36 protein-coding genes (2 of these 36 cut by a window edge) are annotated in these 57,671 nt (G+C 49.7%); 31 read left to right on the top strand and 5 right to left on the bottom strand.

The genetic code is table 11. The annotated features are described in order from the left end of the window. The 5 genes from AB4Z29_RS26540 to AB4Z29_RS26520 form a co-directional block, all read left to right on the top strand. Positions 1 to 644: the 3' end of an ABC transporter substrate-binding protein gene (locus AB4Z29_RS26540; protein ID WP_441945984.1), read on the top strand. 715 nt of this gene lie to the left of the window's left edge; the window shows 644 of its 1,359 coding nt (coding positions 716-1,359); the start codon falls outside the window, past its left edge; its stop codon occupies positions 642 to 644. 110 nt (positions 645 to 754) lie between these two features. After that, entirely contained in the window at positions 755 to 1,690 is a 936-nt protein-coding gene (locus tag AB4Z29_RS26535) for a carbohydrate ABC transporter permease (RefSeq protein WP_183566972.1), read from the top strand. Positions 1,691 to 1,694: 4 nt separating this feature from the next. Then, positions 1,695 to 2,546, top strand: a complete 852-nt coding sequence (locus AB4Z29_RS26530; RefSeq protein WP_441945983.1) for a carbohydrate ABC transporter permease — start codon at positions 1,695 to 1,697, stop codon at positions 2,544 to 2,546. A gap of 27 nt (positions 2,547 to 2,573) precedes the next feature. Further along, positions 2,574 to 4,544 carry a glycoside hydrolase family 127 protein gene (locus AB4Z29_RS26525; protein ID WP_441945982.1) on the top strand — a complete coding sequence of 657 codons (1,971 nt, stop codon included), beginning with the start codon at positions 2,574 to 2,576 and terminating at the stop codon, positions 4,542 to 4,544. A gap of 318 nt (positions 4,545 to 4,862) precedes the next feature. Beyond that, positions 4,863 to 8,852, top strand: a complete 3,990-nt coding sequence (locus AB4Z29_RS26520; RefSeq protein ID WP_441945998.1) for a DUF5695 domain-containing protein — start codon at positions 4,863 to 4,865, stop codon at positions 8,850 to 8,852. Between the two features lie 64 nt (positions 8,853 to 8,916). On the opposite strand, the gene AB4Z29_RS26515 is transcribed toward AB4Z29_RS26520, so the two are convergent. Beyond that, positions 8,917 to 10,467 carry a diguanylate cyclase domain-containing protein gene (locus AB4Z29_RS26515; RefSeq protein WP_441945981.1) on the bottom strand — a complete coding sequence of 517 codons (1,551 nt, stop codon included), beginning with the start codon at positions 10,465 to 10,467 and terminating at the stop codon, positions 8,917 to 8,919. Between the two features lie 823 nt (positions 10,468 to 11,290). Here AB4Z29_RS26515 and AB4Z29_RS26510 point away from each other — a divergent pair. The 10 genes from AB4Z29_RS26510 to AB4Z29_RS26465 all read left to right on the top strand — a co-directional run bounded on the left by AB4Z29_RS26510 (position 11,291) and on the right by AB4Z29_RS26465 (position 32,311). Further along, entirely contained in the window at positions 11,291 to 20,260 is an 8,970-nt protein-coding gene (locus AB4Z29_RS26510; protein ID WP_441945980.1) for a glycosyl hydrolase, read from the top strand. A gap of 325 nt (positions 20,261 to 20,585) precedes the next feature. Next, positions 20,586 to 21,635 (top strand): LacI family DNA-binding transcriptional regulator, encoded by a 1,050-nt coding sequence (locus AB4Z29_RS26505; RefSeq protein WP_441945979.1) that lies wholly within the window; start codon positions 20,586 to 20,588, stop codon positions 21,633 to 21,635. A 1,245-nt stretch (positions 21,636 to 22,880) separates the two neighbouring features. Then, positions 22,881 to 24,191, top strand: a complete 1,311-nt coding sequence (locus AB4Z29_RS26500; protein WP_441945978.1) for an ABC transporter substrate-binding protein — start codon at positions 22,881 to 22,883, stop codon at positions 24,189 to 24,191. 106 nt (positions 24,192 to 24,297) lie between these two features. Further along, positions 24,298 to 25,182 (top strand): carbohydrate ABC transporter permease, encoded by an 885-nt coding sequence (locus tag AB4Z29_RS26495; RefSeq protein WP_441945977.1) that lies wholly within the window; start codon positions 24,298 to 24,300, stop codon positions 25,180 to 25,182. 3 nt (positions 25,183 to 25,185) lie between these two features. Then, positions 25,186 to 26,016, top strand: coding sequence for a carbohydrate ABC transporter permease (locus AB4Z29_RS26490; RefSeq protein WP_441945976.1), 831 nt, complete (start codon positions 25,186 to 25,188; stop codon positions 26,014 to 26,016). A gap of 12 nt (positions 26,017 to 26,028) precedes the next feature. Next, on the top strand, positions 26,029 to 28,662 hold the full coding sequence (locus AB4Z29_RS26485) for a glycoside hydrolase family 2 protein (protein WP_441945975.1): 2,634 nt from the start codon (positions 26,029 to 26,031) through the stop codon (positions 28,660 to 28,662). Positions 28,663 to 28,688: 26 nt separating this feature from the next. Beyond that, complete coding sequence (locus AB4Z29_RS26480; RefSeq protein ID WP_441945974.1) at positions 28,689 to 29,969, top strand: cellulase family glycosylhydrolase; 1,281 nt, start codon at positions 28,689 to 28,691, stop codon at positions 29,967 to 29,969. 247 nt (positions 29,970 to 30,216) lie between these two features. Next, complete coding sequence (locus AB4Z29_RS26475) at positions 30,217 to 30,645, top strand: disulfide oxidoreductase (protein ID WP_441945973.1); 429 nt, start codon at positions 30,217 to 30,219, stop codon at positions 30,643 to 30,645. Between the two features lie 100 nt (positions 30,646 to 30,745). Further along, positions 30,746 to 31,213 carry an MEKHLA domain-containing protein gene (locus AB4Z29_RS26470; protein WP_441945972.1) on the top strand — a complete coding sequence of 156 codons (468 nt, stop codon included), beginning with the start codon at positions 30,746 to 30,748 and terminating at the stop codon, positions 31,211 to 31,213. A gap of 219 nt (positions 31,214 to 31,432) precedes the next feature. Further along, on the top strand, positions 31,433 to 32,311 hold the full coding sequence (locus tag AB4Z29_RS26465; RefSeq protein ID WP_441945971.1) for a DUF72 domain-containing protein: 879 nt from the start codon (positions 31,433 to 31,435) through the stop codon (positions 32,309 to 32,311). A gap of 244 nt (positions 32,312 to 32,555) precedes the next feature. Here the strand turns inward: AB4Z29_RS26465 and AB4Z29_RS26460 are convergent, their stop codons facing one another. Further along, positions 32,556 to 33,905, bottom strand: a complete 1,350-nt coding sequence (locus AB4Z29_RS26460) for an exosporium glycoprotein BclB-related protein (protein ID WP_441945970.1) — start codon at positions 33,903 to 33,905, stop codon at positions 32,556 to 32,558. A gap of 413 nt (positions 33,906 to 34,318) precedes the next feature. Continuing rightward, complete coding sequence (locus tag AB4Z29_RS26455) at positions 34,319 to 34,687, bottom strand: DUF4180 domain-containing protein (protein ID WP_441945969.1); 369 nt, start codon at positions 34,685 to 34,687, stop codon at positions 34,319 to 34,321. Positions 34,688 to 34,802: 115 nt separating this feature from the next. On the opposite strand from AB4Z29_RS26455, the gene AB4Z29_RS26450 reads away from it, so the two are divergent. Continuing rightward, entirely contained in the window at positions 34,803 to 35,234 is a 432-nt protein-coding gene (locus AB4Z29_RS26450) for a hypothetical protein (RefSeq protein WP_441945968.1), read from the top strand. 341 nt (positions 35,235 to 35,575) lie between these two features. After that, the gene (locus AB4Z29_RS26445) at positions 35,576 to 36,277 is read left to right on the top strand and encodes a DUF5666 domain-containing protein (protein ID WP_441945967.1); all 702 of its coding nucleotides are present in this window, start codon (positions 35,576 to 35,578) and stop codon (positions 36,275 to 36,277) included. Positions 36,278 to 36,489: 212 nt separating this feature from the next. Here the strand turns inward: AB4Z29_RS26445 and AB4Z29_RS26440 are convergent, their stop codons facing one another. Next, on the bottom strand, positions 36,490 to 37,530 hold the full coding sequence (locus tag AB4Z29_RS26440; RefSeq protein ID WP_441945966.1) for a LacI family DNA-binding transcriptional regulator: 1,041 nt from the start codon (positions 37,528 to 37,530) through the stop codon (positions 36,490 to 36,492). Positions 37,531 to 38,009: 479 nt separating this feature from the next. On the opposite strand from AB4Z29_RS26440, the gene AB4Z29_RS26435 reads away from it, so the two are divergent. From AB4Z29_RS26435 to AB4Z29_RS26375, 13 genes are all read left to right on the top strand, one after another. Next, on the top strand, positions 38,010 to 38,942 hold the full coding sequence (locus AB4Z29_RS26435) for an ABC transporter permease (RefSeq protein ID WP_441945997.1): 933 nt from the start codon (positions 38,010 to 38,012) through the stop codon (positions 38,940 to 38,942). 17 nt (positions 38,943 to 38,959) lie between these two features. After that, complete coding sequence (locus AB4Z29_RS26430; RefSeq protein ID WP_441945965.1) at positions 38,960 to 39,841, top strand: carbohydrate ABC transporter permease; 882 nt, start codon at positions 38,960 to 38,962, stop codon at positions 39,839 to 39,841. A 77-nt stretch (positions 39,842 to 39,918) separates the two neighbouring features. Continuing rightward, a complete protein-coding gene (locus AB4Z29_RS26425; protein WP_441945964.1) occupies positions 39,919 to 41,532 on the top strand; it encodes an ABC transporter substrate-binding protein in 1,614 nt (537 codons plus the stop codon). 95 nt (positions 41,533 to 41,627) lie between these two features. After that, positions 41,628 to 43,106, top strand: coding sequence for a glycoside hydrolase family 32 protein (locus AB4Z29_RS26420; RefSeq protein ID WP_441945996.1), 1,479 nt, complete (start codon positions 41,628 to 41,630; stop codon positions 43,104 to 43,106). Between the two features lie 15 nt (positions 43,107 to 43,121). Next, positions 43,122 to 44,030, top strand: coding sequence for an ROK family protein (locus AB4Z29_RS26415; RefSeq protein WP_441945963.1), 909 nt, complete (start codon positions 43,122 to 43,124; stop codon positions 44,028 to 44,030). 113 nt (positions 44,031 to 44,143) lie between these two features. Further along, positions 44,144 to 47,944, top strand: coding sequence for a GH32 C-terminal domain-containing protein (locus tag AB4Z29_RS26410; RefSeq protein ID WP_441945962.1), 3,801 nt, complete (start codon positions 44,144 to 44,146; stop codon positions 47,942 to 47,944). A 285-nt stretch (positions 47,945 to 48,229) separates the two neighbouring features. Further along, positions 48,230 to 48,883, top strand: coding sequence for a M48 family metallopeptidase (locus AB4Z29_RS26405; protein ID WP_441945961.1), 654 nt, complete (start codon positions 48,230 to 48,232; stop codon positions 48,881 to 48,883). Positions 48,884 to 49,023: 140 nt separating this feature from the next. Next, positions 49,024 to 49,212, top strand: coding sequence for a hypothetical protein (locus tag AB4Z29_RS26400; protein WP_441945960.1), 189 nt, complete (start codon positions 49,024 to 49,026; stop codon positions 49,210 to 49,212). Positions 49,213 to 49,235: 23 nt separating this feature from the next. Further along, positions 49,236 to 49,625, top strand: coding sequence for an iron chaperone (locus tag AB4Z29_RS26395; RefSeq protein WP_441945959.1), 390 nt, complete (start codon positions 49,236 to 49,238; stop codon positions 49,623 to 49,625). A gap of 217 nt (positions 49,626 to 49,842) precedes the next feature. Beyond that, entirely contained in the window at positions 49,843 to 50,685 is an 843-nt protein-coding gene (locus AB4Z29_RS26390; RefSeq protein ID WP_441945958.1) for a helix-turn-helix domain-containing protein, read from the top strand. Between the two features lie 120 nt (positions 50,686 to 50,805). Next, complete coding sequence (locus tag AB4Z29_RS26385; RefSeq protein ID WP_441945957.1) at positions 50,806 to 51,837, top strand: ABC transporter substrate-binding protein; 1,032 nt, start codon at positions 50,806 to 50,808, stop codon at positions 51,835 to 51,837. A 280-nt stretch (positions 51,838 to 52,117) separates the two neighbouring features. Further along, positions 52,118 to 52,666, top strand: coding sequence for a GNAT family N-acetyltransferase (locus AB4Z29_RS26380; protein ID WP_441945956.1), 549 nt, complete (start codon positions 52,118 to 52,120; stop codon positions 52,664 to 52,666). Between the two features lie 66 nt (positions 52,667 to 52,732). Then, on the top strand, positions 52,733 to 52,855 hold the full coding sequence (locus tag AB4Z29_RS26375) for a hypothetical protein (RefSeq protein ID WP_281379239.1): 123 nt from the start codon (positions 52,733 to 52,735) through the stop codon (positions 52,853 to 52,855). Positions 52,856 to 53,180: 325 nt separating this feature from the next. Here AB4Z29_RS26375 and AB4Z29_RS26370 read toward each other — a convergent pair whose 3' ends face one another. Continuing rightward, entirely contained in the window at positions 53,181 to 57,068 is a 3,888-nt protein-coding gene (locus tag AB4Z29_RS26370) for a glycosyl hydrolase family 18 protein (RefSeq protein ID WP_441945955.1), read from the bottom strand. A gap of 390 nt (positions 57,069 to 57,458) precedes the next feature. Here AB4Z29_RS26370 and AB4Z29_RS26365 point away from each other — a divergent pair, with 390 nt between their 5' ends. Next, positions 57,459 to 57,671, top strand: partial view of a GNAT family N-acetyltransferase gene (locus AB4Z29_RS26365; RefSeq protein ID WP_441945954.1) — the beginning only. The gene runs 264 nt beyond the window's last position; only the first 213 of its 477 coding nucleotides appear in the window; the start codon lies at positions 57,459 to 57,461; its stop codon lies off the right edge, out of view.

Raw genomic sequence — 57,671 nt, 5'->3', positions numbered from 1 at the left:
TCACCGTGGACGATCCGCGCAACATTCAAGCGATGAGCTTCTTCAAGAAGCTGGTTGACGAGAAGATCGCTGCTGTGTCGCCAGGCGTAGGCCATGATACACCGGAATACAAAGCATTTATGAACGCAGGAGGCGCCGCAGCGGTATTCATGCCATTCTGGTTTATGAACCGCTTCACGGACGAAATGCCTGACCTGAAGGGCAAGATGGTTATTCGTCCAATGCCGGCATGGGAAGCAGGCGGCAACCGTTCCGCAGGCATGGGCGGCACAGGGCTTTCGATTACGAACCAAACCAAATCGTTGGAAATCTCGAAGAAGTTCCTAGCCTATGCGAAGCTCTCCAAAGAAGGCAATATTCAAGTATGGAAGCAGCTTGGCATGGATCCGATCCGCACAGAGGTATGGAGCGATCCGGCAATGGCAGAGTCTAATAAATTCACGGATTACTTCGGTACGGATATCTTTGCAACGCTGACCGAAATCAAGGATGAGATTTATCCGGTTAACATTCGCGAAACATCGCCAAAAGTATTCGACGCGGTTCGCAACGAGATCGTACCTAAAATCTTTCAATTCGGCGAAGACCCAGAGACGGTTATCAAGAAAGCGGCGGAAGCACTCCGCAAGGATACAGGTCAATAAACTTATTTAGCTAAACAGATCGCGCAGCGATAGCCAGCATGGCTTGCCTTTGAGAAGAAGCCGCCATGCTGGCTGCCCGTTGCAAGAGATCGCGTAGGAGTGAGGTCATTATGAATGCCGGTAAACAGGTCCCGAACGGGCAGCGAGGCGGAGGCACCGTCAAGACTAGAACATTAAACGGGCAAAAGCTGGCGCCATATCTATTTATTTTGCCTTTCATTTTATCGTTTCTCATCTTCTTCTCTTATCCATTGGTGAATGCTGTCCTGATGAGCTTCCAACGGGTATTGCCCGGCGATGTTGCCTTTATCGGACTCGATAATTACAAAAGACTGCTTAACCCCGATTTCTACAAGGCATTGCTTAATAGCACAAGATACACCTTTTGGACACTGCTCGTGCTTATTCCGCTGCCACTGCTGCTTGCCGTATTTCTGAATGCGAAGCTTATGCGCGCAAGGAATTTCTTCAGGGCAAGTCTCTTTATCCCGGCGCTCACCTCTATTGTCGTCGCGGGCATTATATTCCGTTTAATCTTCAGTGAGCTGGATGGCGCCATCATGAATTCCTTCATTAGTTGGTTTGGCTTCGACAGTCAGAAATGGCTGCTGAGCCCCTCTCTAAGCATGCTTGCGCTAGTCGTACTCGCTACTTGGCGATGGGCTGGCATTAACATTCTGTATTTCCTTTCAGCGCTGCAGAGCATTCCGCGCGAGCTTTATGAATCAGCAGACATAGATGGGGCAGGCACGATCGGGAAGTTTTGGAAAATTACGATCCCGTTATTGCGTCCGATCACAATATACGTATTCACGATTACGATCTATGGCGGCTATGCGATGTTTACCGAGAGCTTTATGCTGTGGGGGAGCAGGGGGTCACCGCAAAATATCGGTTTGACGATGGTCGGTTACATTTATCAGCAAGGGTTCCAATATTTCGATTTGGGCTTCGGCTCAACGATTGGGATTACGCTGCTCGGCATTACGCTGCTTGTCAGCATGCTGCAGCTGAACGTGCTCGGATTTTTTAAGAAGGAGGACTAGCGAGATGGTAGAGAAGCGGTCTGGGAAAATACCCTCCTTATTGCTAATCATTTTTTTTGCGGCTTTGTCCGTTATTGCGCTGTTCCCGTTATTTGCTTTATTCCTGGCTTCGGTCAAGCCAGCGTCGGAGCTGTTCCGTTTTGGGCTGAATGTTCGCCTCGACTTTGATGTGATGACTTGGGCGAATTACAAGGCGATTTTCTCCGGCAAAGGAGGCTCGCAAAACTTTTTTGACTGGTATCGCAATAGTCTGGTCATTACGGCCGTATTCACACTTTTGTGCCTGTTCTTGTCCTCGATGGTTGGCTATGGATTAGCTATGTATCGCTTCAAAGGAAGAACGCTCGTATTTACGCTCGTGCTGGCCGTTATGATGATTCCGGTTGAAATTATTATTTTGCCGTTATACAAGCTATCCATCGATTTGTTCATTATTAATTCGATTTGGGGCGTTATTCTGCCCTTCGTCGTGGCGCCGCTGCCGATCTTTTTCTTCCGTCAATTCGCCATGGGCCTGCCCAAAGACTTTATGGATGCAGGCAGAATAGACGGCTGTACGGAAATGGGCATTTTCCTGCGAATCATGGTTCCGCTCATGCTTCCCGCTTACGGAGCGATGACGATTCTGCAAGCGCTGTTCAGCTGGAACAATTTTTTATGGCCTGTCATCGTATTGCGATCGACGGAGAAGTTTACGCTGCCGATCGGCCTTGCAGGCTTGCTCTCGCCAACCAGCAACAATTACGAGGTGCTGCTAGCAGGCTCCATACTGACCATTTTGCCCATACTGCTGCTGTTCCTGTTCTTCCAGCGTTTCTTTATCGAAGGGCTGACAGTAGGCGGCGTAAAGGGATAACGATAGAAAGAAGAGGGAGAGAGAGGCATGATCAAACAAAACCATTCACGAACAGCGCCATCGGCCGTTGGGAAGGTGAGCATAAGCGACGATTTCTGGTCCGAATATATCCGGTTGGTTCGCGAAGTTGTTGTGCCATACCAATGGGAGGTGCTGAATGACCGCGTCGAGGAGGCTGAGCCAAGTCACGCCATCCAGAACTTTAAGATTGCCGCGCGCGTGGAGCAGGGTTCATTCTACGGCATGGTATTTCAAGACAGCGACGTGGCAAAGTGGCTGGAGGCGGTAGGGTATTTGCTGGAGACGGAGCCCGATCCAGAGCTTGAGAAAGTGGCGGATGAGGTTGTAGCCCTAATCGCTAAAGCACAGCAGCCTGACGGCTACGTCAATACCTATTTCACCATTAAAGAAAAGGATCAGCGCTGGACAAACCTGGCCGAGTGCCATGAGCTATACTGCGCTGGCCATCTAATAGAAGCGGCAGTAGCCTATTCCAAAGCAACGGGCAAAAACGCGATTCTCGACGTTGCCTGCCGGTTCGCGGACTATATCGACCGTGTTTTCGGAACGGAGCCGGGCAAGCTTCAGGGCTATGACGGCCATCAGGAAATCGAGCTTGCGCTCGTGAAGCTCTATCAAGCCACCGGTGAGCGGAGGTATGTGGAGCTTAGCCATTATTTCTTGAACCAAAGGGGAGCGAAACCCAACTTCTACGAACAGGAATGGGAAAAACGAGGGAAAACTATTCATTTCCCTCAATTGTCCATCGCGACGGATTTGGAATACAGCCAAGCACATCTTCCCGTACGGGAGCAAGACCAGGCAGTCGGACATGCGGTGCGGGTCGTATATATGTGCACAGCGATGGCGGACATTGCGGCCGAGACGGGCGACGAAGCACTGCTGGCTGCTTGCAGGAGGCTTTGGGGCAGCATCGTATCCAAGCGAATGTATCTGACGGGTGCAATCGGATCGATGGCGCATGGAGAATCGTTCACGCAGGATTACGATCTGCCGAATGACACGGTGTATGCCGAAACCTGCGCCTCCATCGGTCTTATCTTTTTTGCGCAGCGCATGCTGCAGATCGAGCCCGACAGCGAGTATGCCAATGTGCTGGAGCGGGCGCTGTACAACACGGTAGTGAGCGGCATGTCGCGTGATGGCAAGCAGTTCTTCTATGTCAATCCGCTAGAGGTGTACCCGCCGGTACTTGGAAAGAACAAAAACTACGACCATGTTAAGCCCCAGCGCCAGGGCTGGTTCGGATGTGCCTGCTGTCCACCGAATATTGCAAGGCTGCTCGCTTCGCTTGGTCAATATATTTACACCGTCAAGGGCGAAGAAATCTATGCCCATCTGTACATTGGGGGTACGGCCGAGCTCGATCTGAACGGAACGGCAGTTAAGCTGGAACAGCAATCGAAATATGCGTGGGACGGAGAGGCAAGCTTTCACATTACGGTTCCGCAGGAAACGGTGTTCACGCTCGCGCTGCGGCTTCCGGATTGGAGCGGCGCAGCAACAATACAAGTAAACGGAGCTGAATACAAGGTAAGCGAGGCGGATATTCATAACGGTTATATCCGGCTCAAGAGAGCATGGCAAACGGGCGATACGGTGTCCATTGCATTCGAGATGCCTATTCTTCGCATGCAGGGCCATCCCCTTATCCGCCAGACCGCGGGTAAAGTCGCGCTGCAGCGCGGACCTTTCGTCTACTGCCTGGAAGAAGCAGACAATGGAGGACAGCTGTTCCATCTCAGCCTGCCTGCAACCAGCGAGCTATCGAGCACTTTTGATAACGGGCTGCTTGGCGGCATGCAGGTCATTACGGGCAACGGCGTACGCTTTGATTCGAAGCATTGGCAGGATGAGCTGTACCGGCGAGATGCCGATTGGACGACCGAACAAACGGAGCTTAAGTTCATTCCTTATTTTGCTTGGGCTAACCGGGAGCCAGGCGAAATGTCCGTATGGATTAACAGTACGAGCTAGATTTGCAGGACAACATGTTCAGGCCCCTATTTTAGCAGCAGCTTTTTGGAAAGCATCGCTCTGCAGGATAGGGGTTTTTGCTGATTGATCGTAATGAGGGGAGGTGAGGCTGCATGCCATATTCTCGCTGAGGAGGGTGATAGGTACGGCAATGCGCGGAGCATCGCCGAGTTGAAACAAAGGGCTGGTCATCATGTTGTAGACAAAAAGGCTGCTTACAATCCATTATAGGAGGCATTATTAATGAGGATTCAAGCTACACCTTTTAATAAAAAAATGCTTATGCTTGTCGCATCTTTTTTTGTAACCGCTTTATTTATGGTTTTTTACCCGCAATTGGCATTCGCTTATACGTTATCGAACAGTAATTTCAATATTACGACCGGAACAAACGGCGAGATTAATTCGCTCAGGCTGGTCGGAGACACGTTCAATACGCAGTATGTGATGAATCCGACGGTAACGCCTAACCAGAATACGGCCGACCACCAATGGCTCGGAGAGCTTATGTTCAAATACCGCTTCGGGACAGGCGCATGGCAAACGGCAATGACCCAGAGCTCTACGGATGGCAGGACGCAATCGCAAAGCGGCAATACCGTGACGGTTACGTATCAGAACTCAACGAACGCAAACGGCGTGAAAAACTTCAAGCTAGTTAACACGTATTCCCTCGTAAACGATTATTTCCTCTGGCAGATTGAACTAACCAACACTAGCGCTCAAACGATCGAATTCGGGGATGTCGGCGTACCGCTTCCGTTCAATGAATTCTGGTCGGGCGGGAACAACGAGCAAATCTACGAAACGCGCGTACTTACCCACTCCTTTGTAGGCAATAACAGCTCTTATATTACCGCTGGCCGTCCAAGCGGCATCGGACCCTCGCTGTTGATGATGCCTGATGCAAGCACGGGAGCAGGCTTCGAATACCAGGATCGCTGGAGAATCGAAGAGCATCCGGGCAGCAAATGGGCAATGGATCAAGGTGGATGGATTGAAGGGTTGAACGTATTCTACATCCACTCCAATGTCATTAAAAGCACCAATCGCGGATACCTGCCGAATACAAGCTTGACGCTTGCTCCAGGCGCAAGCAAAACATATGCATTTAAATTTTTCAAGGTAACAGGCGAGAATGACGTTAAGGATCGCCTTTACAACGAAGGACATATTGACGTAACAGTCGTTCCAGGCATGATCGTGCCGACGGACCAAACGGCGAAGTTCGATCTGCACACGACCAAAACAATCAATTCCGTAACGGCGCAATTCCCGTCCGATACGACGATCGTATCGCTAGGCACAACGGGAACGAACCACAAGATTTATTCGATTCAAATGAATAAGCTCGGGCCGAATAACGTGACAGTGAGCTATGGCAACGGCGAGAAAACGGTTCTGCAATTTTATGCAATTGAACCGGTAGGCGCGGCGCTGCAGCGGCATTCTACATTTATGGTGAACAGCACGCAGTGGAACGTGCCGGGAGACCTCCGCGACAAAGTCTTCGACGATTGGATGATGGATTCCAACTCGAAGCGGAATGTATTCAACGGCTACTGGGGCTGGGGAGATGATTGGGGCTTAACGCACGGCCAGTTCCTGGCGGAGAAAAACGTACAGACTCCTGTTGCCTCGGAAGTACAGGCGGTCGACGATTATTTGACCGTTGCGATATGGACGAATCTGATGGGCGAGCATCAGAGCGATTACTTGATCCATGACTTCCTAATGCCGGCGCCGAATGATACGCCGACATACCGGGGATATGCGTATCCACACATTTATAACACTTACTTCAGCATGTATAAGATTGCTAAGCTTTACCCGAATCTGATTACGTATGACAATCCGCGCAATACGTACCTGCTGCGGGCTTACAATATTTTCAATGCGCTGTACGGATCAGGCGTGGCTTACAACTGGAACACAGGACTAATGGGCGAGCTTACGACTCCTGAGATTATCAAAGCGCTGCAGGACGAAGGCTATACAACCCAAGCCAATAATCTCATTGCCAAAATGGCGACCAAATACAACAACTTTGCGAATACGACCTATCCATACGGGTCCGAATACAATTATGATAATACAGGCGAAGAAGCGGTTTATACACTCGCTAAGATGAACAACAACAATACGATGAAAAGCAAGATTAATACGAAGACCCGCGCCGCGCGCGGCCATATGCCAATCTGGTATTACTATACCGATCCGGTAACGATTACCGGCGAGAACTGGTGGAACTTCCAGTACACGGTTTCTTTGGCTGGTTACGCAATGGATGACTGGATTCGCAACAATTCCACGAATCCGGAAGTCGAGCAGCGGTTGTCCTATGCAGCCAAGATCGCAAACGTAGGCGCAATCAACTCCGGTCAAATTAGCGCTGACCCTGCAGATATTGGCGCGGTTGCGTGGACGTATCAAGCGGAAAAAGGCAACTATGCGGCACTTGGCCATGGCGGTGGACCGCTTCAGAATGGTTGGAGAGGCATGTCCGGCGAAGCCGACCTTGGCTTGTTCGGAGCGATCAAAATATTGAGCGCCGACGTATCCGTTGACCCAATATTCGGCGTGTACTGCTATGGCTGCGAAGTGACAAACAGCAGCACAGCCTACACGGTTATACCGAAGGATGGCGTGTTCCAGCGCTTGAACCTGATCACAGAGAAATTCGGCATGGAGCTGGAGCGGGATAAATATACGACTGCTACGGTTGCCAAAGCGAAAAACGCGCTGAATTTCACATTGAAAAGCTCGACGCCAGGAACGGCTCACACGACAAAAGCGACGTTCAGAGGGCTCGCTGCCGGCTCGTATAACATTCTAGTCAATAACGTTGCCGCAGGTTCTGTCAATGTTGCGGCTAACGGAGCGGCGACAATCAGCTTGAGCATTGGCACGGCTGCTACTTATGAAATCAGCCTGCAGCAAGGTACGCCGCTTCCGAACACGGCACCAGTCGTTGATGCGGGTGCGAACGCCACCTTTACGCTTCCTGCAGCAGTAGCGCTGACAGGTACAGTTACGGATGACGGATTGCCGAGCGGCACGCTTACCCAAACATGGACGCTCGTAAGCGGTCCGGGAACCGCTTCATTTGCTAACGCAGGGGCTATTAATACGACGGCAACCGTATCTGCTGCGGGTACTTATGTATTCCGTCTGACAGCGAGCGACGGAGTCTTGACGGCTAATGACACGGTTACCCACACGGTCAATCCAGCTGCTCCGGTGCCGGAGGTCATTGCCAATTATTTGTTTAACGAAACGAGTGGAACGTCCGCAAGCGATGCTTCGGGCAATGGCAAGCACGCTACGCTTACCGGGGGAACGACATGGGTCGCTGGAAAAGCAGGAAACGCGCTGAACTTGAATGGCACGAACGCTTATGCAAGCCTGCCGACGGGCATCGTTAGCGGGGTTAATGATTTCACGATCGCTACGTGGGTGAAGATCGACACCTTAAGCGATTGGGGACGCATCTTCGATTTTGGTACAGGTACGAGCAACTATATGTTCCTAGCTCCGCAGGTCGGCGGATCCGGCATGCGATTCAGCATTACGACAGGCGGGAACGGATCGGAGCAGCAATTGAATGCGCCTGTTCTGCCGACTGGCGTATGGAAGCATGTTGCCGTTACGCTCTCCGGCACGACGGGAAGGCTATACGTTGACGGCGTTCAGGTAGCAAGCAACACGGCTATGACGCTGAAGCCGTCCAGCCTGGGAAGTACAACACAGAACTATATCGGCAAATCACAATTTTCCGACCCTTACTTGGATGGAGCAGTAGATGATTTCCGAATCTACAGCAGAGCGCTGAGTGTAACGGAATTGGCTGCGTTGTTCAACGGAACGACTAGCTCTGGCAATATAGCGCCGCTCGGAACGGCGTCCACTTCCTTTGTGTCTGCTTGGGAAAGCTTGGCTGGCCTCAATGACGGCTACTCGCCAACTAGCTCAACGGACCGCGGCCATCCCATCTACGGGAATTGGAATAATCCGAACACCACACAATGGGTGCAGTACGACTTTGCACAAAACTATACGATTTCCAGCGTAGATGTATATTGGTTCACGGATGGCGGAGGCCTAGATTTGCCGGCCTCCTACACGGTTCAATATTGGAACGGCACCGCTTGGGTGAATGTCGCAAGCCCGTCCGGACTAGGACTGCTCGCTAACCAGTACAACACGACGACGTTCACGCCAGTCTCAACGAACAAGCTTCGGCTGAACGTCACGGCGAAGGCGACTGCCTCAACAGGCATCTCTTCCTGGAAAGTGACCGGCAGCTAAAACAATAAAAGCGCGGCCCTCGGAGTATGAGCGAGGGCCGCGCTTTTTTTGGAAAAGCCATATACTACTGGGCTGCAGCATCCTGCATCGTTAATTCGTCGTATACGCTGAACGTATTTTTGCCGCTGCGTTTGGCATGATAAAGCGCTTTGTCTGCGCAAGCATACAGCTCTTCGGAATCCTGCGCATGCTCCGGTGCTATGGCAATGCCGATCGAAACGGTAGTGCTTAAATCATTAATGACATTAATTCCTTTAATTTCAATGGGACGTTTCAATTCTTGGATGATCAGGCTCGCTACTTCCAGCGCGTTCTGCTCATCATCAACCTGGTTAAGAATGACGACAAACTCATCGCCGCCTAGACGTGCGGTCACGTGATTGGAATCGAGGACGGTTGAGCGTATCCGTCTGCCTACCTCGATGAGGAAGGCGTCGCCCGCATCATGCCCGAGCGTGTCATTCACTCGTTTGAAATTATCGAGATCGATATGGAGAAGGGCAGCTTTATGCTGCTTTCTCTTGCTTCTGGCGATGGTTGTATCGAGCGCATTCTCGAACGCGGCGCGGTTGGAGAGGCCCGTCAGCAAGTCATGGGAAGCCAAGTACAGCGGTTTGGCCACTAATTTGGTGATGAAATATGAGATCATAAGGGCAATGACGATAGTTGCTAACAGCTGCAGGAGAAAAATCTGATTGTTCTCCTGCAGCTTTTTTTGCAGCTCCGAATCATTATAGACGATCTCAATCATCCGTTGATCGGTGAAACGGCTTTCCTCGTTCTCGAATCGGATGGTGTACGGAACGTAGCGGTAAGTGACGGGATTTCCGTCTCGTTCACCTTTAATGTCGCGCACGGCGCCTTCCTTCAAAGCTAGGTTAAAGGCGGGAATATTATGATTCGATATAAGAAGGGATTTGCCGTCCTCGCCTTTTTTGCCGATTGATTTCCCCGTCGTCGTGTATACGGTAATATCGTTGATATAGCTGTATTTCTGGATAAGGGTTTTACTAACCTCGAGGAAATTGAAGCTTTGGAATACATGGTTGTCATCCAAATAAAGACCTAGTTCAATTAAGTATTTATGATCAGGGGTAGGCATGTAGCTGTATTTCCGCACCATGCCCGTGTTGGATTCCTGATCGATTCCATCGGATGAGAACTGATCGCCATTCAACCTCTCGAATAGCAGCTGCGAGAAGGAGGAAACCGTGCCGCCCGTGTCTTTGAAATCCATCCCCACATCCAGTGGGAAGCTGCTATAGCGAACCGTCAAGGAGCGGTCGATCATATAGATGTCCATTCCGTTCATCTCATGCTTGAGCGCTTGGTAATTCCAGGTTGAGACATCAGCTTGCTCCTGATATTTCTCCACCAGTTTAGCGGAATAAGCTTTCATTTCATTTTCAATTTCCTTGTCGGAAAGCTGAAAGGCCTTGTCGGCTGCAGAGACGGCAGTGACGACCGTATCCTCGACCAAAGCGGATTCATTGGCATAGCTCGCCACTAAATTGTTTTTTAACCGATGCTGGTTGACCAAAGAGACGCTGAGCGTCAGCAGTATGCTGAAAATGCCCATAATGGTCATCAGCTTAGCTTTAAAGCTAAAGTGCACGAGTCTTCCTCCTCTAGAATGTACATGGATGGCTTCCATGTGGAGCAGCCGCCTGCGCTGTAATGGATAAGTATTATTACTCGGCGGTTGTTAGGTCTATTTACCTAAATTATATATCGGTTAACATAACCGTTAAGTTAATTGTATTCTGGAAATAGTAGACGGAAAAGCGATCAGCGCTGCTTGGAGGGGCGTTCTAGCATAGAAAACAACGACCGATCTCGGCTTCGACAAGGTTAACGAGTTCCGTACGGCGAGATGGCAGGAAAACCTGGCATTGATTAACGGAAAATAAGCAGGGCCGGTTCAGCTGGCTCATTCAAGAAAAGACTGCTTTGTTGCGGATGTATCCGCAGCGGAGCAGTTTTTTTATTTTCATTCGGGGGTGGTAATAACGGGACTTAGTTGAACTAGGCTGCATATACCGCTTCAGTAATTCAACATATTTCAATTTAATTGTTGAGAGAAGGATGTTGAATGATAAACCACATGAGTAATACTTGAGGTATTAAATGGAGGATCTCCATTCAATCGACAAAAACCGCGTATTATATAGTTGATCGCTTCTTTTGTATGAGCTTGTGGCAAAATGTGTAATTATACTAAATTATATAAAAGTAATTAAGTTAAAATTTGTTGTTTACAAAAGATCGGGTCGATTATATAATCTATTTGAAATTGTAAGCGTATTCAAAAAGTTGAAAAGGTTGAAAGGGGATGGATCGGGGGATGGGGAATATAAGCCGTGCCCTGCGAGGCCGGTAAGGAATGACTTCAGACAATCGTGCGATTCTAAAGATTTGAACAAAGGAGTGTTACAGGTATGAAAAGAAAACGAAGGCTTTCGATGGGATTATCGCTTTTACTATCGCTAGTTATGGTGTTCGGGATGCTTGGCGATGCGGTTGCCGTGCTTGCCAGCGAGGACCCCGCTGTACAGATTGAAGGGCTGGCAGGCGATGAGCCTGTGTCCGAGCTGGAGCAAATAGCCGAATCAGCAAGCGTATTCGGGCTTAATGCGGTACAGCCGAGCAGCTTGGGAGATTTGGGCGATGATTTTAAAGTCGTGTTGGATGATTATAACGATGCTTCTGCAAGCGATTACAATCTTAATCCGAGTGTTGGCTCCATATCCTTTGTCGAATCTCCGTTCGGCCAAGGGCTGGGCAATGCGATGCAATTTTCATATAACCTAAGCCAAGGCTATAACGGCGTTATCCATCGAAGAGATGTTGGGGGCTTGCCGCTGAACGGCGTGTGGAAAGGTCTGTCGGCCATTGAGCTATGGGTGCAGCTTCCTGCTCCGGCTCAGAGTCCTATTCTACAGCTGAACATTGGCGATGCGTGGCCTGGTACCTCTTACGAGGTTGACCTGAAGAAGCACGCGGGTTTCGACAGCGGCAGCGCAGACCCGCAGCATTTGGTCATTCCCATTGATCAATTTTTGCTAAAAGGAGGTACCGCTAAGCTCCCGAGCACGGAAAATGTCATTTCGTTTTCGATGTATTTGGGCGGTTCTGGAACGGGCAACGCCTTCATTGACGAGGTGAAGCTGATTTTTGCGGAAGAAGTCGCAATAGATGAGTTTGATGTCTATGCCGATGATGAGGCTTTGTCCGCTGTTTGGGTATCCAATTCGTCCGGCGGAATGAATGCGAAGACGCTCGTTGCATCCGCTTCCGCTGACGGGGGCAAAGCAATGAGCTTCGCGTATGACGCGGCCGCGTTCAACAGCGCAGGCTATACCGGCGCGGTTAAGTCGGTTGCCGGACAAGACTGGACGGGCACCGGCGCCATTGGACTGTGGTTTACCGGCGACGGGCTGGGCCAGGATATTTTGCTGCAGATTACGAGCGGCTCTAATGCATCCATGGAAGCGCATTTGAATGATCTCGGCAGCTTTGATCCTGAGTCGACGGAGCCGCAATATTTGATCGTTCCGCTAACCGCGTTCAAACCGAAAGCCGAAGGCATGGTCTTGGATCCGAAGACAGTGACCGGGTTTGGTTTATACGTGAACAAGACGTCTGAGCTGTCGGCGTCCTCCAGCCTGCTGCTGGACCAACTCGTGCGATATGTACCGGCTGGGTCCAAACCGGTAGGAAGCGATGAGGTTGTTTTTACCAGCACGAGCCTGACGGCGCAAGGAAGCGATAACCTGCTGAAGGTATTGAACGCGCATGCTGACGTCAGCGATGGCGGACGGTTGGTTGGTGTCTCATTCGAGAGCAGCAACCCAGCTGTTCTAGCGAATACGGAAGGCTTCGCATATAAAGGTGTCTTCCAGGCTTCCGGAAACGTGCGCATAAAGCTGAAATCGGTGCTTGCGCAAATCAACGGTGCGGTGAAAGAGATCGCTATCGATGGCGAAATAACAATAGAAGTATCTAATTTGGAAGCTTCCGTGGATGTTCTGGCCTATTTGAGCGAGCTATCGGGAAATGGGCTGTTAACAGCCATGCACAACAAAGAGCCGAATACGAATCCGCGCGAATCTACCGACAGGATTCTTAGCTCGACGGGGGTAACGCCGGCCATCTGGAGCGGAGATTTTCTGTACCAGGGCCGTGACGTGGCAGCTAGGCAGACGATGATCGATGAAGCGATACGCCAGTGGAACGATGGCTCGCTCGTCAATATAATGCTGCATGTAGCTCCGCCAAATCGGACAGTGGAGCAGGAGAAGGCGGGCAGCAAATGGGATGATCGTGCAGCAGTCGCCAATCAGGATGGCGTGCAGTCCTATCTGAGCGAAGCGCAGTGGCAAAGCCTCCTTACAGACGGCGGAGAGCTGAATGTGAACTGGAAGCAGAGGCTGGATGAATATTACCGGTACTTGGTACAGCTGAAGAATGCCGGCGTTACCGTCATGTTCCGTCCTTTCCATGAAATGAATCAGCATGTGTTCTGGTGGGCGGGCAATCCATCTTATACGAAAGCACTCTACCGATTGACGCATGATTACCTGGTCGACGGGAAGGGTCTGGACAACCTAATCTGGGTGTGGGACGTACAGGATCTACCGGCTGGCTACGGAGATGCTTACGGCTATGACGCAACAGACTGGTCAGCCTTCGATCCAGGCGCGGACTATTGGGATGTTTTTGCGCTTGATGTGTACGATGCGGCGGGTTATACCCAGGCTAATTACGACAAGGCGGTTGCTGCAGCCGGCGGCAAGCCGATGGCGATCGGCGAGTGCTGGGTTCTTCCAACGCAGGCGGAGCTTGCGCAGCAGCCCAAATGGGTATTCGCCATGCCGTGGGCAGGCGATACGTTCAACGAAAATTCGGCGGATGCCATTAAAACCTTTTATCAAAGCAATCTGGCAATTGGAGATACACCGAGATTCCAGACGCGAAGGGTTGGAACTTCGGACATCGAGAATTTCGATGGCTACGCAAGCCAGGCTGCTTTGACGGCTGAATACGAGCGTGATTCAGGCGGGGGCAGCAACACGGTGAGCTTGCAGGCATCGCCTTTTAGCGGAGGCGGTGCGAATGGGCTTAGCATGGCTTATAACACAAGCAGCGCTTCGGGCTACTCCGGAACGCTCCGCAGCTTGAATATGGACATCACTGGAGCGAAGTCGATCAAGATGTGGTTCAAGGGCAACGGTAACAGCGGTCAAACGGTGCTCGTGCGGCTTAAATCCGGAGCAGCCGGCAATTGGTTTGAATTCGATTTGCTTGATCTGCGAGGTTATGATGCTACGTCCAAGCAGGCTCAATATTTGGAAATACCGATTGAAGCATTTAAGCCGCTTGAAAAAGATACCGAGCTAGACTTGGCGAGCATCGGCGGACTAGGCTTCTATGTCAAAAAGCTCGGCGGCGAGCATCGCAGCGGAACGCTGCTGTTCGACAGCGTTTCCTATTCAACGCTTGCGCCAGCAAAGGAAGCTCCGCGCTTTAAGGTAGCTTTCCAAGATACCGATTGGACAGCTTCAGGCAATGATACGCTTATTTCATTGTTGAAGAAAAATACAGCGGTCACTTCGCTCGTTCCGGGCAATGCCGGCGATGCGCCTTCGATTTTCCAAGTGCTCTATACGAGCAGCAGCGACGATATTTTAAGAAATGACGGGTTATTCTCCTCGAAGGGCGTATTCCGGTCGGAGGGAAAAGTTGATGTAGTGATCAAGCAGGTGACCATCTACTCCGGCAATAAGCAATATATGATGGATGTGAATCAGGCGGTCAGCATAGACGTCAGCAAGCTCGCTGAGCCTGTCAATATACTGGCGTATTTGAAGGCTTTGACAGGAAAGGGGACGCTGTCGGCCATGCACAACAAAGAGCCGAACGAGAGGCCGCGCATAACGACCGACCGCATCATGGAAACGACGGGAGTTACGCCTGCGATCTGGAGCGGCGACTTTCTTTTCCTCAAGGATGATGTAGCGAACCGGCAAAAAATGATCGATGAGGCAATCCGGCAGTGGAATGACGGAGCACTCATCAACCTGATGTTCCATGTCACTTCTCCGGTGCGGACGGTTGCCGAGGAGAAAGAGGGCGCGGATTGGTCGGGGAGCAGCAATGCGGTTCAAGCCAATCTGACAGCTGCCGAGTGGGAAAGCCTGCTTACGGACGGAGGAGAGCTGAACAGCAATTGGAAGCTTCGGCTGAACGAATACGCGGCGTACTTGCAGCAGCTTGAGGATGCGGGTGTCGTTCCGATGATACGCCCTTTCCATGAAATGAATCAGCACGCTTTCTGGTGGGCGGGAATTCCGGAGAACACGGCTGCGCTCTATCGCTTAACCAAAGACTATCTGGTCAACGAGAAAGGGCTCGACAATTTGATATGGATGTGGAATGTTCAGGATTTCGATAACCGTCTGAACTGGAATGACTATAACCCCGGCAATGAATATTGGGATATTCTGACGCTGGATGCCTACACCAATGGGCTGGGAAGCAAAGGCGACGACTATTACGCCCAGATGAAGCAATATGCTGCAGATGCAGGAGGGAGTAACGGTCCGAAGCCAATCGGCATTGGCGAGAGCTTCAAGCTGCTGAATGCGGCTGGTATCGCAAAGTATAGCGACTACGTGATGATGATGCCTTGGGCGGACGATGCCTGGGTATATAACACCGATGAGGAGCTCCGCGGCTTTTACAAAAACACGCTGTCTATTTTGGATACGCCAGTTTTTGCCTCCACGGTTGATGGTGGAAGCGGCGCCGGTACAGAATCGTTTACTTTTGATTTGGTTACCGAGGTACAGAACTGGGGGCAGAATGTGAAAGGCGTCGTCATCGATATGGGGACGGAGATGAACGCGTCGGATCTTGATCCAAATACGTTCGAGGTGAGCGCGAAGCATACGACAAGCTCAGGTACGACGGCGTATGACGGCTTGCGAACGATTACGAAGGCTTACGTCAACAACAGCGGCCAAATGACAGGAGCAGGTACTGCCACCGGTCGATATGCGATACTGGAATTCAAAATGGGCCGTGACCTCGCGGAAGCCTCGACTACCGCATGGGATAGCGTCAATCGGCTGACAACGCTGCTGACGCTGGATTATAAGGTCAAGCAGAAGTCTGCATTCGGCACTAAGCTGGCCTACAACAGCAGCTATGTGTTAAAGGAACAAATGAATTTAATCGTAGATGAATTTACGCAAGGCACTTATAGCGATGATAACGGCGAGCATGCCTATAATCTGTTCACTCCGAAAGCCAAGCAGGCTGGCGAAAAGTATCCTCTAGTCGTATGGCTGCATGGCAATGGGGAGAGAGGCTCCGTCGGCGAGATGCCGCTCCTATCCAGCAAAGGGGCGATTGCGTTCGCCGAGCCTGCTGCGCAAGCAGCCTATGGCGGCATGTACGTATTGGCGCCGCAGTTCAGCGCTGCTCACGGCGCCAGCGACGATATTGTTGATGGGGCGAATGCGCTTGTGAAAAAGCTGATTGCGAGCGATAGCCAAATTGACCCGTCACGGATCTATTTGCTTGGCGGATCGGCAGGCGGTACAAGGGTTTGGAAAATGCTGCTGCAAGAGCCAGGCTTATATGCTGCCGCGGTTCCGATCTGCAGTACAACTACAGTACCGGGCAATTTGGATTTAACTGCAGCAGACTATGACAAGCTGACGACTATTCCTTTGTGGCTGTTCCATGCGGCCAATGACGGCACGATCGGCGCGTCCAACAGCCGCAAGGCATACGAGGAGCTGTCCAGTCGCCAAGCGAATGTGAAGTATACCGAGTTCGCGAATATGGTGTACAATGGCGTCACTTATGACGGCCATCATTCATGGGTGCCGGTACTGGACAATTATTATGACGAAACATACGGCATCAAGACGTTCGATTGGCTGTTTGCGCAGTCGCTGGAAGGCGAGGCAGGCGATTACCGCATGGTTCTGGATGATTTCTCCTCCTACGCCAGCAGTGCAGAGCTCGACAATGCGTATGCCCGCAATACGAATGGCGGTGCCAATACGGTTGAACTGGTGAAGTCGCCGTTTGGGGAAAGCATGAACAATGCGATGGCATTCACTTATTCGTTCACGAATGGCTATTCCGGCCGCTCGCACCCGGTGAATGGGTACTGGCCGGGCCTGAAGGCTATTGAGCTGTGGATCCAGAACGATGCTTCGGGGCAGGATATTTTGCTTCAATTGTCAGATGGCGCGTCCTACGAGCTGCATCTGAATCAGTTCGCGGGCTTTGATGCAGCATCTGCAGCACCGCAGCATCTCACCATTCCAATTGAAGCATTCAAGCGGAAAGAGGGCAGCGGCACGCTGAACACAAAAGGCATCGTTAGCTTTGCCTTATATGCGAATCAGGTAGCAGGAGGGGCAGGCGGCAAGCTGACGCTTGACGAGATCAGCCTCGTATTTGATCAAAAGCCGGATCTTCCGGAAATTACGTTCAATTCGACGAATGTGCAGGCTGATGGAGTCGGTAACCTGATTTCCCTGTTGAACAACAATGCCACCGTGCCAAACGGGGGCAAAATCGTACAGGTGAGTTATGAATCGACGAATGAAGCTGTACTGCCTAACCGTTCTGGCTTTGTTCCGAAAGGAGACTTCCTAAGCGAAGGCAGCACAAACGTTAAGCTCAAGCAGGCTAAGCTTTATTGGGAAGGAACAACATACACAGTTGATGTCAACACTGAGCTGCAAATTAACGTAAGCAAGCTGCCTCAAGCAGTGGATGTCGTTCAATATTTGAAGGACTTGACCGGCAAAGGTATGCTGTCTGCCATGCATCATGACCAGTCCTATGCGAATCCGGGCAGCAACGACGTGCTGCATCAGAGAGTGGCGAATGAATTCGGCGTTTATCCGGCGCTGTACAGCGCGGACTTCCTGACAGGAGGGACGGTGCAATACCGCCAGAATATGATTAATGAGGTTATTCGTCAGTGGAACAACGGGAATCTGGTTCAGATTATGTTCCATGTATCGCCTCCGCAATATACGGTGCAGCAGGAGTCCGAGGGCAACTGGGGCGGAGACCAGGCACATGAAACGATGCCAAGCCCTAACCGCATTTTCAGCTATTTGTATAATGACCAGTGGAAAGAGCTGATGACGGAGGGGACTCCGCTCAATACGAACTGGAAGCTGCGGATGGATGAATATGCGAAATATTTGCAGCAGCTGGAGGACGCGGGCGTAACGATTATGCTGCGGCCATTCCATGAAATGAACCAGCATGTTTTCTGGTGGGGCGGACGCCCGGGCGAAGAGGGCAGCGCTGAGCTTTATCGCATGTTCCACGATTACATGGAGCAGGAAAAGGGCCTTTCCAACATTGTTTGGGTATGGAACATTCAGGACTTGCCGGATAATTACGGCTTTGCTGACGGTGATGCAAAGTTCGACCGTTATGAGGGAATTGACGGCGGGCTTGCGGAGTATGATGCGAATGATTGGAACAGCTTTAGTCCAGGCAAAGAGTATTACGACGTTCTCTCCGTTGATTTCTATGATGTTGGCGGGTATGCCACGCGTTATTATGAGCAGGCGAAGCGGATCGCCGATGCCGACGGCAAGCCGCTGATCATAGGAGAAACGTTTGTCTTCCCGACGCAGGCGGAGCAAGCAGCACAGCCAGACTGGACGATTGCGATGCCATGGGGAGTACGGACATGGAACTACAATACGATGGAAGCGATGGCGGAGTTCTATCAGAACAGCATAGGCACCGAAGGCATGCCTCGTTTCACGACTCGTGACAATACGGCAACGCCGGTTGATAGGAGCGAGCTTGAAGAGCAGCTCGCAAAGGTTGCTCTGCTGAATGCGAGCGATTATACGTCGAGCACTTGGGAAGCTTTGTCCCATGCTGTCGCTGCGGCGAAGGTAGTGCTAGGAAACACTGGCGCGACGCAGGATGAGGTGAACCACGCGCTTCAAGCGGTGAATGCTGCCTATGATGGCTTGGTCCGGGCTGGCGGGAGCAGCAGTGGCGGTGGTGCGGCAGTTGATTCGGCTATAAAAGTCGGTATAGGCAGCGAGGCTGTGTCTATTCCTTACAGCCTAAGCGGAACACGCGTCGTGCTGACGATTTCCGATAACAAGCTGAATGAGATACTCGCCAAAGCTTCGGCGGAAGCGAGCTTTGATCTAAGTGGCGTAACGGGTGCGGCCTCTGTAGAGGTTTCGGTCTCTGTATTGCAAAAACTGGCCGAGTCTAAGAAAGGCGCAGCATTTAAGCTGCCGAGCGGGACGGTCAGTCTCGATTTCGCGGCATTGTTAGCTGCTGCGAAGCAAGCAGCAGGTCAGAGCGTGAGCATTACACTCGTAGCGGTTAACACATCCGAGCTTACGGCTGAACAGCTCAAATCTGCTGCCAGCAACAAGGTATATGATATTTCGATGAGCAGCGGAGGGCGGAAGATCACTTCTTTTGAGGGTGAGTTGACCATTGCACTGCCATACGCCTTGAAGAAAGGTCAATTGGGGCAAGGTGTCGCGATCTGGTATTTGGATGAGGCGGGCAAACTAACGGGTGTGCCGAGCCAATACGATGCAGAGTCGCAAACGGCTCGCTTCACGGTCGATCATCTTTCTTACTATGTGGTTGGTTATAATGAGGCTGCTGCATGGAGCAACCCTTTCTTAGATGTGACGAAGGGACAGTGGTTCTACGACAGCGTGTCTTATGTCGTGCAAGGCGGGTTATTCTCTGGTGTGAACGCCAATGCGTTTGATCCAAAAGGTCAAATGACCCGCGCGATGCTCGTAACGGTGCTTTACCGACTAGCGGGAGAACCGGCTGCTGTCGCTAACCGCTTCACAGACGTTGCTTCCGGCAGCTGGTACGAAGCCGCTGCGGCATGGGCCGATGAGCAAGGCATTGTGACCGGCTACGGCAACGGCCAGTTCGGACCGCAGGACGCGGTTACACGCGAGCAGATGGTCGCTATTCTTTATCGCTACGCGACGCTTCGCGGCTACGCGGCTGAGAATACCGCTGAGGTTGCCGCAGTTGCGGGCGCGGCGCATGAAGAGGCGGAGTATTCGGCATTTGGAGTCGTAGCGCCGCAAACAGCAGAGCATTCCGCGTCTATAGTCGCAGGACTGAAAACGGGAGAACACTCCACATTTGTTGGCGTAGGACTGGATATGGGAGAGTATCCCGCATTTGCAGACCAGGCGCAGGTATCCGACTGGGCGCGGGAAGCGATGCGCTGGGCGGTTGAGTCACAGCTGATTACCGGCAAGACTGGCGGTCTGCTCGATCCACAGGGCAAATCGACTCGTGCTGAGGTTGCGGCGCTTCTGCATCGTTTTGCTAATCGAATTGTTCAGTAAACGATCCAAACTTGAATAATGTACTCTGAACAAGCCGCGGGCAATAGCTCGCGGCTTGTTCGCGTCTATTACAGGCTAAATCTTCGTATGGTTCTTGCTTGCCATTAAACAATGTGATGTCTTGAGCGAAAGCGTCTTCGAAATATGATGAAGTTTTGTGCGGAGCGAAGTGGTAGTGGAATAAAGGTTATAAGCTGTTTTTAGTCCGTTAAGTACCGATTCGTTAAATTTAATGAGATAATGAAGCTTTTTTATTGAAAAATGTTGAAAAAAGTTCTATTGTTTAAAATAGAGTATGACAGTTGAAAGGACGGAATCGCAGGACATGAAAAAAATTACGCTGCAATTAATCGCTGATGAGCTGGGTGTCTCCAAAGCGCTCGTATCCAAGGCATTGTCTAATGATCCCGCTGTTAATGAAGTAACCAAGGAAACAATATGGGCAAAAGCGGAGGAAATGGGCTATCGCATGAAATCCTCACGCAAGACGATTCCTGCCTCGCGCACGGGCAATCTTGCGGTGCTGATGCCGCGAGCATATCTGGACGACATGGAGTATTGGGGCAAGGTTATACACGGTATAGAAAAGGAGCTGGCTAATCATAGCTTCAGTATGATTCTCTCCAGCATTGATATCTCGTTGTCGCCGAAAGAGGGTCTGCCTTCGAGTATCTACGAGAAAAAGGTGGACGGAGCTATCGTCATGGGCCATCTGCCGGACAGCTATATCGAAGCATTGGCGGCAACTGATTTTCCTTACGTTATGGTTGACGCAAATCTACTGGAGTCATCGATTGACCATGTGCTGGCTAACAACTTTCTTGGCGCATATCAGGCTACGAACCATCTGCTTGAATCCGGCCATGTGAAGCTGGGCTTCGTTGGCGATGCGGATACATCATGGAGTTTTCGGGAGAGAAGCCGGGGATTCGAGGAAGCGATTCGGGATTTCAATCGCAAAAGCTCGAGCAACGCAACAGCGGTTACGATCGAAGGCATTGGGGTAAGCGGCACAGGTATGTATGTGGCGACTGAATTTGCGAAGGTGCTTAGCCGATTTGTAAAAGCCGATCAGCCAGTGACCGCATTGTTCTGTGCGAATGACCTTACGGCATTCGAATCGCTTAAGCTGCTCAGTGATTGGGGCATAAGCTGCCCTGAAAATATATCAGTTATCGGTTTTGACGATTTAACGCTGACAGAAATCATGTCTCCAAAACTCACCACAGTACGCGTTCCTAAAGCAGATATCGGCAGCCGCGCTGCCCAAATGATTTTGCGCCGCATCGAGAACCCAGACGTGACGCCGGAGCATGTACTGCTGTCTACCCAGCTTATCAAACGCGCATCAGTAGGCACAGTGGACAAGGCATAGCTGTAAGCGCAAATAGGTGCTTACAGCCTCCAAACAAACTAGCCTGAGCGCCTGTAAGAACCGATAGGTTCTTACAGAGCCACCGAGAGTCGCCACCACGCCCACCCGTGCACCACGAAAAGCAGCTGTAAGCGCAAATAAGTGCTAACAGCCCCCAAACTAACCAGCCTGATCGCCTGTAAGAACCGATAGGTTCTTACAGAGCCGCAACGCCTACTCGTGCACCGCGAAAAGTAGCTGTAAGCGCATATAGGTGCTTACAGCCTCCAAACTAACCAACCTGAGCGCCTGTAAGAACCGATAGGTTCTTACAGTGCCACCGAGTGTCGCCTCKCCCAACCAGTCTCCCCACGTGGCCGAGCCCACACCCGTGCGCCGCGAAAAGTAGCTGTAAGCACAAATAGGTGCTAACCGCCTCCAAACAAATCGGCCTGAGCCTATAAGAACCRATAGGTTCTTACAGWGCCGCCGAGAGTCGYCTCTCCCAACCAGTCTCCCCACGTGGCCGAGCCCACACCCGTGCGCCGCGAAAAGTAGCTGTAAGCACAAATAGGTGCTAACAGCCCCCAAACTAACCAACTTGATCGCCTGTAAGAACCGATAGGTTCTTACAGTGCCGCAACGACTACCTGTGCGCCGCGAAAAGCAGCTGTAAGCGCAAATAGGTGCTAACAGCCTCCAAACTAACCAACCTGAGTGCCTGTAAGAACCGATAGGTTCTTACAGAGCCACCACGCCTACCCGTGCCCCACAAAAAGCAGCTGTAAGCGCAAATAGGTGCTAACCGCCTCCAAACAAACCGGCCTGAGCGCCTATAAGAACCAATAGGTTCTTATAGTGCCGCCACGCCTACCTGTGCGCCGCGAAAAGTAGCTGTAAGCACAAATAGGTGCTAACAGCCCCCAAACTAACCAACTTGATCGCCTGTAAGAACCGATAGGTTCTTACAGAGCCACCACGCCCACCCGTTCACCACGAAAAGCAACTGTAAGCACAAATAGGTGCTAACAGCCCCCAAACTAACCAACTTGATCGCCTGTAAGAACCGATAGGTTCTTACAGAGCCGCCGAGAGCCGCCAAGAGCCGCCGAGCCCGCCCGTTCCCCCACCAAAAGCCGCATTTCCATCACCAAACGTTTAAAAATATAATATTTGTTTATTTTAATTTAAATATGTTGAATTATAAGTTTCAATATGTTAAAATTCGAAATGTAAACGATACCATATTTATTAGGGGGAAGCACAATGAAGAAGCCATTATTGTCTGTTCTAACGCTTATGATGCTCGTTGCTCTATTGGCAGCATGCGGAGGAAACAACAAGCCAGCAGAGGCAACGAATGCTCCAGCAAACAACGCAACCGACGCAACGAACGCAAATAACGAAGGCGGCGCGGAAAGCGACATTAGCGGTACGGTTACGTTCCTGACCAACCGTACGGACATGGTCGACAAAGAATACGTAGACTACGCGAAACGTTTCAAAGAAAAATACCCGAACGCGGAAGTGAAATTCGAAGCGGTAACCGACCTCGACAAAACGACGAAAATCCGCATCGCGTCAGGCGAGTTTCCAGACGTTGTTCTTATTCCAACGATTCCGAACTCCGAGCTTCCGCAATATTTTGCGCCGCTCGATGATATCGGCCTGAACGACCGAATCTACTTCAAGGATTACAAAGGACATGACGGCAAAGTATACGGCATCTCCGCAGGCGCTAGCACGACGGGCATCGTGTATAACAAAAAAGCGTTCGCGGACGCAGGCATTACTGAAATTCCAACGACGCTCGATGCTTTTTATGCTGCGGCAGAGAAGTTGAAGGCAAAGGGCATCGTACCGCTTGCATCCAACTTTAAGGATCAATGGACGCTTTACCCATGGGCATCTGAGGTTGCGACTTCAATCGCGGGCAATGCCAACCTTAACAACGAGCGCAAAGACACGGACGCGCCTTTTGCAATGGACAATGCTTACGGTCAAGCGATGACCATCATCCGCACCATGTATGAAAAAGGCTATCTAGAGCCGGATGTTAACTCGACGAACTGGGAGCAATCGAAAAAAGATATCGCCAGCGGAAAATTCGCAATGTATATGCTTGGCAACTGGGTTATCCCGCAGGTAGCGGACAGCGGAACAACTTCAGACAACGTCGGATTCTTCCCGCTGCCATATGACAATTCCGGCAAATCCAATGTAGCGCTTGCACCTGACTGGGCATACGGCGTGAACAAAAACAGCAAAAACCTCGCGACTGCAAAAGCGTTCGTGAAATGGATGGTCGAGGATTCCGGCTTTGACGACTTCGCAGGCTTCATTCCGGTATTGAAGGATAAAGAGCCGAATGTTCCGCAGCTGTCGGAATTCAACTCCTTCAACCCGACATACATCGAAGCGGTTGCCGACGACGCGGCTGCAACGGACATCGTCAACAAAGCGCAAATGACGAAAGAGGCGATGGTACAGGAGTTCGTATTGTCGAAGGACCCGCAGTCGATTCTAGACAAATACAACGAAAGCTGGGCAAAAGCACGCAAAGCGGTAGCGAAATAAACTTATTTCTACTATAGACAGATATGCAAAGCGGATGATCGGCGATAGAGTCTGGTCATCCCTTTGCACCTATAAGCCCTTTTTGGATGAGAAATGGAGTGGAACGATGAACGCCCTGTCATACAAAGCGCAACGAAAGCTAATTCTGATCAGTTTCCTATCGATCCCGCTGGCCTTGCTTTGTTTATTCACGTATTACCCAGCCGTCAAATTAATTTACTTAAGCTTCACGGACTGGAACGGCATCAGCGAAAGCAGTGAGTGGCTGGGCCTAAGCAATTATAAAGAAATTTTCACGAATTCCGATTTGTTCGGCGTATTTATCCATCAAATCCCGTACGTCATCATTGGCGTCATCCAAAATATAATCGCCATCGTGTTCGCGGTGATTCTCAACTCGAAACTTCGTGGAAGAAATGTATTTCGCGTCATGCTGTTTCTTCCCTTTATTATGAACGCCGTAGCGGTCGCTTTCATGTTTCAGTATGTTTTCGATACGACAAACGGCTCGCTTAACAGCTTGCTGGGCATGATCGGGCTTTCTTCGCTTCAGCAAAGCTGGCTCGGCGATATGTCGCTTGTCAACTTCTCGCTTGCATCGATCGGCTTCTGGCGGTTTATGGGCTACAACATGGTTATTTATCTGGGCGCGATGCAGTCGATTCCAGGCGATATGTATGAAGCGGCCAAAATTGACGGTTCCAACCGCTTCCAAACGTTATGGTACTTAACCATCCCGAATTTGACCAAAATCATTCAACTCAATATGTTCTTAACGTTAAGCGGAGCGCTTGCCGTATTCGATCTGCCGTTCGTGCTGACAAAGGGCGGACCTGCGGGCGCAAGCGAAACGTTCCTGCTCAAGACGATCGAAACCGCGTTCCAGTTCAACAATTACGGATTGGCTTCCGCGATGAGCGTCGTGCTGCTGCTATTTACCGTTCTTATACTTGGCATTCAGAATGCAGTCATCAACCGGAAAGGGGAATAACGAATGCAAGCGAAACGGTTCGATCCCATTCATGTACTGAAATATTTACTGCTCGTGCTCGCGACCTACGTCGTATTGTTCCCGCCTTATGTTGTACTAGTGAATGCTTTCAAGACGGAGAACGAGGGCTCCAGCCCGTTTGCGCTTCCGGAGAGCTTCTTCAACTTCAGCAACTTTGCAGCGGTGATCGAGCGCGCCGACATCCTTCAGGCGTTCTCGAATACGTTCGTCATCGTCATCGCATCGCTAGCTGGCAACGTGCTGCTCGGCACCATGGTGGCGTATGCGATCGGGCGGATCGAGTTCAAGGGGAAAACGCAAATTCTCGGCGCCTTTCTGGTCGCTACGATTATTCCGACGATTACGACACAGGTCGTCGTGTTCTCGCTTATTCAATCGATGGGCCTATACAACTCGCTGTATGCGCCTATCCTGCTGTTCATCGGGGCGGATGTGATCCAGATCTACATCTACCTGCAATTTATTAAAAATATTCCATACGAGCTCGATGAGAGCGCGATGATGGATGGGGCCAGCTTATTCCGCATCTATGCGGGCATCATTTTTCCGCTGCTCGGCCCGGCAACGGCCACGCTTATTATTTTGAAAACAATCAATATCTACAACGAGCTCTACATTCCGTTTCTGTATATGCCGAAGCAGGAGCTGGTCGTCGTTTCTACGTCGATCATGCGCTTTGCGGGCAACAACCAAGCGCAGTGGGGCAACATATGCGCGGCGATTCTGATCATCATGATCCCGACGGTGCTGCTTTATTTGTTTCTGCAGAAATATATATTCTCCGGCGTGACGAACGGCGCGGTGAAAGGGTAAGGGGGAAGCGTGATGCAGCAAGACGAGCTATTCGAACCACAGGAGCATTCGCTTCGCCACTGCGGGTGGGAGCTAAAGGGCTTCTGGCCGTGGGTGCCGCTAAAAGGAACAAGCATGGAGATCGGCGACGAGCTGCTTGGCGTGACTGATTGGATGCCGGCAACGGTGCCGGGCGGCGTGCATCAGGATTTATTTCGAGCGGGCCTGATTGATAATCCGTACGTCGATTTAAACAGCCTGAGCTGCGAGTGGGTCGAGAATCGGTGGTGGGTATACAGAGCAGAGGTACCGGTTCCGGAGTCGAAAGGCAAACGGCTGGAGCTGCTGTGCAAAGGGCTGGATTACGAGGCGCTTATTTATTGGAACGGAGAGCTGCTTGGCGAGCACAAGGGCATGTACGTGCCGGCGCGTTATGCGCTGACTCCCGAACAAACGCGCGGCCGTCAGTCTGGCGAGCTTATGATCGTGCTGAAGCACGCACCGGATGAAATGGGGCAAATCGGCAAAACCTCGGACACGTTCACGCAGAAAAGCCGCTTCAACTACAAATGGGATTTCTCGACTCGGCTGGTCAACGTCGGAATCTGGGATGATATCTGCTTCATTGTCAAACAAGCGTATGCAATAGGCGAAACGTCGCTCCATACCGATGCGAAGGATGGCAGCGGCCACATTAAGCTTGCCGTCGCGATCGAGGAGATTGTGTTGCCGGTTGATGATTTATGGCTGACTGTCCGGATAACAGACCCGCGAGGTGCCGAAGCGGCGAGCTGCACGCAGCAGGTCACAGATGTTCATTGCATGCAAAAGATGGACATCCGCATCGAGCATCCTCAGCTATGGTACCCGAACGGTTACGGTGAGCAGCCTCTATACGAGGTCATGATTACGCTGCATGGCGAATCGATTATTTATGATCGGCAGCGGCTTCGAGCGGGTATTCGCAGCCTTAGGTATGCACGGAATGAAGAAAGTCCGCAGGACGCTTTGCCTTACACGGTTATCGTTAATGGCATTAAGATCTACCTGAAGGGCGCTAATATTACGCCGCTCGATCACTTGTATGGGAACGTCGGCAGTGAACGTTACGAGTGGCTCATTCACACGGTGAAGCAAGCGAATATGAATATGCTGCGCATCTGGGGCGGCGGAATAATTGAGAAAAGTATGCTTTACGAGCTTTGCGACCAGCACGGCATTATGATCTGGCAGGAATTCATTCAATCGAGCTCCGGCATAGACAACACACCGTCCAAACGGCCGGAATTTCTGAGGTTGCTGGAGCAGACAGCCGTGCAGGCGCTGAAGACACGGCGGAGCCATGTCAGCCTAACCGTATGGAGCGGCGGCAACGAGCTGATGAGCGAGCCGAATGTACCGTCCACGTATGAGGACGAGAACCTTGCCATGCTGAAGCAGCTGGTCCAGCTGCATGACAGCCAGCGGCTGTTTCTGCCGACCTCGGCCTCGGGGCCGGTCCAGTACATTACAGCCGAGAAGGGTGTCAGCCATGATGTGCACGGACATTGGAAGTATCAAGGGAATCCGGTTCATTATGAGCTGTACAGCGAAGCAGACCATCTGTTTCACAGCGAGTTTGGCGTTGATGGACTGAGCGCCGTGAAGAGCATTCGCAAGTTCATCAGCGAGCAGCATCGCAAGCCCGTCTCGATGAAAGAGAGCTTAGTTTGGCGCCATCACGGCGAATGGTGGGATACGTATGACCGTGATACAGAGCTATTTGGCCAGATGACACATTTATCGGCATTCTCAGCTGCCAGCCAGTGGATGCAGGCCGAGGGGCTTCGTTTTATTTTGCAATCGAATCGTCGAAGGGCCTTTCGAAACAGCGGCAGCCTCATCTGGCAGATGAACGAGCCTTGGCCGAATGTCAGCTGCACCAACTTAGTCGATTATTACAATGAGGCCAAGATGGCCTACTATTGGGTGCGCGAGGCGTTTGCTCCCAAGCATGCCTGGCTCGATTACCGCAAGCTGGATTATTTGCCGGATGAGCAGCTCATTCTGCCCGTGTATGTCATGACAGACGTTAGCGGAGAGACTTGTACCGTTCTTGCCCAGGTGCTGGACAGCCGGGGAAATATCATTCATGAGCAATCGTTCAGCGGGAAGACGCAGCGGAATGCAGCGCTCCAAATCGGTTTTCTTATGCTTCAAGCGCCGCATGTGGAGGATGGATTATTCTATGTACGGCTGCGCTTCGAGCAAGCAGGGGAGCCGGATCGCGGTGTGTATATATTCTCGACCCGCTCAGGAGCCCTCTATGCAAGCACGTGGACGAACACCGCTTCAACCCTATCCACGAAGCAGGTACAGCCATGGCAAGCTGCCGACTTTGGCGAAGGACTGCCGGAGGGAGCGCTTCGCAGCAGCTTTATCGTTCGGAACGAAGGACATCAAGCAGCGCTGCATGTCCACGCGGAGGAGAAGAGCGATGATTATTGGATGACCGCAAGCGCCAGTCATTTCACGTTGTTTCCAGGCGAGCAGCGAATCGTTGTCTTGACCTGTCGCAGGCGAGCGGAGGAACTGTTTGCGGAAAGGGCGCAGGAGCCTATTGGGACGGAGCTGCAGCTGCCGTTGCCGGATGTGCGATTCTATTCATTTACCGACATGAAAGATTAATCATATAAAGCAGGGATTGATAACCGATGACACAGCAGCAATTTATAGAGCGGGAAGGGTCCAGGCTGATGGAAGGCGCCAAGCCATTCCGCTTCGGCGGCCCTAATATTTATTGGCTTGGCCTTGACGAGAATGTGGGCGGGATCGATTGGCCGACTCCGTTCCGCGTCATTGATGCGCTCGACACAGCGAAGGAGATGGGCGCAACAGTCGTGCGCTCGCATACGCTGGCGGCTTCGCAAGGCTGTCCGAAGGCTATATCGCCTAAACTTGGCGAGTACAACGAGGAAGCTCTCCGCAGAGTCGACTTTGCGATTATGGAAGCGGGGAAGCGCGGACTGCGGCTCATTATTCCGTTCGTATGCAATTGGGGCTACTATCACGGCGGCCGGTCGACGTTTACGGGCTGGAGAGGGCTTGAGGATCCGAATGCTTTCTATACGGATGAAGATGTCATACGGGATTTCAAAGCGTATATCTATACGATTGTTAACCGGGTAAATTCATATACCGGCATTGCCTACAAGGATGACCCGATGATTCTGGCATGGGAGCTTGGCAATGAGCTTAACGATGCTCCGGCGGCTTGGGTAGCGGAGATTTGTACGTTCCTGAAGCAAATAGCGCCGCGCCACTTAACCGCCCATGGCAAGCAATTCCAGCTGGATGCCGATAAATTAGCGATTCCGAGCTTGGATATTGTTGACGTTCACTATTATCCGGCGAATGCCGAGGAGCTGTTGAGGGATGCGAAAGCGGTGCAGGCTGCCGGCAAGGTCTATATAGCGGGTGAGTATGGCTGGCCGGATTGCGATCTGCAAGGTTTCCTGATTGCGGCAGAATCAGAAGAGGCTGTCTCCGGCACATGCTTCTGGTCTTTGTTCGGCCATCACGACGAGGGCGGGTACGTGCAGCATTATGACGGCTTTGCCGTGCATTATCCCGGCTGTGGCATTAACGAGGAGCTGCAGCAGCGCATTCAACAGCTGAGGGAGCATGCGTTTCGGATGAGCGGACAAGCGCTGCCAGAGATTTCGCTGCCGGATGCTCCGATCATAACGGATGCGGCCGCAGCCGTGAAATTTCGCGGAACGGTAGGGGCAGCCTACTATACGATCGAGAAATCTACGGAAGGCGAGGGCGGTCCTTGGCGCATCGTATACGATAAACAGCCGGTTCAGCACGCCGGGGCTTGGATTGATCCGACGCGTATTCATACGAAGGAAGCCTATTACCGCGTCAAGGCGCACAGCTTGTCGGGCGAAGCAGGCGGATATTCGAGTGTGTATAAGTCCAATCCTTTTTAACAAAGAAGACGCATCTTTCTATAGATGTGAATAGCAGGGCTGTTCCAAAAGGCGAGGACCTTCTGGGGCAGCCTTGTTTTATTCCTTCCTAACGCTGCTGCAGCGCTTAGAGCAGTAGGCAGTTTTGTAAATATTTAATTAAGCCGTGTCGAGTAGCCCTTTCGAGTCATGCCGAACCGCCTTCCAATGAGCGAAAATAAACATAAGATTGCGCATGTGGAGTTAAAGGGAAGGCGAGGAAAATAGGATGGAAGATTCAATAGAAAAGAAAAAGTCGTTTTGGCTGTTCGCAGCTTGGGCAACAGCCGTGCTTGCGACGGCGGGAAGCTTGTATTTGAGCGAGGTTATGCATTTTGCACCGTGCAGCCTATGCTGGTTTCAGCGCATCTTTATGTATCCGCTGGCACTAATGCTCGGTATCGCGTATTCCAAAGGGGACACGGGCATCGTCTCCTATGCATTGCCGCTAGTCGTAATCGGGGGAGGGTTCTCGCTCTACCATACGGTACTGCAGAAGCTTCCGCATGATTCGCCGCTTGCATCCTGCGGACCCGTATCTTGTCAGGGTGATTATTTGAATTGGTTCGGTTTTATTACGATTCCAATGCTGGCGCTTGTCGCTTTTCTTATGATACTGACAGCGCTGCTGCGCCTGCGCAGCCTGAACCGCGTTTAGCGGAGGTTTAGCCGTGAGCGGATGCCTGCTCTCTGGCTAGTGGACATGTGCGGCTCCCCATGTTATATAAATGGAAGCGAAACAAACGGGGAGGAGCAGGATGATGCCATTACCGCTGACAGGTGCAGGAGCAACCGAGGAGCATGCAAGGCTTCTAGTAGAAAGCTATAGGAAATGGACGGGGAATGCGCTTCTGCCGCTTGTCCAGATCGAGAGTGTGAAGGAGCAGCTATTCGAAGCGCCTATCGTAATCTTGTCTCACGGGACCGAAGCAGATCCCGTTCTGAATTACGGAAACCGCCGAGGTCTTGAGCTATGGGACATGGAGTGGGAGCGATTTACCCGCACACCCTCCCGTCTGACGGCAGAGCCGATGGAGCGAGCGGAGCGGGACCGTTTTTTTGAAGCGGTAACGGCAAACGGCTATGTCGACAATTACACCGGCATACGGATATCGAGCACAGGTCGGCGATTCTATATCGTGAACGCAACGGTGTGGAATTTGGTTGACGATGCCGGCGCTTATCTTGGACAAGCTGCCACATTTTCGGAGTATCAATATTTGTGAGCTTTGACTTTGAAGCAGCTTATGAGCAGCTCTCTAGTAGGTTAACTACGAAGGAGCTGTTTTTTTAAATATAAGACTTTATAGGTTTCATGCGTTTAAAGTATTCTTCTATTTCTACGAGAAACGGATACCCTCCTCTTGCAGAGGACGGCGAAGCCGTTTTTTCTTGTAGGAGGAATTTAGGTATAATAATGGAAAAGCAGGCGGGAGGATTAACATATGTCGATACATATTGGCTTAGCAGGCTGGGGAGACCATGATCAGCTGTATACATCAGTGACGAAGGCGGGCAGCAAGCTGCGGCAATATGCGAAGCATTTTCCTCTAGTGGAGGTAGACAGCACCTTCTATGCGATTCAGTCGAAGGAGCGGTTTATAAAGTGGCTGGAGGATACGCCCGCAACGCTGCATTTTGTCGTGAAGGCCTATCAGGGCATGACTGGCCATCAGCGAGGTCCAAGCGTTCCTGCGGCAGAAACGAATGAGATGTTCGCGGCATTTCGGACGATGCTTGAGCCGGTTATGGAAGCCGGTCGATTGTCCGCTGCATTGTTCCAATATCCGCCTTGGTTCGATTGTACGCAGGCAAATGTGCGTATCCTTAGGGAGACGAAAGCACGGATGAGCGGCTTTCCTTGCGCGCTCGAATTCCGGCATCAGAGTTGGTTTACCGAGGCATACCGGGAGAAGACCTTGTCGTTCATGGAGCAGGAGCAATGGATACATAGCGTATGCGATGAGCCGCAGGCCGGGATCGGCTCGATCCCAACGGTGCTGAAAGCGACGGATTCGGAGATGACCGTCGTACGGTTTCACGGCCGCAACGTGTCCGGCTGGAATCAAGCCAGCGCGCCGAACTGGCGGGAGGTGCGCTATTTGTACCGCTACAGCGATGAGGAGCTGCTGGATTGGGCCGAAAAGCTAAGGCTGCTGGAGCAGCAGAGCAAGCAGGTGAATGTTATTTTCAACAACAATTCCGGCGGTGATGCGGCAGCAAACGCGAAGCGGCTAATGGAGCTTCTAGGGCTAACAAGGCCGGATGGCAGCAGCCCGAATGAGCCTCCTCCGCCTGTTGTGGAGCAGTTGGATTTGTTTTAAAGACTTAGGGAGAGATCTAAAAATCATTTGATGATATGCAATGCGAACCTGAGGGTCAGGTATGGCGTGAAGGCATGCTTCGTCGATGCCATTCGTTTGATTAGCAACCGCCCTCGTAAATGTCTCGGGTGGAGGTCGGCTCACGAAGCTTTCATGGAAGGGGTGTCGCACTTAGCTTGACAAACCGTTATATAAAAAAAGCCATGAAGCTCCCAAAATGCAGAGTTTCATGGCCAAATGTGTTTTATGGACTGGTAATTTCAATTCCTGCGCTTGCATATCCGCTAATAGTATTTATGAGGCCAATTCCGGTAGCTGTTGCTGAGAATACCAACATGTAACGGTTTCCTTTTTCAACGGATATACTCATCGAGTTATTTTCGCCTTCAACAATTGAACCTACAGACACGATGCCCGTGTAAGGCGTTAGCAGTACTTCTGGGCCGACTGGTATAAATGAATTACTGCTATTTGCTTCATAAAGCTGTGCGCTAAGGGTTACGGTCGTTCCGATTAAGGCTATTGCATTCGAACTACTGAAGAAAGCGTTGAGTGATGTTATCGTGCCGGATCTTGGCATAACGAATGCGAAATTCTTGCCATTCGTAATGTCAATAGTACCTCCAATGAATGCGGCATTACTTACCGAGCTTCCAAAGCCAACTAGTGCTCCGGTTCCTTTCAGTCCGCCTAATATTGTAGTTAAGTTGACTGCATCGCCAGAGGAAAACGGAATGATCGCAGACGCGCCTGCAGGGCCTGTCGCCCCGGTTTGTCCTTGTGGCCCCGCAGGTCCCGCAGGCCCAACAGCACCGTTCGCCCCAGCGGGTCCGGTCGCCCCGTCAGCGCCCGCAGGTCCCGTAGGCCCTTGTGGCCCCGCAGGTCCCGTAGGTCCTTGTGGACCCGCAGGTCCAATAGCTCCGTCTGCCCCAGCGGGTCCGGTCGCACCGTCAGCGCCTGCAGGCCCCGCAGGCCCCGCAGGCCCCGCAGCACCAGTCGCCCCAGCGGGTCCGGTTGCCCCATCAGCGCCCGCAGGCCCCGTTGCTCCGCCAACACCAGTATCGCCTTTAGGTCCCTGCGAACCTGTACTGCCTGAAGGCCCTTGAGAACCTGTTGCTCCCGTTTCCCCTTTAGGACCTTGCGCCCCCGCAGCGGCGTCTGTAGAGATTTTTATCGTATTGGTGGATTGTACCCAGCCAACCTGAAGCCCTAACATTTCTGAGACGAAGCGCACGGGAATCCAAGTTTTTTGATTTCGAATAAGAGGGGGCTGATCCATTTTATAAGTAGTATTGATTGTGCCCTCCGTGACGGTGGCTGAAGAATTGCCAATGGTCATTGTAACGGTTCGATCGCCCAATGTGGCCGTAATAGATTTGGAGCCGGCGTCCCATTTTACATCCATATCAAGGGCATCCTGAAAGAGAGAAATCGGAGCCATTACTACGTTACCGGATTTAATCGTTTCAATAACCGACCTTTGCCCGCTTATCTCAATATTAGTAGTGGAGCTTCCCGAAGCTTGCACGACGGTCACCATGATCACACACAGTAAAGTAAACAGTGTGATCAATTTAATCATTTTTGAACGCATAAATGGTTCCCCCTGTAATTAATGATGAAAATCAAGTTAATTAAATTTATTAGTAAATGTTAGCATAATTGCATTCGTTTGTTAAGATGATTTATCTTATTAATCACTAATATAATTTACAAAAGGTGGATTGTAATATGAAATGCGATCATGAAAATATAAAAATCCTACAAATAAAATCATGCACAATAGGTTTAATTAGAGATTATAAATATGGGGCAACTATACATTTACGTGGATTTTAATCAAAGGTGTGTAATAAACATCGAGCTTATTTACGATATGTATGGATAAAAAGGCCGGATGGCAGCAGCCCGAATGAGCCTCCTCCGCCTGTTGTGGAGCAGCTGGATTTGTTCTGAGAGGCTGCTCAGGGTTAGATAATTGAAAAATAGACCACATCGCTGATGTGGTCACTTGGTTTGGTGAAGGGCTTGCAGCGCAGAAGGGATATCCTTGGCGAAAAAAACCTGTTTCCCATTGTTGCTTTCATATATGAAATCCTTCAGGCTTTTGCTGTCATAGCTTTCAAAATCGCCTACAATGGCGAGCTTTACTTTATAGTTCGTGTATTTTTGCAAAATATCACCGGCAAGCTTCGTTTTTAACTCGAAAAAATCCTCATGGATGTTCGATTTGCGAATTAATATTTTGTAGCAGTCTTCATGATAGCTGGCGGCTGCCATCAAATCCAGCGCATCTTGCACGTTCGCAATGACGATTTCGCCGCTCTCGATGATCGCTACCCTCGACTCGCCCTGTTGATCGACGGTCATTTTCATTTTCTTTCCATCCTTTCGCGAATTTATTGCTTTAATGGGAGTATTATAGCATAGATATTAGGAATTCAAGCTTGAAAGCAGCGGTAATGGAGTATGGCGGGAGAAGGTGATTATAGTGCTGCAAGCAATTACTCGAAGATTTTCCATTCGGAGGCTGCAAAGAGAGACACTGCTAGCTAGGCCTATTTATCTCATCATGCATGGGGAGAGAGTGGAATGGTATAAGCAGCAATGGGAACGTTTTTTCTTGCTTGAGGGCCAAGCGGCGCAGGAGGAGATTGACGAGGTTGTAGCGTATATATCCGAGCGCGTCGAGGAGCTGTCAACGTATCTAATTGGAATAGCTGCATCCAAGCGCGAAATGAAAAAGGTATCCTTTTATACGGAATATGCAGAGCTGCTGAAGCGATTCACGATAGATGATTTTAATAATGAGAACATTATGCTCTATATGTTTTTGTACAATGAGCTGTTATTGGGCTCAACAAGGTATATTAACATCGTTAAGGAATTAGAGAAGCTCGGAAATAGGCAAGGCATGGACTAACAGGCTTATGGCTGGTGGCTTGCTTCTGTTCATATGAAACGACGGCTATCCCAGAAAGATAATGGGAAGCCGTCGCTGGTTGGAAATAATGGAACACGAATAGAATATGACAAAGACAAGGAGTGGAGCGCTCTTTGTCTTTTTTTTTTTTGCTGGAAAATTGTTCATCTTAAAAAAATTGAACGCAATGAAAAATATAAGGGCTCTCAGTTGTATTACTAGTGTAAGGAAGAGTTGAGGCGCACCTTTCATTAGAGCTCAATGAATGGTGCGGCTGGCTCTACAATCACGAAGTACGAATAGGCACATACAAAACGAACATACTAAAGGAGAGATTTTACATGGATACAACGAAAAAGAGAACGATAACAGGTTGGACAGTAGGTATTGCTGCTTGCGCGGTATTATCGGCCAGCATCTTTGCGATGAGCCAGAATGCAACGAATGCTTCCTCCCAGCCTCCAGCAGCTATAACACAGCCTCCTATTCTAGGAAAAGTGGCCGTTAATATCGATGGCGTCATCTCCGAAGTGAGTGCAGACGGCAAGAGCTTCAAGGTTGGCGACCTTTGGGTAGAGGTAACCGATAAAACAGAGCTTGGCAGCAAAGAGCCAACAGCGTCCAAACCGTCTGAAGAGCTGCTGCAGAAAGAATTTAATGTCGGCAATATCGTGTCCGGCTACACTTCTCAAGATGTGAGCACCGGCAAGGTGACTGCTGATGTGATCTATAACAACATGGCTCCGCAGAAAGATGCTGACACCCCACCGGCGACCACCGGAAAAGCGGCAGTCAATATCGAGGGCGTAATTACCGAAATTAGCGTAGATGGCAAAAGCTTCAAGGTTGGCGATTTGTGGGTAACGGTAACGCCAGATACGGAACTCGGCATCGGTGGCCCAACGGCTGCTGCGCCATCCGAGGAGCTGCTGCAAAAAGAATTTAAGGTCGGCAATATCGTGTCCGGATTTACGACGGAGGATGTAGGCACAGGGAAAGTAAACGCAACGAATATCTACAATAATATGGTTCCGCAAAAATAATAGACAGAGAAGCCTCACGGCTAAACAGGAGTATAAAAAATGGGCTGTCCCCAAGTCATAAATGACTTGGGGGCAGCCCATTATCATTTTGTAAATCAAAAAGCTGAAATGGCGATGCAGGGATAACCTCCCAAGCATCGCCATTTGTTATGTTCGTCGGATTTCTATCAGGAGAGCCGTCTCGCCAAGTAAGCAGACCTTGACTCTTTCGTCTAGCTGAGATGCGGAGTAGATTCTCTAATCATAGGCTTAGTGAAAATATGCGAGATTTGGTACGGCTGTGACGGATCATTGATTCTAGAGAGAAGCATCTCTGCTGCCTTTACTCCCATTTCGTTGCTGTAAATATGAACGGTTGTAAGATGAGGCTCAACAATATTGGACTCGGGCCCGTTATCGAAGCCACAAATAACAACATCCTCGGGAATGGAAATGTTGTTGTTCTTTAGTGCCTTCATACAGTTGACGGCAATGAAATCATTGGCGCATATAAAAGCGGAAGGCAGTTCCTTCATCTGTTGAAGGCGCACTTCCAGCCAGCTTGGCTTAGACAAAAAGAGAGAGTCATCATCTACGATGCACTTTGCAAGGTCAAGAGCCATTCCGGACTCAGTCAACGCCCGGTTGAAGCCGATCCACCGTTCGTTGAAGCTGAGGCAATGGTTGTAATCTCCGATAAAGCCTAAGCTGCCATATCCATTGTCGATTAATTTTTTCGTGAGCTGATAGGTACTATGTTGATTCTCCATCAGCAGAATATCCGCCTTGAAATTCGGAAAACAAACCGTTGAAGCACAATCAATGAATATAGTAGGTACCCCGAGACTCGTTATAAGCTCGCTGTAACCTATGTCAAACAGCTCGATGCAAATAATGCCGTCTACGTTAGCGACATCAAAATTATTAGGGAGCGATAAGGAAGCCTGGTCCACGTCTCTGACAATGTGAAAGGACAAGTTGTAGCCCTCGGAGCTGATCCGTTTCTCCAGGCCGCTCATTAACGTTGAGCCGAAATGCGAAGTGTTCGGAAGATTGGCTGTCAGTAAAGCGATGTTCCCTGATTGCTTAGATAGGAGCTGATCGCTTTCTAAGAAAGCAAATTGCTTATATTTTAGCTCGATAGCTTTCTTTACGACCTTGTTTCTCGTTTCCTCTGGAATCGTAACGATTCCATTCAGAGCTTTAGAGGCTGTATTTCTCGATATTCCGAGTGCATTGGCTATGTCTTGAATGGTAACTTTTTCCTTGGACATGTATGTGAAAACCACCTCTAGCTAACTATATACTTATTAGATGCCAACTTTTGTAACCGCACACATTTATATAAGTATCTCAAATGTATAATAGTTTGCAACAAATAGCAATAACATAGTTACATTTGCGCATTTTAGTTTACAAAAATATAAAAATAATTGTTCAAATTTGTTTGGGTGACTATTGTGCATGAATATTCCAAGACAATATGACTTCTTTAACGCTAATGCATCGTTAAAATTCTCAATGGAACGGGAATTCACCTCCCTATTTCCAAAATGGCCTAAAAATAAGTGGACAATTGAACAATTATACATTACAAATGCACAAATATAATTTTACAAAATGTATTGACGATTATCATTTTGTTTGCTAAATTGTAAAAGCAGCAAGTGACAAAACACATCATTGTAAGCCCTTACTGCGCAAATGCATTAAATTTTGTAAATGGATGGAGGCAAATGCGTTGCATAACACGATGGAAGACGGTCGGTCGAGCAGGGTAGCGAGTCCGGGTATGGAGTATTTGAAAAAACATTACTTCCTTTATCTTTTGCTAGCGCCGGCACTAATATTAACGATTATTTTCAAGTACGGACCGATGTATGGGGCCATTATCGCTTTTAAGGATTTCAGTCCAATTAAAGGCATCATGGGAAGCGAATGGGTCGGCTTGTACAACTTCGAAAAGTTTCTGTCCTCGCCGAATTTTGACGTCATTTTTATGAATACGCTTAAATTAAGCTTTTATGGCTTAATTTTAAGCTTTCCGATACCGATTTTGCTCGCGATCATGCTGAATCTGGTTAGACAAACGGTTGTTAAGAAGAACATTCAATTATTTCTGTACGCGCCGAACTTTATCTCCGTCGTTGTCGTGGTCGGCATGCTCTTTATATTCCTGTCCCCAACGGGACCGGTCAATCAGATTTTCACCTTACTGACCGGAGAACCGGTCATGTTCATGTCACGCGCGGAATATTTCAGGGTCATTTACATTTTGTCTGATATTTGGACGGGAGCAGGCTGGGCATCCATTATTTATGTTGCCGCTTTGGCTAATGTGGATCCCGAGCTTCATCACGCTGCTAATCTGGATGGCGCCAATCTGCTTCAGCGAATTCGCCATATCGATCTGCCTACGATACGGCCCATTATGGCGATCGTCTTTATCCTTGCGGCCGGCGGAATCATGTCTATCGGTTTCGAGAAGGCTTATCTGATGCAGACGGCAATGAATCTTCCGACATCAGAAATTATCCCGACTTATGTGTACAAAATCGGTTTGCAATCCGGCGATTATGCGTATTCGGCCGCTGTTGGATTGTTTAATTCGGTCATTAACGTCATTATGCTCGTTGCGGTTAACTTCATCGTGAAGAAGCTGAACGAGGGTGACGGTCTTTATTAAGAAAGGAGAATAAGGTTATGGCTATTAAGCATTCCAAGCTGGATCGATTTTTGCTTATTTTAAATGGAATATTTCTGGTTTTCGCCGTATTGCTCGTTGTGTTGCCCCTATTCTATGTTGTCATTGCTTCCTTTATGGATCCGTCCGTTCTCTTAAGCCGCGGCTTGTCCTTTGATCTGTCTAACTGGTCATTGGAGGGGTATAAAATGATTTTGACCAATCCAGCCATGCTCATGGGCTTCGGCAATTCTGTTTTATATTCCGTCTGCTTTGCGCTAATGACGGTTGTCGTGTCGGTTTGTGCAGGATATGCGCTTTCTGATAATCGCTTGAAGGGCAAAGGGGTGTTCATGACCCTGTTTATTATTACGATGTTTTTTGGCGGCGGATTGGTGCCTACCTACCTTCTGGTAAAAACATTGGGATTGCTGGACACGGTCTGGGCCATTATCATACCTGGGGCTGTGAACGTATGGAACATCATTTTATCGAGAACCTTCTTTAAAGGGGTCCCGATGGAGCTGAAGGAAGCAGCCAACGTTGACGGCGCTTCGGAGATCAGAATTTTCTGGCAGGTGGTTCTTCCTTTATCAAAGCCGATCATATTCGTCCTTGCCTTGTACGCTTTTGTAGGTCAGTGGAACGCCTACTTCGACGCCATGATCTATCTCGATAATCCGAACCTGCATCCGCTTCAGCTTGTTCTTCGTTCGATCTTGATCCAGAATCAGGTCGAGCCGGGCATGATTAGTGATCAGCTGGCAGCGGCGGAACTTAAACGGTTATCGGAAATTATTAAATATGCAGCTATTGTAGTATCCAGTCTGCCGCTTATTATCATGTACCCCTTCTTCCAGAAATATTTCGAAAAAGGTGTTATGGTCGGGTCCTTGAAATAGGTCAGACCTTCACATAAGCAAGGCTAAGCGTTAGAGAGAAATCATTTCATCCACTATTAAATTGGAGGTCTTAGGCTATGACACAAATGAACAAATCGAGATTTGCAGCCAGAACGGCAATGGTATCCATCCTTACAGCGACTATTCTGATATCTGCTTGCAGCGGAAAGGGAGGCGATGGCGCGGCCAGTAAAGAGCAGGATCCGAGCGGGAAGGTATCCCTCAACTTTAATACGCAAAGCTCTGCGATCGCTCCATCGGATCCGAACGAGAAGCTGATTAACAAGCGGCTCGAAGAGAAAACCAATGTTCATATTAATTGGAAAAACTTCACGAAGGACGTTTTCGTAGAGAAAAGAAATCTTGCAGTCGCAAGCGGCGATTTGCCGGATGCTATTTTTAATGCCGATTACAGCGATTATGAGCTGCTGAAGCTTGCAAAGGATGGGTCAATCATTGCTTTAAATGATCTAATCGAGCAATACATGCCTAACTTTAAAAAAGTGCTGGAGGAAGCGCCTGAATATAAAAGCATGATTACCGCTCCTGATGGCAATATTTATTCATTCCCTTGGATCGAGGAGCTGGGCAGCGGAAAGGAAAGAATTCAAGCCGTAGACAGCATGCCATGGATTAACGTGGAATGGCTGAACAAGCTTGGCCTTGAAATGCCAACAACGACGGAGCAATTGAAGGAAGTGCTTATCGCGTTCAAAACAAAGGACCCGAATGGCAACGGGCAAGCGGATGAAATTCCATTGTCCTTCATTAATAAGCCGGGAGCTGAGGATTTGGCATTCCTGTTCGGTTCCTTCGGACTCGGTGAAAATCCTGACCATGCGGTCGTTTCCAATGATGGCAAGGTTATCTTCACAGCTGCTGAAGAAGGGTACAAAGAAGCCGTTCAATACATTAACGAGCTATATCAAGCGGGCTTGATCGATATTGAAGCATACACGCAAGATTGGAGCACGTATTTGGCGAAAGGGAAGGATCAGAAATACGGCCTGTACTTCTCTTGGGATAAAGCGAATATTACGGGAGCGAACGAATCGTATGCGATTATGCCTCCGCTTGCAGGGCCCGACGGGGAGATTAATGTAACCCGTACGAACGGGCTAGGTCTCGGCAGGGGGAAGATGGTTGTAACAAGCGCTAATAAGAATCTGGAGTCAACAGCGAAGTGGGTGGATCAGCTCTTTGAGCCTGTGCAGTCGGTACAAAACAACTGGGGAACCTATGGCGACGATAAGCAGCAAAATATTTTTGAATTCGATGAAGCGACCCATTCCCTCAAGCATCTGCCGCTGGAAGGCACTGCGCCAGTTGAGCTACGTGAGAAAACGAGCATCGGCGGGCCACTGGCAATTCTAGACTCCTACTACGGTCAATATACAACGATGCCGGACGATGCCAAAGGAAGAATGGATATTATCAAAAATATTATGGCACCGCAGATGAAAGCAGAGAACGTCATGCCTAGCGTGTTTAACTCGATCGATGAGTTGGATCGCCTGACCACCATTGAAACGGATCTGTTCGCTTATGTGCTTAGAATGCGTACGGAATGGTACCAGAATGGGAAGGCAAATGAGCAATGGGCCGAATATTTGAAAGAGCTGGATCGTCTTGGCCTGCAGGAATGGCTTGAAATTAAGCAAGGCGGCTATGACCGAGCGACGAAAGGCTAACAGCATGCAGTATTTGGCAGTGTATGCGGCAAGACATTTTTTGAAATATAGGAAAGTATCGCAAAGATAAATGGGAGTAAGGGAGAGGAATCATGATGTCAATACTGGCTAAACAAAACTACAGAGGTGCTTATCACGTTTCTCCGCGGGAGAATTGGATGAATGACCCTAACGGCATGGTTTATTTTGAAGGGGAATATCATTTATTTTTTCAGCATCATCCATATGACGATACTAACGGGCCTATGCATTGGGGGCATTTGGTTAGTAAAGACTTAGTCACTTGGGAAGAGCTGGATATCGCGCTTTATCCCGATGAGCACGGTGTGATTTTCTCAGGCAGCGCGGTAGTCGATTGGAACAACACGACAGGCTTTTTTGAGAATGGTCCTGGCCTTGTCGCGATTTTCACTCATCATTTGGAAGTAGAGGACAGCCATCCGATTCAGCGTCAGAGTCTGGCTTTTAGCACAGACAAGGGCAGAACCTGGGTGAAGTACGAGGGAAATCCGGTTCTGGAGCATGAGAACTTCATCGATTTCCGCGACCCTAAAGTGTTCTGGCACGAGGAGAAAAGCCGCTGGGGGATGATCATTGCTTGCGGCCAGACGGTAGGTCTCTATCATTCGCTTGATCTGAAGACATGGACATTTGGCAGCGAGTTCGGCGATGGCATTGGATCTCATGATGGCGTGTGGGAATGTCCGGACCTATTTCCGCTGGAAGTAGACGGAGATGCTAAACAGGTGAAATGGGTGATGCTGGTTAGTATCGGTGCAGATCCTGCATTTATTGAAGGCTCCCGAACGCAATATTTTACAGGCGAATTTGACGGAGTAACCTTTACGCCGGATGCAGCATCCAAGGAAGTAAGATGGGCCGACCACGGACGTGATAATTATGCAGGCATTACCTGGTCGGATATACCCGCGGAGGATGGAAGACGCCTCTTCATTGGCTGGATGAGCAATTGGAAATATGCCAATCAGACACCTACCGAAGGCTTCCGCGGTGCAATGACGATCCCGAGAGAGCTGACGCTTGAGACGGTTAACGGCATCGCCACGTTAGTACAGAAGCCGGCGGTTGAGCTGGAAAGTGCCCGCAAGCCTATCCTTACTTTAAAGAATGTAACGGCAAGCGATGTGGCGGAAGCGCTGCAGCAGCTGCACCTGGTCAGCTATGAAATTCATGCAGAGCTTCCTCCTAATCAATCGCTAGGCTTCAAAGTTAGAGTGGGACAATTCAATGAGACGATTGTTGGTGTAGACGCCTCGGCAAATACGATTTATGTAGATCGTACCAAGTCCGGTCTGCACAGCTTCCATGCTGATTTCCTTGGTGTTCATGCTGCAAAACTACTATCAATTGATGAAATGCTGGCGCTGCGCATATTCGTTGATGCGGGTTCTGTAGAAGTGTTCGGCAGCGAGGGTCAGGCAGTGATTACCGATCTGATCTATCCCGATGCGGATGCGACAGGCATCTCATTCTTCTCGGCTCATAGTGACGCTATCATCCCTTCCCTAAGCCTATACGAGCTAATCCCTTCTGCTGCGGCTAAGGCGAACTAAGAGGAGGACGCAGTCATGCGCATAGGAGCAATTGAAGCCGGAGGCACCAAGTTTATTTGCGGCATCGGCAATGAGCAGGGGGTAATCGAGGATTCCATCAGTTTTCCGACGGAGCATCCGGATGTTACGCTTGGCAAGGTTATCCAGTACTTCACTGATAAAGAGGTTGAGGCCATCGGTATCGGCTCTTTTGGCCCCATAGAGCTGCATCCCGAAAGCGCTCAGTATGGTTATGTCACGACAACACCTAAGCCGGGCTGGGAAAATTATAATTTCCTCGGAACACTGAAACGCAATTTTCACGTACCCTATGGTTGGGATACGGATGTGAATGCCGCTGCCTATGGAGAGGTCGTATGGGGAGCGGAGAAGGGGCTTCGCAGCTGTTTGTATTATACGATTGGCACTGGAGTTGGCGTAGGCGTATATGCTGAAGGTCAGCTGGTGCACGGGCTTGTCCATCCAGAAGGCGGGCATGTATTGACCAGAAGACATCCGCAGGATGACTTCACTGGCATATGCCCGTATCACGGGGATTGCCTGGAAGGTATGGCAGCGGGACCCGCTATCGAAGCGCGTTGGCAGAAAAGGGGCTTCGAGCTTCCTTCAGATCATCAGGCATGGGAAATCGAAGCCTATTACATCGCTCAATCGATTACGAATGCGATTCTGATGACCTCGCCGCAGAAAATCATTCTTGGCGGAGGCGTCATGCAGCAATCCCAGCTGTTTCCGCTGATCAGGGAAGCTGTGAAGCACAACCTGAGCGGCTATGTTAAAGCAGCCGAAATAACAAGTCATATAGAGCGGTATATCGTACCGCCGGGTCTTGGACATCAAGCGGGACTGTACGGGGCATTAGCCCTTGGATTACGAGCTTATAAGCAGGCAGCGGAGAACATCTCTATTCAGTTAAACATGTGAATTTCGAAGGATTGCGGGAATCGCTTGCGCGATGTATAGCATCGTAGGGTGATTTCCCGCTCTTTCTATTGAATGAGTAAATCGAACATTTTAACAAGAAGAGAGGGAAAATAATGAAGGCAAAGCGAAACAAATGGAAATCCATTCTTGTGTCTGGTTTGGTTATGATAGCTATGGTGACGGCTGCTATTACGATTAATCCGGCAGCGGGGAGGACAGCAGAGGGGATGAAGGCTAAGGGGGAGGGCTCAGCTATTTTTGAAAGCGCATCCAATTTGAATACAAATCTCACAGGCTGGCAAGTCAAAGGAAAAGGAACGATGGATTATACGCAGGAGGGAATGCTCCTAACTTCCGATCGGAAGGAAAATGTGATGGCGATCTCGAGTGTGTCTTCCAATAACTTCATCTTTGAGGCTGACGTTAAAATAACCGATCCCAAAGCGGATGCGTCTTTAGTGTTCCGTTCCAATGAGGATGGCTGGGCTTCCTATATGCTGCAAATCGTACCTCATGCAGGCTTAATTCGTCTAAGGGATGCTGCGAGCGACAACGGGCTGAGGGAAGAACGTCAAGTCACCATGCAGAAAGGTGAAATCTACCATCTTAAAGTCATAGCTAATGGAAGCAGCTTGAAAGTGTATTGGAACAATCAATACATGCCAATTATTCATACAAATGATACCGCATACTCATCAGGCTTTCTTGGGCTGAATGTATGGGATGGCTCGGCATTATTCCAAAATATGAAAGTAAGCGAGCTAATGAGCAATCTTGGCAATATCGTTTATGCCGCAGGAGCGTGGGAACCGGATCTGAAAGGCTGGGAAGGCCAAGCTGCTGACAGAGCGGCTATTCAGATTCACAGTCAACAGGCAGACGATTTCGTCTATGAAGGCGATATCTCCTTTCATGCCGGGAAAGCTGAAGCAGCGCTGGTCTTCAGAGCAAATAGTAATGGCACGGATGGTTATGCCGCTGCATTAGTAAAAAAGAACAATGGCATCGCCGTACAGCTGAAGAAAATGGACGGTTCGGTTATTCGCACTTCCAAGCTTGTATATCCGACTCAAGAAGCAACGAAGCATCATCTTGAGATTGTCGCCAAAGGGAAGAAGGTGGCCATTTATATAGATGGTTATTCGGATGCTGCTGTACAAATGGTCGATCATCGTTTTTCGCGAGGATACGCGGGGCTTATGGTCATGTCAGGACAAGCCTATTTTCAGAACGTATACCTGACTGACGCTTCCGATTATTACATGGAGAAGTACCGTCCGGATTATCATTATACTCCGGCTCGGGGTTCAGTGAGTGACCCGAATGGACTCGTCTATTACGAGGGTGAATACCATCTATTCCATCAGGATGGAGGGACATGGGCACATGCCGTCAGTGAGGAAATGGTCCACTGGAAACGGCTTCCGATCAGCCTGCCTTGGAATGAACTTGGCCATGTATGGTCGGGTTCCGCGGTTGCCGACCTGAATAATGATTCCGGACTGTTCACTGGGTCAGGGGGCACGGGAATGCTGGCTTATTATACCTCGTATAATCCTGATGCTATTAATGGCAATCAGCGTATTGGGCTTGCTTACAGCACGGACAAAGGACGAACCTGGCAATATTCGAATGAGCATCCGATCGTGATTGAGAATCCAGGCAAGCAAGGAGAGGAAGCGGGCGGTTGGGATTTCCGCGATCCGAAGATCGTTAGAGATGAAGCCAGCCAGCGCTGGGTTATGGTCGTTTCTGGTGGAGATCATATCCGTTTCTACACGTCAACCAATTTAATAGATTGGACCTTTACCGATAACTTTGGCTATGGCGACTATGTGCGCGGAGGGGTATGGGAATGTCCGGATTTGTTCGAATTAGCCGTTGAGGGAACCAATGAGAAGAAATGGGTTCTGATGATTAGCACCGGTGCTAATCCGGCAACGAAAGGCTCAGACGCTGAATACTTTGTAGGCCAGCTGACAGCGGAAGGCAAATTTATAAACGACAACGCGGCAGGCGAAGAGCTTAGAACCGACTATGGCAAGGAGTTCTATGCCTCTATGTCCTTCTCTAATATGCCGGACAATCGCAGAGTTATGCTGGCATGGATGACGAATTGGGATTACCCCTTCGCCTTTCCTACGGAGGGATGGAAGGGTGAGCTTACTATTCCGAGAGAAGTGAAGCTTCGGAATACAAACGATGGAATCAGACTCGTTCAAGCTCCTATTGAAGAGCTGCAGTCTTTGCGAACCAGGCTGTATCAGGCCAAAAATAAAATAGTAGACCCTAATTCTTCCAATCTGCTTGAAGGCTTATCTTCGGGCGCCTTTGAGATTGAAGCAGAGATTGAAATTCCTATCGGGAGCGCGGTGACGGAATTTGGTTTTAACGTAAGGGAAGGCGGCAACCCTAACAAGACGGTCGTAAGCTATCGAACGGCTGAAAGTGAGCTGTCCGTAGACCGTACTCTCTCAGGGATAACTGATTTTTCAAGCTTGTTCTCCACCTTGCAGAATGCGCCGCTTAAAAGATCGGCCAATCGGGTGAAAATGAACATTTTCGTTGATGATTCTTCTATTGAGGTATTTGGCAATGATGGGGAGGTTGTATTCTCTGACGTTATATTCCCTGATCCCGCAAGCCGCGGAATGAGCTTTTATTCTAAGGGCGGCTCAGTAAAAGTAGTATCGCTGAACGTACATGCCCTTGCGAATACTTGGAATGAATGGTTGAATGAGGTCGTGCCCAAGGTCGTTATGGATACGAGTGACAGGGAACTGAATGTCGGTCAAAGTGAACATTTGTACGTAGCCGTAGCTCAGCATCATGGCGGTACGAACGGAAAAGGAAAGAAGCTGCTTCAATGGGCTACCAGTGATCCAAGCATCGTGAAAATAGTTTCTTCTAGCGACAACAAGGCCGTCGTGCAAGCGAAAGGTGCCGGGGAAGCTGTCATAACGGCAAAAACGCTGGATGGCCGGGCCTCAACAAGTGTGATCGTTCGGGTGTACGACGGTCAATTTATGACCAATTTGACCGGCTTCGAGCCGGATCTTACGCTTGCCAATTGGGTTGTGACGCCTAATGGAATACGGGGAAGCCATTCAAGCGATGCGAATTATATCGCCCAGGAGACCGCGGGGGATTTTAGCTATGAGGCGGATATTAGGCTTGGAGAGGACGGGGGAGCGGGTTCCATTCTGTTTCGGGCAAGCGCCGATGGGCGCAGCGGCTATTATTTTAATCTAGATCCGAATATGAAAGCTTACCGGCTGTTCTATAAGATTGACGGTTCTTTCGAGGAACGGATGGTGATTGCTAGAATACCTGCATTTATTCAGCGTGGAGCGGCCTATCATGTGAAGATTGAAGCCAAAGGTCCTCATATTCAAATAGCTGTTAATGGTGAGAGAATGATAAATATTCAGGATGGTACATTCGCGGAATGGCGTTTTGGCTTAAACGTATTTGGAGGGCAGGCGTCCTACCAGAACGTTCTAGCTACCAATAGGGAGGAAGCGAATGTAACCTCTACTTTCTTTACTAACCATGCGACAGGCAAGACTTTGTATGCAGCAGGCGTGCAGAACGGAGAGCTGGTTACGATGAATGCTGATGCAGGCACGAATTGGCTGCTAGTTCCGACAGGCGATGAGCTTGGCTCCTATTCGATTCGAGCCGAAGGCGGGAAAGCGATGGACTTGAATACGAGCCAGAATACGATCCAGCTGTACAATTACTTGGGCTACAATAACCAGCGTTGGATCGTGAAGAAAAATGCAAACGGTACGGCAAGCATTCTCTCGGCGCATAATGGAAAAGCGTTGGAGGCATCCGAAGACGGCATGCTTCTAACGTTGAATGATCCAGTTGAAGGACTGGATCGGCAGCAGTGGAAGGCTGCTTGGTAAGCGAAGATAACGAATTGTATCTTCGAATACATGAAAGGGGGAGTGCCATAAGCCATAAGCTTTTGGCGCATCTTCTTTCATGTTCTTCGGTGTGATTAGCAGAGCTGTCGCACTGCTTTTGGAGAATAGCACTTGTAACGCCTTTTTAAACGTCTGCCTAAACCGCACATATTTTTGATACAATAGGAGAAGAGACAACGGATGCAGGGAGAAGTCCTTGACGTGAGACTCTGTCTCCTCTTTGTTATGAGCTGCAGACATTACATTATAGGAACGAAGGTTACCATGAACATACAATTTAATAATCAGACGATTGCATTTAACGTGCTATACGCGAATAGAAAAAAACTGTATATCCATATCGACTCTACGGGTCATATTACCATTAAGGCGCCAAATGGAACGAGCGATGATGAGGTAATGGCCGCCGTGGAACGGAACGGGGAACGGATTGTACAGAAGCTACAGGCGCTTGAAGCGGTACGCTCGGCTCCGAAGGTGAAGGAATATCAAGACGAAGGAAAGTTCCTTCACTTGGGGAAATATTATTTGCTGCACGAGCTGATCGAAACGAAGGAGCTGACCGAAGAGGAGCTTAAGGTCAGTCTGAAGAAGTTTTATTTCAGCAGCTGCAAGAAAATTATTGGCGAGCGGATTAAACCTTATCAGACGCAGCTCAAGGTAAAGGCCAAAACGATAGAGATTGTGGAATCAAGAACGAAGTGGGGAAGCTGCAGCTCAGAGAAGCATTTGACGTTCAATTACCGTTTGGCGATGGCTCCGATCGAGGTGATTGATTATGTCATTATTCATGAGCTCTGCCATCTCACGCATATGAACCATGACCGATCCTTCTGGAGACGGGTGGGGAGCATCATGCCGGATTATAAAGAAAAAGAGGAGTTTCTGGCCAGATACGGGCAGTCGATGACGCTTTAGCATCAGGTAATGCGGAAAGGTTGGACGATTGGGTCGGAAACTGGTATACTTGCCGGGGTTACTCCCGTAAAAGCGGTTTCAGTTTCACATTTTTGAGGGAGCAAGTCTAATTTCGTTTTTCGTCAGGAGTGTATGAAAAGATGAGAAAATATAATTTTATCAGGCCGCTCATGTTGATTGTCATTGCCCTGCTCGTTAAGAGCCTGATTACGAACCTTTGCATGGTGTTCGGAATGGCGAAGGCACAGGCAGAAAACATCGGATTTATCAGCATGCTTATCGCAGCGATCATTGTTTATTCTAGAATTGCCCGGAAACGCCGGAAATAATACGGGTATGGAAAGGAGTAACCATGGACGAGGCTAAATTGAAATTCGAGACGATTGATCAATATATCGCTACCTTTCCAGCCGAGATTCAGGCCATATTGGAGAAGATTAGGCATGTGATCCAAGAGGCAGCACCCGAAGCAACAGAGAAAATCGGCTATCAAATGCCGACATTTGTGCTTAACGGGAATTTAGTGCATTTTGCAGCATTCAAAAAACATATCGGCTTATATCCGGCTCCAAGCGGAATCTATGCCTTCAAGGAACAGTTGGCAAAGTATAAAGGAGCAAAGGGATCGATTCAATTTCCTTTGGACCAACCGATGCCTTACGAATTAATTAGTGAGATCGTGAAATTTAGAGTTGCAGAGAACATCGAGAAAGCAAACAGCAAGCTGAATAAGAAGAAATAAACGGCTCTAAATAGGTAAGGCTATTGTCGCCAACTACATCGCTAGAAGTTCGATCGTTAAATAACCAACCACAACGCCTCAGAAGCTTTGCTCTGGGGACTTTTTGTTTGGTTAGGAATATAACGAGAATGCATGCATCAGCGGTTCAAGCATTAGCATTATGCCTATTAAGCATTGAGCCGCCTAAATTTCTCGAGTACAATGAGGGAATAATCGGTTGAACGGGACAAGAAAGGGTGTTGGTATGGAAAGTCAGTACGATGAGCTGGCCGCTTATTTCTTGCAGGTGCCTGTTGATATATATGGCGTGCATCAGACGTTGCTTCGTACTGGGATCTATCAGGGACACAAGTATCAGCCGACGACCAAATGCGCCTTGCTGATTGCGCTCAAGGGAGAGGCTGTCTTTTTCTATGACGGTGTAAGCTATCCGATGTATCCGGGGAAAACGCTGCTCGGCGGCTGTAACCGCAGTCTCGAGTTTGAGGTCCAGACGAGTGAATTCGAATATTTTCTCGTGCATTATTTGCCTACACATGCGAGGCAGGAAGATCCCTTGTTCATCGAAAAGGTGAGTGAGCTTCATATTGAGCTGGATGCAGCTCTGCTTCAATTAATGGAGCAGCTGAGAGGGCTGTCTACGATCCTTGGCAATATCGAGCAGCTTGAGAAGAAAACGTTATTTTACCGATTGCTTAATAAGGCGCTGCTGTTCGAGAGATATCAGCAGAATAGCGAGAGCCAGCCGATGATGGAGCAGACGATTGCACATATTAGGAAGCATTATATGGAGCCGATAACGCTGGAGAGCCTAGCGGAGCAGCATCAGATGAAAGCCAAATATTTTTCGCATTTATTTCGCAAATACACCGGGATCGGGCCAATCAATTATTTGATTCAATATCGGATGAACCTTGCCCATGAATTGCTGACGACGGCGGATTTCTCCATTCGCGAAATTGCGAGAAGCGTCGGCTATTCGGATGCGTATTATTTCAGCAGGCTGTTCAAAAAGCATTACGGCATGTCGCCTTCTTCCGTGAGGCTGCAAGGAGAGTAGAAATAATCCATCCTGAAATCGGGAAATTATCTATTTGCTCATAGTCGGAGCGATGGTATCATTAATTCGATAATGATAATCGTTATCAACTATATGAGGGACATCGAGGGGAAGAATGAAATGAAGACAGCTAAATTACGTATGGCAGCAGCCTGCCTGCTATTGTTTGTCATTATGCTCGTCAGTGCCTGCTCCAATGCAGGAACGGCGAACGATGCGGCGACGGAAGCGCCAGCTGCGACCGATGCGGCACAAAATACGAGCGGAAATAACGCGACTGCGGGAGACAGCGCTGCTTTTCCAAAAACGGTGACGGGCGCAGACGGCAAAGAGGTTACGATTGCCGAGCAGCCGAAAAAAATTGCCCTCGTGCACTGGGGACTAACGCAGCAACTGTTGGGCTTTGATCTGCCTTCCATTGCAGTAACGCTCCCATTCACAGCGAAAAATTCCTTCCTGGATTCGGATGTATACAAGCCTTATGTAGAGAAGTTTGATGAGGTATCAATCGTTGGCGAGAACACGGCTGTTAACTTGGAAGCACTTCTGCAATATGAGCCGGATATCATTCTGGCGGGCAGCGTCACGAACAAGGACATTACGGACCAATTGTCTCAGATTGCCCCTACGGTGCTAATTGATGAAGAGAAAACGAATGTTTGGATGGACTGGCAAGGTGTGATTACGCAGTTCGGCGACATTCTCGGACAAGAGGCGCTTGCGAAACAAACAATCGACGACTTCACCGCAAAGGTTGAGGAAGCGAAAACGCAGCTAGGCGAAGTGGAAGGAACGGTTGCTTATTTGCAAGTCAGAGATAAAAATATTTGGCTGCAGGGCACAAGCTATGCTGGCGATTATTATGAACCGCTCGGCCTGAATGCTCCTGAAGAGGCGAAAGGCGACGGCATCGAGCTTACGCTTGAAGGGCTTAGTGCGATTAATCCGGATCATATCTTCTTAGGTTACTTCAACTACAATGATAAATCATTGGCTGCTCTTTCTGACGAGTGGGAAAAAAGTGAAGTGTGGAAGAAGCTGAAGGCGGTTCAGCAGAACCAAGTGTACGCGATTAACGGCGAGCTTGCTTATGGCTACGGTCCAATTAGCAAAATCAATGGCTTAGCTGCTATTGTGGATGCATTGAAATAGGAAATTTAAATCTCATACAACAAGCATACAACAAGCATAGAACAAGCATAGAACAAGCATAGAACAAGCATAGAACAAGCATAGAACAAGCGTAGAACAAGCATAGAACAAGGTTATCAGAAGGAGGGACATCGTTCCCTTCTTTTTTTGCGTTTACACCAAGTTGTAGGCTGGTACGCTTTTGCGAAAGCTTCATATTCCGAACATCTTTGTCTATCTTATCTCGTCAAAGGTTAGGATATACTATTAGCAGCACTAGTATTACAGGAGGTTAATAATCATGACTAATTCAATACAGACAGGTTCATTGGGAAGTATAAAGCCGGATATTGAGGTGTTTCGAGCAAGGCCGGAAGATACGGAAGCTGTGCTGCAGCTGCTCGTTCAAACGGCGGAATGGCTGCGGAGCAAAGGGTCTCGGCAGTGGAGCGGGCTGCTGCAAGGGGAGGATTCCCATCAGACGCCGGAGGCGATTAAGCGCGGTGAGGTCTACCTGTTTATGCAGGGCAGCATGCTGGCAGGGATCGTCATGCTTATGCAGAAAGAGAGCGCTTGGGATCGCGAGTTATGGGGAGCCGAAGGACATGAGTCAGCGATCTACTTGCACCGGCTTGCCATTAACCGCGAAGCGGCAGGCAAAAACGTAGGCGAGGCGATCGTCCGCTGGGCGGCTTCCGGCATTGTTTTCGAAGGGAAGGACCGTATTCGTCTGGATTGCATCGCGAACAATGCGAAGCTGAACGCTTTCTATTTGAACTGTGGCTATGCATATAAAGGCACGGCGGTAAATGCGATGGGTGAATTTAATAAGTATGAGATGATGTGCTAGCCGCCGCTGCTTAAACAACGCAAAATTGGGTATATACATAGAAAGAACGACAAGGAGGTAGTAACCATGAACAAGAAAAAGGTACTGATTACTGCGATCGGGATGGGCGTCACTTATCTGATGAAAAATAAAGGTGCGCGAGATAAGCTGAAAAACGCGGTGCAATCGTTTACTAAGAAGCGTCATTAATCGAAAGGAGACGCTCCCAATAGGGTAAACCGGTGCTGGTTAGTCCCCCCTAACCAGCACGAAAGAACATTCAATCAGTTTCCTAACCAGCACGAAAGAACCTTCAACCAGTTTCCTAACCAGCACGAAAGAAACTATTGGCAGTTCCTTAACAAGCACGAAAGAACCTTCAACCAGACCCTAACATACTGGAAAGAACCATCAACACCACGATGAAAAGTGGCATGATGGTTCTTTTTTTGTCCTATAAGATGTACAAAGCGGGAGCTGGATTTTCGCGATATGCCTTTTGGGACAGCCAGCTCCCTTTTTAATTACCCGTTAGTTACGTTAGCTTCAAATCATCCAGCAATCTCATAACCGCTACGGCAGCTTGGGCTTTGGTCACTTTGGAAAGCGGGCTGAAGGTGGTTGGCGAAACGCCCTGCAGCACCTTGTGCTGGGCAGCTAGGGCGATGGAAGCCTCGGCATAAGACGCAATGGAAGCTAGATCGTCAAAGCGCTCAAGCACCGCAGTGTCTGCCTTATTCGTGTGCCCTGCATATTGCCAAGCGTTAGCTAACATAACGGACAGATCCTGACGCGTAATGGTGCCGTTTGGATTGAAACGGTCGGCTGATATGCCTTTGATCAGGCCGAGCTTCTTAGCGGCAGCAATATCGCCGGCATAGATGGAGCTGCTGTCAACATCCTTGAACGAGTTGCTCGATGTATCCGGCAGAATGCCGAGCCCTTTCACGATCATCGAGACGAGCTCAGCTCGCGTAATGCTGCTGTTTGCACCAAACGTATCAGCGCTCTCGCCTGACACGATCAGCTTCGCAGCCGCGCGTTCAACGTCTTTGCGCGCCCATTCGGCGGTCACATCGTTATAGCTGAAATTCGTCTCGACAATGGCATAGATGCTGTTGCCGTTTCGGATCAATTCAACCACAGCCGTACCGTCGGCGTTCGTTGTGATCTTAGTCGGAACGGAGCGGAATTCATTGCTCTCAGGGAGATACACGACGCCTGTGGCATGCGCAGCATTTATATCGGCAGCCTTCAGCACGTATTTGCGGCTGAACGCATGCTTGCCGAAATCTTTCACCTCGACATACGTTTTATTTGCAGCCAGCTGCTTGATTTTGAAATCCAGCGGCGCGGCGAGCAGCTTGAATCCGCTGCTTTTCGCTAAGCTATTGAGCTGATCGATCACACTGGCAGCCGGCGCAGCGATTGAGATTCTAATATCGGCAGAGAAATGCACCGCATGAACCGGGATGCTGTAGGTTACCCCATTCCAAACGACGGATAGAGTAGGTTTTTCACCTTTTTGGGCAATCGCATCAATGACTGCTTTGGAGACAAGGATCTCAATTTGTTTGGCTTCGCTGCTGATCGTGATTTGGTAGGCTGCGGAGCCAGAGGCTTGAATCTTGTTCACTGCGGCATCCGTTAGTACGTCAAACGTCCATTTGCTGCCATCCTTAGTAATGCTCACTTCAAGCTCATTCACGCTTTTGCTTGGCGGCTGAGGCAGTGAGCCTCCAGGGAAGGGAGCAGCGAGCGTAGTTGCAGAAAGCACGTTGCTGGCGGCGGATACTTTCAGAATTGCATCCTCGTTCTTTGCAACCGCAAGCACGTGAAGCTTGTAGCTGGCATTCTCCGCTAACGAGCTTGCCGTGAAATTCGTTTCCGTTGTATAACCTGCGAATTGATTGTTCACAAAAACCTCATAGCCTGTCGCATGCTCGGCAGCATCCCATTGCAGCGCAATGGCATTCTGGTTGCTCGATACGAGCACGAGATTGTCGGGAGTCGGCAGGGCATCCGTGTTCACAGCGCCGTTAATCGGCAGATCATGCACGAGCTGCGAAGACAGCGTCAGATTGCGGTCTCCGCTGTTGTCCCAGTTCATCACGCCCGCCAAATTCAGTGATTTCACGAAGGAAGCGTTATACATCATCGAGGTTTTGTCGTTGTACGTGATAAACGTTTGGCTCTCGCTATTGTACAAATAAGCGACCTTGGATGCTTCGTTCCAACGACGGACAAAGCCGTTTTTATTGACGTAATTTTCTTCGAGATCCGTAAAGTCGAATATACCTGCTTCCCATGTTCCAGTCGGAACCGCGGTACATGTTGCATACTCGCCTGGTTCCAGGCAGCCGCTCCAGCCTTTGCCGAAATAAGGAATGCCAAGCACCAGCTTATAGTCTGGCACTCCACCGTTCAGGTGCCCGAGGGCTCCGCCGCTGACATGGTTGCGGGCAGCCGCTTCCTTCGGATGGTTCTTATCCGCATATAGCGGGGCGTTATGATGGGCAAGCAGCTCCCAGCTTCCGCTGTAATCGTAGGTCATGATGTTGATGAAATCCAAGTAGCTCGAAGCGTTCGCAAGATCGGCGTTCACGACAAAGTTATCGCCCTGGCCGGATGCGATCGTCAGCAAATAGTATTTGCCATCCTCGGAGCCAGCCGCATCAAGAGCCTCGCGAATCGTTTCCATCGCAAGCGTGAAGTTTTCTTTGTCCTCTGGACGATGAACGTTGTAGGATTCACCGCCCTCGACCGGATACTCCCAGTCGATGTCGATGCCGTCCAGCTCATATGCACGCAGAAACTTTACGGCAGAGTTCGCGAACGTACGGCGTGCTTCTTCCGTGGCTGCCATATTCGAGAAGTTTTTGGACCATGTCCAGCCGCCAACGGATATCATTATCTTCAAGTGGGGATTGGTTTCTTTGATTGCGGCAAAAGCTGCAAAATTGTCCGGATCAACCTCGGAGTCGCCAATGACGATTTCCCCGTCAAACACGTAGCGGTTCTGAAGCGGCACATTCGCGTTCTCGCAAGCGTTCGCGCCCGTTCCGTACTTCTTCCAGCATAGATCGGCAAAAGCGTAATTGATATGCGTGACCTGTGACACGTCAACATCGGTTGGCAAGTAGTTGCGTCCTGATGGGGACACGGACCACGACGTATAGTAAGTGACGATGTTATAGTCGCTGCCAGGAACGGCAGCTGCCGCATTGCTCGCAGGAGATGCCCACAGGTCGTTGCGGGCAATAACCTTGTAGGAGTAAGACTTTCCTTCCTGCAGCCCAAAAGCTACATAACGATTCGAATTGCTGATGCCTATCTTCAAGTCGTCTTGGTAGACCTCGTAGCTCGTTGCCCCTGGAACCTGTGCCCAGCCGAGCGATACGGTTGTGCGGTTCGCAGTAACGACCTGAACATCTTGAGGGGCGGCAAGCTCTCCCCAGGTCAGTCTGACGGCGTTGCTGTTATCGGACACCCGTTTCTTAACGGAGTCCTGTGCGCCGACTGCGAAACTCACGGCTGTGGCCGCAGTCTGCTGTTCCGACAGGGTGTACGTAACGGTGTCGGAGCCGTCCCATACGCCAGCCTTCCAAGCGCCGTCTACGTATAAGTCATAGCCGTCCGCACCGGGGCTTCCCGTCCAGTTCAAGGTAACGGAGGATCCGGATACGGCGGATACCTTCAAATTCTGGGGAGGCGCTAGCGGAGATTCTTTGTATTCGCTCACATCGGCTAGTGTCGTGAACGTAACTAGATTGCTCTTTTGCTCCGAAGTTAGATTGGGTGCTTGAATGCCGTCCGGGCCCACGTAGAAGGAATAAGTCGTTTCGGGGGTTAAGCCGCCGACGGTTTGAGCCCCATCATTCGCCCAAGTGATGTATTTGTTATTCTCATCCCATATCCAGTAATGCGCTATGTCTGGGGCCGGGTCCCAAGCAAGGGATACCGTATTGTGAGTGACCTCCAGCACCTTTAAATTCCTAGCGCCTGAAGCAGGCGGTGCCACAATTTCCCCGTCCGGCGTAGTGAATTCCACGACGTTGCTTTTGTGAGATAAGGTTGCGGGTCTTTCATACCAGGTAATATAGAAACGATAAGTAGTGTTCGGATTAAGCGTGGTGAGCGTACGGGTTCCGCTGTTTCCCCAGTCCAAGTATGCATTGGTGTTGGCGTCCCAGACATCGATATCGTTTAGATTCGGGTTATTATCCCATGCTAAGGTGACAGCTGTAGATGTCAGAGAGTTTTGTACGACTCGTAAGTTTTGCGGTGCGGCAGGATCGATAGCTAGGGGATCATTGTCGGCAGCGTAGGAGGCTGAAGCGTTGAATAAGGAGCTGAACAAGAGCGCAAAGCATAGAAGCAGGACAACTATTTTAGCATTTTTGAACTGGGCAGTATCGTTCACCTTATCACCTCTGATCGTCATTTTTTGAACATTGCAGCATGGCATGTCGTGTAAATGTCTGGGTGTTGGTGCCTGACTGAGATCGCGGGTTTAAGCGGTCCCCCTTTTTTGGAGAAAAGTTAAGATTTGGTTAACCTCCTATAATCATGAGACGAACAGAGAAGGATGGGAAGGGGTATATTCCATTTCACAGGGGGTAATATTTGAGCATTTCCGTGCGGAGCGGGCTTATATATCGAGAATAGCTAGTTGATGGCGCACTTTTGTGGTAAGATGACTAAGGACAATAGACCATACACAATCAATAGGAGAAGTGGGGGACGAATTAACACCCTGCTTCTTTTATTTTGATGAAGATAGACGTAATAAACCGATCAAAGGGAGCTCAAAATGGCTACAATTACTGCAAAACCGTTCGATTCTGACATGCAGGCACTGCTTGGCGAGATTGTGACAGCGTATCATGCGCCTGAGCTTAGCAAACGCGACAGCTCGGAAATACCGGATCAAATCTATGTGATTGAAGCAGAAGATGCGATGGTTGGCTACGGCGTCGTATGGGAATACGAAAACGGGAAACAACTGATAAAGAAGGCGGAAGCC

Origin of the sequence: Paenibacillus sp. 2TAB23 (genome assembly GCF_052115165.1) — a bacterium.
Classification (GTDB): Bacteria; Bacillota; Bacilli; order Paenibacillales; family Paenibacillaceae; genus Pristimantibacillus.
Note: the sequence above shows the minus strand (reverse complement) of the source record. Positions and strands in the feature narration are given on the sequence as shown.

What these genes read in the sequence shown, in the direction of transcription:
- AB4Z29_RS26535 (WP_183566972.1), top strand. Translation starts at nt 755, where the DNA reads ATGAATGCCGGTAAACAGGTCCCGAACGGGCAGCGAGGCGGAGGCACC.
- AB4Z29_RS26530 (WP_441945983.1), top strand. Translation starts at nt 1,695, where the DNA reads ATGGTAGAGAAGCGGTCTGGGAAAATACCCTCCTTATTGCTAATCATT.
- AB4Z29_RS26525 (WP_441945982.1), top strand. Translation starts at nt 2,574, where the DNA reads ATGATCAAACAAAACCATTCACGAACAGCGCCATCGGCCGTTGGGAAG.
- AB4Z29_RS26520 (WP_441945998.1), top strand. Translation starts at nt 4,863, where the DNA reads ATGGTTTTTTACCCGCAATTGGCATTCGCTTATACGTTATCGAACAGT.
- AB4Z29_RS26510 (WP_441945980.1), top strand. Translation starts at nt 11,291, where the DNA reads ATGAAAAGAAAACGAAGGCTTTCGATGGGATTATCGCTTTTACTATCG.
- AB4Z29_RS26505 (WP_441945979.1), top strand. Translation starts at nt 20,586, where the DNA reads ATGAAAAAAATTACGCTGCAATTAATCGCTGATGAGCTGGGTGTCTCC.
- AB4Z29_RS26500 (WP_441945978.1), top strand. Translation starts at nt 22,881, where the DNA reads ATGAAGAAGCCATTATTGTCTGTTCTAACGCTTATGATGCTCGTTGCT.
- AB4Z29_RS26495 (WP_441945977.1), top strand. Translation starts at nt 24,298, where the DNA reads ATGAACGCCCTGTCATACAAAGCGCAACGAAAGCTAATTCTGATCAGT.
- AB4Z29_RS26490 (WP_441945976.1), top strand. Translation starts at nt 25,186, where the DNA reads ATGCAAGCGAAACGGTTCGATCCCATTCATGTACTGAAATATTTACTG.
- AB4Z29_RS26485 (WP_441945975.1), top strand. Translation starts at nt 26,029, where the DNA reads ATGCAGCAAGACGAGCTATTCGAACCACAGGAGCATTCGCTTCGCCAC.
- AB4Z29_RS26480 (WP_441945974.1), top strand. Translation starts at nt 28,689, where the DNA reads ATGACACAGCAGCAATTTATAGAGCGGGAAGGGTCCAGGCTGATGGAA.
- AB4Z29_RS26475 (WP_441945973.1), top strand. Translation starts at nt 30,217, where the DNA reads ATGGAAGATTCAATAGAAAAGAAAAAGTCGTTTTGGCTGTTCGCAGCT.
- AB4Z29_RS26470 (WP_441945972.1), top strand. Translation starts at nt 30,746, where the DNA reads ATGATGCCATTACCGCTGACAGGTGCAGGAGCAACCGAGGAGCATGCA.
- AB4Z29_RS26465 (WP_441945971.1), top strand. Translation starts at nt 31,433, where the DNA reads ATGTCGATACATATTGGCTTAGCAGGCTGGGGAGACCATGATCAGCTG.
- AB4Z29_RS26460 (WP_441945970.1), bottom strand. Translation starts at nt 33,905, where the DNA reads ATGCGTTCAAAAATGATTAAATTGATCACACTGTTTACTTTACTGTGT.
- AB4Z29_RS26455 (WP_441945969.1), bottom strand. Translation starts at nt 34,687, where the DNA reads ATGAAAATGACCGTCGATCAACAGGGCGAGTCGAGGGTAGCGATCATC.
- AB4Z29_RS26445 (WP_441945967.1), top strand. Translation starts at nt 35,576, where the DNA reads ATGGATACAACGAAAAAGAGAACGATAACAGGTTGGACAGTAGGTATT.
- AB4Z29_RS26440 (WP_441945966.1), bottom strand. Translation starts at nt 37,530, where the DNA reads ATGTCCAAGGAAAAAGTTACCATTCAAGACATAGCCAATGCACTCGGA.
- AB4Z29_RS26435 (WP_441945997.1), top strand. Translation starts at nt 38,010, where the DNA reads ATGGAAGACGGTCGGTCGAGCAGGGTAGCGAGTCCGGGTATGGAGTAT.
- AB4Z29_RS26430 (WP_441945965.1), top strand. Translation starts at nt 38,960, where the DNA reads ATGGCTATTAAGCATTCCAAGCTGGATCGATTTTTGCTTATTTTAAAT.
- AB4Z29_RS26425 (WP_441945964.1), top strand. Translation starts at nt 39,919, where the DNA reads ATGACACAAATGAACAAATCGAGATTTGCAGCCAGAACGGCAATGGTA.
- AB4Z29_RS26420 (WP_441945996.1), top strand. Translation starts at nt 41,628, where the DNA reads ATGTCAATACTGGCTAAACAAAACTACAGAGGTGCTTATCACGTTTCT.
- AB4Z29_RS26415 (WP_441945963.1), top strand. Translation starts at nt 43,122, where the DNA reads ATGCGCATAGGAGCAATTGAAGCCGGAGGCACCAAGTTTATTTGCGGC.
- AB4Z29_RS26410 (WP_441945962.1), top strand. Translation starts at nt 44,144, where the DNA reads ATGAAGGCAAAGCGAAACAAATGGAAATCCATTCTTGTGTCTGGTTTG.
- AB4Z29_RS26405 (WP_441945961.1), top strand. Translation starts at nt 48,230, where the DNA reads ATGAACATACAATTTAATAATCAGACGATTGCATTTAACGTGCTATAC.
- AB4Z29_RS26400 (WP_441945960.1), top strand. Translation starts at nt 49,024, where the DNA reads ATGAGAAAATATAATTTTATCAGGCCGCTCATGTTGATTGTCATTGCC.
- AB4Z29_RS26395 (WP_441945959.1), top strand. Translation starts at nt 49,236, where the DNA reads ATGGACGAGGCTAAATTGAAATTCGAGACGATTGATCAATATATCGCT.
- AB4Z29_RS26385 (WP_441945957.1), top strand. Translation starts at nt 50,806, where the DNA reads ATGAAGACAGCTAAATTACGTATGGCAGCAGCCTGCCTGCTATTGTTT.
- AB4Z29_RS26380 (WP_441945956.1), top strand. Translation starts at nt 52,118, where the DNA reads ATGACTAATTCAATACAGACAGGTTCATTGGGAAGTATAAAGCCGGAT.
- AB4Z29_RS26375 (WP_281379239.1), top strand. Translation starts at nt 52,733, where the DNA reads ATGAACAAGAAAAAGGTACTGATTACTGCGATCGGGATGGGCGTCACT.